Source organism: Janibacter limosus, assembly GCF_004295485.1.
GTDB lineage: Bacteria > Actinomycetota > Actinomycetes > Actinomycetales > Dermatophilaceae > Janibacter > Janibacter limosus_A.
In genome coordinates this window covers 2,390,437-2,446,562 of record NZ_CP036164.1, presented here as the reverse complement: position 1 = coordinate 2,446,562, position 56,126 = coordinate 2,390,437, and the positions used below count along the sequence as shown (strand labels likewise).

At 70.2% G+C, this 56,126-nt stretch carries 52 protein-coding genes and 1 pseudogene (2 of these 53 only partly in view); 33 read left to right on the top strand and 20 right to left on the bottom strand.

The annotated features are described in order from the left end of the window. The 6 genes from malQ to EXU32_RS11545 form a co-directional block, all read left to right on the top strand. Positions 1-480 carry the end of a 4-alpha-glucanotransferase gene (gene malQ / locus EXU32_RS11570; protein WP_165399655.1) on the top strand. Its footprint begins 1,614 nt before the window's first position, so only the last 480 of its 2,094 coding nucleotides appear in the window; its start codon lies off the left edge, out of view; the stop codon is at positions 478-480. Positions 481-708: 228 nt separating this feature from the next. Then, positions 709-2,301 (top strand): peptide ABC transporter substrate-binding protein, encoded by a 1,593-nt coding sequence (locus EXU32_RS11565; protein ID WP_242612770.1) that lies wholly within the window; start codon positions 709-711, stop codon positions 2,299-2,301. A gap of 171 nt (positions 2,302-2,472) precedes the next feature. After that, positions 2,473-3,402 carry an ABC transporter permease gene (locus EXU32_RS11560; protein ID WP_130630044.1) on the top strand — a complete coding sequence of 310 codons (930 nt, stop codon included), beginning with the start codon at positions 2,473-2,475 and terminating at the stop codon, positions 3,400-3,402. Further along, entirely contained in the window at positions 3,395-4,387 is a 993-nt protein-coding gene (locus EXU32_RS11555) for an ABC transporter permease (RefSeq protein ID WP_130630043.1), read from the top strand. Before EXU32_RS11560 ends, EXU32_RS11555 begins: the two co-directional genes overlap by 8 nt. 19 nt (positions 4,388-4,406) lie before the next feature. After that, positions 4,407-5,414, top strand: a complete 1,008-nt coding sequence (locus EXU32_RS11550) for an ABC transporter ATP-binding protein (RefSeq protein ID WP_130630042.1) — start codon at positions 4,407-4,409, stop codon at positions 5,412-5,414. Further along, the gene (locus EXU32_RS11545) at positions 5,407-6,552 is read left to right on the top strand and encodes an ABC transporter ATP-binding protein (protein ID WP_130630041.1); all 1,146 of its coding nucleotides are present in this window, start codon (positions 5,407-5,409) and stop codon (positions 6,550-6,552) included. The genes EXU32_RS11550 and EXU32_RS11545 overlap by 8 nt, the downstream gene beginning before the upstream one ends. Before the next feature lie 204 nt (positions 6,553-6,756). On the opposite strand, the gene EXU32_RS11540 is transcribed toward EXU32_RS11545, so the two are convergent. The 5 genes from EXU32_RS11540 to EXU32_RS11520 all read right to left on the bottom strand — a co-directional run bounded on the left by EXU32_RS11540 (position 6,757) and on the right by EXU32_RS11520 (position 12,764). Continuing rightward, the gene (locus EXU32_RS11540; protein ID WP_130630040.1) at positions 6,757-7,944 is read right to left on the bottom strand and encodes an ABC transporter ATP-binding protein; all 1,188 of its coding nucleotides are present in this window, start codon (positions 7,942-7,944) and stop codon (positions 6,757-6,759) included. Beyond that, positions 7,941-9,005: an ABC transporter ATP-binding protein gene (locus tag EXU32_RS11535; protein WP_130631173.1), complete on the bottom strand. Its 1,065-nt coding sequence runs from the start codon at positions 9,003-9,005 to the stop codon at positions 7,941-7,943. Before EXU32_RS11535 ends, EXU32_RS11540 begins: the two co-directional genes overlap by 4 nt. A gap of 8 nt (positions 9,006-9,013) precedes the next feature. Beyond that, positions 9,014-10,015, bottom strand: a complete 1,002-nt coding sequence (locus tag EXU32_RS11530; RefSeq protein ID WP_130630039.1) for an ABC transporter permease — start codon at positions 10,013-10,015, stop codon at positions 9,014-9,016. Further along, a complete protein-coding gene (locus EXU32_RS11525) occupies positions 10,012-11,019 on the bottom strand; it encodes an ABC transporter permease (protein ID WP_130630038.1) in 1,008 nt (335 codons plus the stop codon). Before EXU32_RS11525 ends, EXU32_RS11530 begins: the two co-directional genes overlap by 4 nt. A gap of 89 nt (positions 11,020-11,108) precedes the next feature. Further along, positions 11,109-12,764 carry an ABC transporter substrate-binding protein gene (locus tag EXU32_RS11520; RefSeq protein ID WP_130630037.1) on the bottom strand — a complete coding sequence of 552 codons (1,656 nt, stop codon included), beginning with the start codon at positions 12,762-12,764 and terminating at the stop codon, positions 11,109-11,111. 271 nt (positions 12,765-13,035) lie between these two features. Here EXU32_RS11520 and typA point away from each other — a divergent pair, with 271 nt between their 5' ends. From typA to EXU32_RS11495, 5 genes are read left to right on the top strand one after another with little or no spacing between them, the layout of a single operon-like run. Continuing rightward, positions 13,036-14,931 (top strand): translational GTPase TypA, encoded by a 1,896-nt coding sequence (gene typA / locus EXU32_RS11515; protein ID WP_130630036.1) that lies wholly within the window; start codon positions 13,036-13,038, stop codon positions 14,929-14,931. Between the two features lie 13 nt (positions 14,932-14,944). Beyond that, positions 14,945-16,693 carry an ABC transporter substrate-binding protein gene (locus EXU32_RS11510; RefSeq protein WP_130630035.1) on the top strand — a complete coding sequence of 583 codons (1,749 nt, stop codon included), beginning with the start codon at positions 14,945-14,947 and terminating at the stop codon, positions 16,691-16,693. Continuing rightward, positions 16,690-17,601: an N-acetyl-1-D-myo-inositol-2-amino-2-deoxy-alpha-D-glucopyranoside deacetylase gene (gene mshB, locus EXU32_RS11505; protein ID WP_130630034.1), complete on the top strand. Its 912-nt coding sequence runs from the start codon at positions 16,690-16,692 to the stop codon at positions 17,599-17,601. Before EXU32_RS11510 ends, mshB begins: the two co-directional genes overlap by 4 nt. Further along, positions 17,598-18,086 carry a flavin reductase family protein gene (locus tag EXU32_RS11500; RefSeq protein ID WP_130630033.1) on the top strand — a complete coding sequence of 163 codons (489 nt, stop codon included), beginning with the start codon at positions 17,598-17,600 and terminating at the stop codon, positions 18,084-18,086. The genes mshB and EXU32_RS11500 overlap by 4 nt, the downstream gene beginning before the upstream one ends. Before the next feature lie 4 nt (positions 18,087-18,090). Continuing rightward, positions 18,091-19,842, top strand: coding sequence for a VanW family protein (locus tag EXU32_RS11495; protein WP_130630032.1), 1,752 nt, complete (start codon positions 18,091-18,093; stop codon positions 19,840-19,842). A gap of 248 nt (positions 19,843-20,090) precedes the next feature. On the opposite strand, the gene EXU32_RS11490 is transcribed toward EXU32_RS11495, so the two are convergent. The 4 genes from EXU32_RS11490 to EXU32_RS11475 are packed head-to-tail and all read right to left on the bottom strand — an operon-like array spanning position 20,091 to position 26,236. Next, positions 20,091-21,131, bottom strand: a complete 1,041-nt coding sequence (locus tag EXU32_RS11490) for an ABC transporter ATP-binding protein (RefSeq protein ID WP_130630031.1) — start codon at positions 21,129-21,131, stop codon at positions 20,091-20,093. Further along, positions 21,128-22,627, bottom strand: coding sequence for an ABC transporter permease (locus EXU32_RS11485; RefSeq protein WP_242612769.1), 1,500 nt, complete (start codon positions 22,625-22,627; stop codon positions 21,128-21,130). Before EXU32_RS11485 ends, EXU32_RS11490 begins: the two co-directional genes overlap by 4 nt. Before the next feature lie 10 nt (positions 22,628-22,637). After that, positions 22,638-23,657 carry an iron ABC transporter substrate-binding protein gene (locus EXU32_RS11480; protein ID WP_130630029.1) on the bottom strand — a complete coding sequence of 340 codons (1,020 nt, stop codon included), beginning with the start codon at positions 23,655-23,657 and terminating at the stop codon, positions 22,638-22,640. Continuing rightward, a complete protein-coding gene (locus EXU32_RS11475; protein WP_130630028.1) occupies positions 23,654-26,236 on the bottom strand; it encodes a non-ribosomal peptide synthetase in 2,583 nt (860 codons plus the stop codon). The genes EXU32_RS11480 and EXU32_RS11475 overlap by 4 nt, the downstream gene beginning before the upstream one ends. Before the next feature lie 61 nt (positions 26,237-26,297). Between EXU32_RS11475 and EXU32_RS11470 the strand changes: the two genes are divergently transcribed. Continuing rightward, complete coding sequence (locus tag EXU32_RS11470) at positions 26,298-26,876, top strand: 4'-phosphopantetheinyl transferase family protein (RefSeq protein WP_130630027.1); 579 nt, start codon at positions 26,298-26,300, stop codon at positions 26,874-26,876. A gap of 60 nt (positions 26,877-26,936) precedes the next feature. On the opposite strand, the gene EXU32_RS11465 is transcribed toward EXU32_RS11470, so the two are convergent. After that, entirely contained in the window at positions 26,937-27,962 is a 1,026-nt protein-coding gene (locus EXU32_RS11465; RefSeq protein ID WP_130630026.1) for a GNAT family N-acetyltransferase, read from the bottom strand. 22 nt (positions 27,963-27,984) lie between these two features. On the opposite strand from EXU32_RS11465, the gene fdxA reads away from it, so the two are divergent. From fdxA to EXU32_RS11450, 3 genes are all read left to right on the top strand, one after another. Then, positions 27,985-28,311, top strand: coding sequence for a ferredoxin (fdxA, locus tag EXU32_RS11460; protein WP_007923767.1), 327 nt, complete (start codon positions 27,985-27,987; stop codon positions 28,309-28,311). A gap of 16 nt (positions 28,312-28,327) precedes the next feature. Beyond that, positions 28,328-29,482 (top strand): succinyldiaminopimelate transaminase, encoded by a 1,155-nt coding sequence (gene dapC, locus EXU32_RS11455; RefSeq protein WP_130630025.1) that lies wholly within the window; start codon positions 28,328-28,330, stop codon positions 29,480-29,482. Positions 29,483-29,635: 153 nt separating this feature from the next. After that, positions 29,636-30,919 (top strand): citrate synthase, encoded by a 1,284-nt coding sequence (locus EXU32_RS11450; RefSeq protein WP_130630024.1) that lies wholly within the window; start codon positions 29,636-29,638, stop codon positions 30,917-30,919. A 91-nt stretch (positions 30,920-31,010) separates the two neighbouring features. Here EXU32_RS11450 and EXU32_RS11445 read toward each other — a convergent pair whose 3' ends face one another. The 3 genes and pseudogenes from EXU32_RS11445 to EXU32_RS17495 all read right to left on the bottom strand — a co-directional run. After that, positions 31,011-31,886, bottom strand: a complete 876-nt coding sequence (locus EXU32_RS11445; protein WP_130630023.1) for a hypothetical protein — start codon at positions 31,884-31,886, stop codon at positions 31,011-31,013. A 1-nt stretch (position 31,887) separates the two neighbouring features. Beyond that, on the bottom strand, positions 31,888-32,820 hold the full coding sequence (dapD, locus tag EXU32_RS17500; RefSeq protein ID WP_242612980.1) for a 2,3,4,5-tetrahydropyridine-2,6-dicarboxylate N-succinyltransferase: 933 nt from the start codon (positions 32,818-32,820) through the stop codon (positions 31,888-31,890). A 315-nt stretch (positions 32,821-33,135) separates the two neighbouring features. After that, positions 33,136-33,192: pseudogene (locus EXU32_RS17495) on the bottom strand (hypothetical protein); the annotation flags it as partial. Between the two features lie 780 nt (positions 33,193-33,972). Between EXU32_RS17495 and dapE the strand changes: the two are divergent. From dapE to EXU32_RS11410, 6 genes are all read left to right on the top strand, one after another. After that, positions 33,973-35,049, top strand: coding sequence for a succinyl-diaminopimelate desuccinylase (gene dapE / locus EXU32_RS11435; RefSeq protein ID WP_130630021.1), 1,077 nt, complete (start codon positions 33,973-33,975; stop codon positions 35,047-35,049). A 10-nt stretch (positions 35,050-35,059) separates the two neighbouring features. Next, on the top strand, positions 35,060-35,836 hold the full coding sequence (locus EXU32_RS11430) for a TIGR00730 family Rossman fold protein (RefSeq protein WP_130630020.1): 777 nt from the start codon (positions 35,060-35,062) through the stop codon (positions 35,834-35,836). 3 nt (positions 35,837-35,839) lie between these two features. Next, the gene (locus tag EXU32_RS11425) at positions 35,840-36,145 is read left to right on the top strand and encodes a DivIVA domain-containing protein (protein ID WP_130630019.1); all 306 of its coding nucleotides are present in this window, start codon (positions 35,840-35,842) and stop codon (positions 36,143-36,145) included. Continuing rightward, positions 36,123-37,442, top strand: coding sequence for a hypothetical protein (locus EXU32_RS11420; RefSeq protein WP_130630018.1), 1,320 nt, complete (start codon positions 36,123-36,125; stop codon positions 37,440-37,442). Before EXU32_RS11425 ends, EXU32_RS11420 begins: the two co-directional genes overlap by 23 nt. Positions 37,443-37,560: 118 nt before the next feature. Continuing rightward, positions 37,561-37,740 carry a DUF3117 domain-containing protein gene (locus EXU32_RS11415; protein WP_055996295.1) on the top strand — a complete coding sequence of 60 codons (180 nt, stop codon included), beginning with the start codon at positions 37,561-37,563 and terminating at the stop codon, positions 37,738-37,740. Positions 37,741-37,890: 150 nt separating this feature from the next. Then, on the top strand, positions 37,891-38,244 hold the full coding sequence (locus EXU32_RS11410) for a hypothetical protein (protein ID WP_130630017.1): 354 nt from the start codon (positions 37,891-37,893) through the stop codon (positions 38,242-38,244). Between the two features lie 3 nt (positions 38,245-38,247). On the opposite strand, the gene EXU32_RS11405 is transcribed toward EXU32_RS11410, so the two are convergent. Beyond that, positions 38,248-38,880, bottom strand: coding sequence for an O-methyltransferase (locus tag EXU32_RS11405; RefSeq protein ID WP_130630016.1), 633 nt, complete (start codon positions 38,878-38,880; stop codon positions 38,248-38,250). A 59-nt stretch (positions 38,881-38,939) separates the two neighbouring features. Here EXU32_RS11405 and sigE point away from each other — a divergent pair, with 59 nt between their 5' ends. From sigE to EXU32_RS11390, 3 genes are read left to right on the top strand one after another with little or no spacing between them, the layout of a single operon-like run. After that, positions 38,940-39,575, top strand: a complete 636-nt coding sequence (gene sigE / locus EXU32_RS11400) for an RNA polymerase sigma factor SigE (RefSeq protein ID WP_130631172.1) — start codon at positions 38,940-38,942, stop codon at positions 39,573-39,575. 34 nt (positions 39,576-39,609) lie between these two features. Continuing rightward, a complete protein-coding gene (locus EXU32_RS11395; protein WP_207233785.1) occupies positions 39,610-41,004 on the top strand; it encodes a S1C family serine protease in 1,395 nt (464 codons plus the stop codon). Between the two features lie 3 nt (positions 41,005-41,007). After that, positions 41,008-41,382 carry a preprotein translocase subunit TatA gene (locus tag EXU32_RS11390; protein ID WP_130630015.1) on the top strand — a complete coding sequence of 125 codons (375 nt, stop codon included), beginning with the start codon at positions 41,008-41,010 and terminating at the stop codon, positions 41,380-41,382. A gap of 77 nt (positions 41,383-41,459) precedes the next feature. On the opposite strand, the gene EXU32_RS11385 is transcribed toward EXU32_RS11390, so the two are convergent. Genes EXU32_RS11385 through EXU32_RS11370 form a run of 4 tightly spaced genes read right to left on the bottom strand, consistent with a single transcriptional unit; the run spans position 41,460 to position 45,021 of the window. Beyond that, on the bottom strand, positions 41,460-42,602 hold the full coding sequence (locus EXU32_RS11385) for an Mrp/NBP35 family ATP-binding protein (RefSeq protein ID WP_130630014.1): 1,143 nt from the start codon (positions 42,600-42,602) through the stop codon (positions 41,460-41,462). Between the two features lie 46 nt (positions 42,603-42,648). Then, positions 42,649-43,206: a DUF1003 domain-containing protein gene (locus EXU32_RS11380; protein ID WP_130630013.1), complete on the bottom strand. Its 558-nt coding sequence runs from the start codon at positions 43,204-43,206 to the stop codon at positions 42,649-42,651. Continuing rightward, entirely contained in the window at positions 43,199-44,473 is a 1,275-nt protein-coding gene (locus EXU32_RS11375; protein WP_130630012.1) for a magnesium transporter MgtE N-terminal domain-containing protein, read from the bottom strand. Before EXU32_RS11375 ends, EXU32_RS11380 begins: the two co-directional genes overlap by 8 nt. Positions 44,474-44,508: 35 nt before the next feature. After that, positions 44,509-45,021, bottom strand: coding sequence for a hypothetical protein (locus EXU32_RS11370; RefSeq protein WP_130630011.1), 513 nt, complete (start codon positions 45,019-45,021; stop codon positions 44,509-44,511). Positions 45,022-45,184: 163 nt separating this feature from the next. On the opposite strand from EXU32_RS11370, the gene EXU32_RS11365 reads away from it, so the two are divergent. The 6 genes from EXU32_RS11365 to EXU32_RS11340 all read left to right on the top strand — a co-directional run bounded on the left by EXU32_RS11365 (position 45,185) and on the right by EXU32_RS11340 (position 51,325). Continuing rightward, on the top strand, positions 45,185-46,255 hold the full coding sequence (locus EXU32_RS11365) for an HpcH/HpaI aldolase/citrate lyase family protein (RefSeq protein WP_130630010.1): 1,071 nt from the start codon (positions 45,185-45,187) through the stop codon (positions 46,253-46,255). Positions 46,256-46,258: 3 nt separating this feature from the next. Continuing rightward, positions 46,259-47,128: an HpcH/HpaI aldolase/citrate lyase family protein gene (locus tag EXU32_RS11360; RefSeq protein ID WP_130630009.1), complete on the top strand. Its 870-nt coding sequence runs from the start codon at positions 46,259-46,261 to the stop codon at positions 47,126-47,128. Positions 47,129-47,370: 242 nt separating this feature from the next. Next, positions 47,371-48,372 (top strand): L,D-transpeptidase family protein, encoded by a 1,002-nt coding sequence (locus EXU32_RS11355; protein ID WP_130630008.1) that lies wholly within the window; start codon positions 47,371-47,373, stop codon positions 48,370-48,372. Between the two features lie 155 nt (positions 48,373-48,527). Next, complete coding sequence (locus EXU32_RS11350; RefSeq protein ID WP_130630007.1) at positions 48,528-49,730, top strand: acyl-CoA dehydrogenase family protein; 1,203 nt, start codon at positions 48,528-48,530, stop codon at positions 49,728-49,730. 110 nt (positions 49,731-49,840) lie between these two features. Beyond that, positions 49,841-50,443, top strand: coding sequence for a general stress protein (locus EXU32_RS11345; RefSeq protein WP_130630006.1), 603 nt, complete (start codon positions 49,841-49,843; stop codon positions 50,441-50,443). A gap of 141 nt (positions 50,444-50,584) precedes the next feature. Continuing rightward, complete coding sequence (locus EXU32_RS11340) at positions 50,585-51,325, top strand: PIG-L deacetylase family protein (RefSeq protein ID WP_130630005.1); 741 nt, start codon at positions 50,585-50,587, stop codon at positions 51,323-51,325. Between the two features lie 14 nt (positions 51,326-51,339). Here the strand turns inward: EXU32_RS11340 and EXU32_RS11335 are convergent, their stop codons facing one another. After that, positions 51,340-52,395, bottom strand: a complete 1,056-nt coding sequence (locus EXU32_RS11335; RefSeq protein WP_130630004.1) for a MaoC family dehydratase — start codon at positions 52,393-52,395, stop codon at positions 51,340-51,342. A 555-nt stretch (positions 52,396-52,950) separates the two neighbouring features. Here EXU32_RS11335 and EXU32_RS11330 point away from each other — a divergent pair. After that, positions 52,951-53,445, top strand: coding sequence for a hypothetical protein (locus EXU32_RS11330; RefSeq protein WP_130630003.1), 495 nt, complete (start codon positions 52,951-52,953; stop codon positions 53,443-53,445). Positions 53,446-53,472: 27 nt separating this feature from the next. On the opposite strand, the gene EXU32_RS11325 is transcribed toward EXU32_RS11330, so the two are convergent. Further along, the gene (locus EXU32_RS11325) at positions 53,473-54,975 is read right to left on the bottom strand and encodes an aminopeptidase P family protein (protein WP_130630002.1); all 1,503 of its coding nucleotides are present in this window, start codon (positions 54,973-54,975) and stop codon (positions 53,473-53,475) included. Positions 54,976-55,169: 194 nt separating this feature from the next. Between EXU32_RS11325 and EXU32_RS11320 the strand changes: the two genes are divergently transcribed. Continuing rightward, a complete protein-coding gene (locus EXU32_RS11320) occupies positions 55,170-55,880 on the top strand; it encodes an SDR family NAD(P)-dependent oxidoreductase (protein ID WP_130630001.1) in 711 nt (236 codons plus the stop codon). After that, positions 55,877-56,126 carry the 5' end (the start) of a 3-hydroxyacyl-CoA dehydrogenase family protein gene (locus EXU32_RS11315; protein WP_130630000.1) on the top strand. The gene runs 629 nt beyond the window's last position, so only the first 250 of its 879 coding nucleotides appear in the window; the start codon lies at positions 55,877-55,879; its stop codon lies beyond the right edge, outside the window. Before EXU32_RS11320 ends, EXU32_RS11315 begins: the two co-directional genes overlap by 4 nt.

Below are 56,126 nucleotides of genomic sequence, written 5' to 3'. Positions count from 1 at the left end.
CGGGGGATCCTCGGCACGAGCGTCGCGTGGTTCGAGTGGGGCGAGGACGGTCGCCCCCGGCCGCCGGAGGACTACCGGGAGCTCTGTCTGGCGACAGTGACCACGCACGACCTCCCGCCCAGCGCCGGGTACCTCGCGCTGGAGCACGTCGCGATCCGTGAGCGCCTGGGCCTGCTGACCCGGCCCGTCGAGGAGGAGCGGGCAGCGGAGGAAGGGAGCATCCGCGCGGTCCGTGAGGCCCTCCACGAGCGGGGCCTGCTCGAGACCGTGGACGCGGCGGACGCGGCGGTGGTGGCGGCGCTCCATCGCTGGCTGGAGCTCACCCCTTCGCGACTGCGGGGGGTCGCGCTGACCGACCTCGTCGGCGACGTGCGTGCCGTCAACCAACCCGGGACGGACGAGGAGTACCCCAACTGGCGACTCCCGCTCGCCGGGCCGGATCGACGCCCCATCACCCTCGACGAGGTCGTCGAGGGATAACCCTCCATCTGGCGCGGGGGGTGCCGGGGTGGTCACCGAAGAGTCACAGTTGTGTCTCACAGCACACTTGATCGTGGCCACAGGGTGCGTCGTGGCTTTTGATGGCTCGTGCAGCAGCGGATCGCGGCTGCACTCAGGGGTGGACCCGGATCGTCGGGAAAGCCGATAGATCCGCCTTTCTCGGCGGCATGACGTAGGAGGACATCCATGCGAGTGAAGTCTCGCGCGATGGCAATCGCCAGCATCTCCGCGGTCGCGCTTTTCGCGACCGCGTGCGGTGGCAGCAGCGACTCGGACAGCACCTCGGGAGGAACCGCGGGAGGCGAGATCATCTCGGGTGGTTGCAACCCCGAGAACCCGCTCGTCGCGGGCAACACTGCTGAGACCTGTGGTGGTGACGTCCTCGACGTCCTGACCGCCAAGCTCATCCACTACAACCCCGAGACGGCGGAGCCCGAGAACGACATCGCCGAGTCGATCGAGACGAAGGACAACCAGACCTTCACCGTCAAGATCAAGAAGGGCTACAAGTTCCACGACGGCACCGAGGTGCTCGCCAAGAACTTCGTCGACGCGTGGAACTACACCGCCTTCGGCCCCAACGGCCAGCAGGGTGGCTACTTCTTCGAGCCCGTCGAGGGCTTCAAGGAGGTCTCCGACCCCAAGTCAAAGGTCAAGGAGCTCACCGGCCTCAAGGTCGTCGACGACCTCACCTTCACCATCAAGACCACCACGCCGGTCTCCAACCTGCCGCTGCGCCTGGGCTACACCGCCTTCGCCCCGCAGCCGGACTCCTTCTTCGACGACCCGGAGGCCTTCGGCAAGAAGCCGGTCGCCGCTGGTCCGTACAAGTTCGACTCCTGGGAGGAGAACTCCGCGATCGCCGTGAGCAAGTTCGACGACTACTCGGGTGACTTCGGTGGCAACGCCGACAAGATCACCTTCCAGATCTTCCAGGACGCGGACGCGGAGTACACCGCCCTGCTCGCCGGTGAGATCGACGTCGTCCGTCAGATCCCGCCGAGCGCGCTCATCGACAACAAGTTCCAGACCGACCTGGGTGACGGGCGTTACCTCGAGAAGGAGAACTCAACCTTCCAGTTCGTCGGCATGAACTACAACGTCGACCCCAAGCTGAAGAACGTCAAGGTCCGTCAGGCGATCTCGATGGCCATCGACCGGCCCACGATCGTCAAGCAGATCTTCAACGACGCCTACACCCCCGCCACCGGCTGGGTCTCCCCGGTCGTCGACGGCTACAAGGCCGGCGCCTGTGGCGAGTACTGCGAGTTCAACCCGGAGAAGGCCAAGCAGCTCCTCGGGGAGGGCGGCGGCTACGACGGCAAGCTCACCCTGTCCTACAACGGTGACGGCGGCCACAAGGAGTGGACCCAGGCGGTCTGCAACTCCGTCAAGAAGTCCATCGGCATCGACTGTGTCGCCACCCCGTCCGTCGACTTCAAGACCATCTTGACCAAGCTCGGCAAGGACGAGGTCAAGGGCCTGTTCCGCATGGGTTGGGTCATGGACTACCCGTCCATCGAGAACTACCTCTCGCCGATCTACGGTGCGACGGCGAGCTCGAACTACTACGGCTACGACAACGCCGAGTTCCAGAAGACCATGAGCGAGGCCGGTGCCGCGGAGACCCCCGAGGAGGCCAACAAGCTGTACCAGCAGGCCGAGGGCCTCATCGCCAAGGAGTTCACCACGATCCCGCTGTGGTACGGCAAGACGATCATCGGCTGGTCGGACAAGGTGACCGAGGTCAAGGCGACCCCGTTCGGCAGCCCCGACCTGGCCGCGATGAAGGTCAAGTGACCCAGCCCCTGGGCTGACTCCTCAGCATGACACCGGCCGGTCATCCTTCCGCGATGACCGGCCGGTGGTGTGCACGTCGGGCGCCGTGGTGCGCTCGGCGTCTCACCGCATGAGATAGCCTCTCCCGGCACCCCGGGCATGAGGTGCGTACCAGATCCGAAGGAGGTGCTCGTGGGCAAGTACATCGTTCGCCGGTTGCTGCAGATGATCCCGGTGGTCATCCTTTCCACGTTCCTGATCTACGCCATGGTCTTCGCGATGCCGGGTGACCCCACGGCAGGCAAGTGTGGCGAGCGGCCCTGTCCCGCGGCCTACATCGAGAAGTTCAACGCCAAGTACCACCTGGACGAGCCGCTGCCGGTCCAGTACGGCTACTACGCGAAGAACGTCATCCAGGGCGATCTGGGCGAGAACCAGTACGGCCGACCCGTCGCCGAGGAGCTCAGCGAGCGCTTCACGGTCACGGCCAAGCTCGCGGTCATGGCGCTGATCTTCGAGGGTGTCATCGGCATCCTCGCGGGTGTGCTCGCCGGGCTGCGCAAGGGCGGGTTCATCGACAACCTGGTCCTGATCAGCACCCTCTTCGTCATCTCGGTACCGATCTTCGTCACCGGCTTCGCCGCGCAGTACTTCCTTGGCCTCAAGTGGGAGATCTTCCCCGCACTCGCCTCGGGCAAGGACCCCAGCCTCTTCGCGTTGATCCTGCCCGCGATGGTGCTCGGCTCCACCTCGCTGGCCTACATCGCTCGGCTGATGCGCAGCAACATCTCCGACAACATCAAGTCCGACTACGTGCGGACCGCCAAGGCCAAGGGGCTCAAGAAGGGCCGAATCGTCGGCGTGCACACGCTGCGCAACTCACTGATCCCCGTGGTCACCTTCATGGGGTACGACTTCGGGGCCCTGCTCGGCGGCGCGATCGTCACCGAGGGCATCTTCGGGATCAACGGTGTGGGCGGCTACATCTTCACCGGCATCCGCAACCGCGACGGCATCGCCGTCGTCGGGGCGGTGACCGCTCTGGTGATCGTCTACCTCCTGATGAACCTGCTCGTCGACCTGCTCTACGGCGCCCTCGACCCGAGGATCAGCAATGACTGACAACACGACGGCGCAGGACCCCGCCAACCAGGGTCCGGGCAACGACGAGGCCGCCGCACCGACGACCCGCGCGGCCGCCGTCGCCAAGGCGGCCGATGGCAGCTCGCGGTCATTGACCGCCGACGCCTTCCGCTCGCTGCGGCGCAACCCCTTCTTCTGGGTCTCGAGCGCGCTCATCGCCATCCTGCTCCTGATGGCCGCGTGGCCCTCGCTCTTCACGACCTACGACCTGAGCTTCAACGACCTCAGCCGCTCGCGCGAGACCCCGAGCGGTGACCACTGGTTCGGCTTGGACACCCAGGGCGCGGACATCTACACCCGCACCGTCTACGGTGCCCGCGCCTCGATCCTCGTCGGCGTGCTCGCCACGGTCGGGGTGCTGCTGCTGGGCTCCCTGCTCGGCCTGATCGCGGGGTACATCGGCGGGTGGATCGACACGCTCATCAGCCGTCTTGGCGACATCTTCTTCGCCATCCCGCTGCTGCTCGTCGGCATCATCTTCCTGTCCTCGCTGCAGGACACCCCGTCGCTCCTGGGCATCCCGATCCAGGGCTACTTCGGCGTGATCTTCCAGGTCGTGCTCGTCTTCGTCCTCTTCGGCTGGCCGAGCCTGATGCGTCTGATGCGGTCCTCGGTCATCCAGGTCAAGCCCAACGACTACGTCCAGGCAGCTCGTGCCCTCGGTGCCACGCCGATGCGGATCATCCGCCGGCACGTCCTGCCCAATGCGATGGCTCCGGCGATCGTCGTCGCGACGATCAACCTGGGTGCCTACATCGCGGCGGAGGCGACGCTGTCCTTCCTGGGGATCGGTCTGCGTCCGCCGACCGTGTCCTGGGGTGTGATGATCAACGACGGACTGACGCCGCTGCGTGCATCGCCGCACATCCTCTTCTTCCCGGCCCTCTTCCTCAGCATCGCGGTCCTGGCCTTCATCATGCTCGGCGATGCCGTGCGTGATGCCTTCGACCCCAAGAGCCGCTGAGAGCAAGGTGAGTGAGCACATGAGCACACAGACGACACCTGCGACCGGCGAGCACCTGCTCGAGGTCGAGGACCTGCACGTCGAGTTCCACACCAGCGAGGGCGTGGCCAAGGCGATCAACGGCGTCAACTTCAGCCTCGACGAGGGGGAGACCCTCGCGATCCTCGGCGAGTCGGGGTCGGGCAAGTCCGTGACCGCCCAGGCGATCATGGGCATCCTCGACATGCCCCCCGCCACGATTCCCGGCGGTCGCATCCTCTACAAGGGTCAGGACCTGCTCACCATGCCGGAGGAGGAGCGCCGGCTCACCCGCGGACCGGAGATCTCGATGATCTTCCAGGACGCGCTGAGCTCGCTGAACCCCGTCTTCCCGGTCGGGTGGCAGATCGCCGAGATGTTCCGCGTCCACCGCGACGTCAACAAGTCCGACGCCTACGCCCAGGCCATCAAGCTGATGGAGCGGGTCAACATCCCGGCCGCCAGGGAGCGGGTCAAGGCCTACCCCCATCAGTTCTCGGGCGGGATGCGCCAGCGGATCATGATCGCCATGGCGATCGCGCTGGACCCCAAGGTCCTCATCGCCGACGAGCCGACCACGGCGCTCGACGTGACGGTCCAGGCCCAGATCATGGCCCTCCTGCAGGAGCTGCAGGAGGAGTTCAGGATGGGGCTGATCCTCATCACCCACGACCTCGGGGTGGTCGCCGACGTCGCCGACCGCATCGCGGTCATGTACGCGGGTCGGATCGTCGAGCGCGCCGAGGTGGGCGAGATCTACGCCCGCCCGGCGCACCCGTACACCAAGGGCCTGCTCGAGTCGATCCCTCGCCTGGACCAGAAGGGGCAGAAGCTCTCGGCCATCGGTGGGCTCCCGCCCAACCTCACGCGGATCCCCCAGGGTTGCGCCTTCCACCCGCGGTGCGTGATGGCCCAGGACATCTGCCGGACCGAGCGGCCCGAGCTGCTCGATGTCGGCCCGCAGCGCCAGTCGGCGTGCCATTTCAGCCAGGAGGTGCTTGATGCCTGAGGTGATCCTCAAGGCCAGTGGCCTGAAGAAGCACTACCCGATCAAGGGCGGCGTCCTGCGTCGCACGGTCGGTCACGTCAAGGCGGTCGACGGCGTCGACTTCGAGCTCTACAAGGGCGAGACGCTCGGCATCGTCGGCGAGTCCGGGTGTGGCAAGTCCACGCTCGGTCGTCTGCTCATGCGGCTCGAGGACCCCACCGCGGGCACCGTCGACTTCAACGGCGTGGACATGTACGCCCAGTCGGGCGCCGACATGCGACGGCTGCGTCGCGACATCCAGATCGTCTTCCAGGACCCCTACACCTCGCTCAACCCGCGACGCACCGTCGGTGAGATCGTCGCCGAGCCGTTGGAGATCCACTCCGACGTGGTGCCCAAGGGCGACCGACGCAGGCGGGTGCAGGAGCTGCTGGAGCTCGTCGGGCTCAACCCCGAGCACATCAACCGCTACCCGCACCAGTTCTCGGGGGGGCAGCGCCAGCGCATCGGCATCGCCCGCGGCATCGCGCTCAACCCCAAGGTGCTCATCTGCGACGAGCCGGTCTCGGCGCTCGACGTGTCCGTGCAGGCGCAGGTCATCAACCTGATGGAAAAGCTGCAGGACGAGCTGGGGCTGTCCTACATCTTCATCGCGCACGACCTGTCGGTCGTGCGACACATCTCCGACCGGGTCGGGGTCATGTACCTCGGCCGGATGGTCGAGATCGGTGACGAGGACGACATCTACTCGCGCCCCACGCACCCCTACACCCAGGCGCTCCTGTCTGCCGTCCCTGTGCCCGACCCGCGGTTGCGCGGCAAGCGGGACCAGATCGTGCTGCAGGGGGACGTGCCCTCACCGGCCAACCCCCCGGCGGGCTGCCACTTCCACACGCGGTGCTGGAAGGCGCAGGACATCTGCCGCACCGAGACCCCGTTGCTGGAGCTGCGCCCGGACGGCGCCGGACAGCACCTCTCCAGGTGCCACTTCGCAGAGCCGCGGGTCATCGTCGAGACGACGGACGTGAGCGGGCAGGAGCAGGACTCCCTCTTCGCCGGGCAGGGCATGGTCGACCAGACCGACGCGGTCGCGGCCGGTCAGGCAGGCGGCGCGTCTGCAGGCGTGCCCGAGGCCGACACCTCGACCGCTGGCGCCTGAGCGCGCCCGCACGCGCACCACGGGGGGCGCCCCACCGGATCACCGGTGGGGCGCCCCCTTCGTCGTGTTCTCGGAGATGCCCACGTGCGCATCTCCTTAAGGTCGTGCGCAGGCCAGCCGCATCTCCTTAAGTTCGTGCGCACTTGGGTGCGCATCTCCTTAAGGTCGTGCGCAGGCCAGCCGCATCTCCTTAAGGTCGTGCGGTCAGGCGAAGGGGAGGTCTCCCGTCAGGCGCTCCGCCTCGGCACTCGCCGCGAGCGCGGTGGCGGTCTCGTCGATCTCGGCGGTCACCGAGTGCGGCTGGATCTCGCCGGTCTCGATCTGCTCGGCCCAGTGGCAGGCGACCTTGTGCTCGGCGCCGCCCTGAGCAGGCGCGCCAGCGCCGTCTCGACGGGTGCCCTGCACGACCCGCAGCTGCGGCCGCTCGGTGTCGCAGAGCGTCTCCTGGCGCCACGGGCAGCGGGTGTGGAAGCGGCACCCGGACGGCGGGTTGGCGGGCGAAGGGAGGTCCCCGCTCAGCAGGATCTGCTCACGCGAGTCCTCGACGACCGGGTCGGGCACGGGCACGGCCGACAGCAGCGCCCGCGTGTAGGGGTGGCGCGGCGTGGCGTAGAGGTCGTCGGCGGGCGCCTCCTCGACGAGGCCACCGAGGTACATCACGCCCACCCGGTCAGAGATGTGCCGCACGACCGCGAGGTCGTGCGCGATGACGAGGTAGGTGAGCCCGTACTCCGCCTGCAGGTCCGACATGAGGTTGATGACCTGCGCCTGCACGGACACGTCGAGGGCCGAGACCGGCTCGTCGGCGACGATGAGCTCCGGGTTGACGCTCAGCGCCCGGGCGATGCCGATGCGCTGGCGCTGGCCGCCGGAGAACTCGTGCGGGTACTTCTTCAGGGCCGCGGTGGGCAGCCCGACGTCGGCGAGGAGCTGGCGCAGCCGCGGCTGCGCCTCCTTGGCATCCCCCACGATCCCGTGCGCCTTCATGCCCTCGACCAGCAGGGCCTCCACGCTCTGCCGCGGGTCGAGGCTGCCCATGGGGTCCTGGAAGACCATCTGCAGGTCCTTGCGCCGCCGGCGCAGCTCCTCGCCCTTGAGCGTGGAGATGGGTTGACCGTCGAAGGTCACCGTGCCCTCGGTCGGGGGCTCCAGGTGCAGGATCGCCCGGCCGAGCGTCGACTTGCCGCACCCGGACTCACCGACCAGGCCATAGGTCTCACCCCGTCGGATCTGCAGGTCCACGCCGTCGACCGCGTAGACGTGGCCCACGACCTTGTCGAAGACGATCCCCTTGGTGATGGGGAAGTGCACCTTGAGCCCGCGGACGTCGACGAGCACCTCGCCGGGGGTGTCGCTGGTCGGCGCGGGCGTCGTCGTGGCATCGGTGGTCATCGGACCTCCTGGGTCGTCGTGCCCTCGGCGGGGGAGGGGTCGCCCGCGAGCGGGTTGAAGCAGCGCAGCGCGCGCCCACCGGGGGCCACGGCCAGGTCAGGGGTGCGCTCGCGGCAGTGCTCGACCGCATTGGCGCAGCGGGGGGCGAAGGCGCAGGCGCTCGTCCACGGCAGGTTGTCGGAGACCGACCCCGGCACCGGGGTGAGCCGGGCGCCCCGCTCGCCGTCGAGGCTCGGGACGCTCGCGAGGAGGCCACCGGTGTAGGGGTGGCGGGGCTCGGCGAAGAGGTCGTGGCGCTCGGCACGCTCGACGAGACGCCCGCCGTAGAGCACGTTGATCTCGTCGCACAGGCCGGCCACGACGCCCAGGTCGTGGGTGATCATGATCAGCGCGGTGCCGGTGTCCTCGACGAGCTCGCGCAGCAGCGCGAGGATCTGCGCCTGGATCGTCACGTCGAGGGCCGTGGTCGGCTCGTCGGCGATGAGCAGCCGTGGCTCGCAGGCGAGCGCCATGGCGATCAGCGCACGCTGCCGCATGCCGCCGGAGAGCTGGTGCGGGTACTCCTTGAGCCGACGGTCCGGGTCGGGGATGCCCACCTTGGCGAGCATGTCGCGGGCGTGCGGTGTGGCCTCCTTGCGGGACATGCCCTTGTGCCGCTCGAGGACCTCGCTGACCTGGCGACCGATGGACACGACGGGGTTCAGCGAGGACAGCGGGTCCTGGAAGATCATGCTGATGTCCTTGCCGCGCCTGGCGGCCATCTCCTTGGGGGAGAGGGACAGCAGGTCCACCCCGTCGTAGGTGACGGTGCCGGAGACGCGGTTGCCGCGCGGCGGCAGCAGCCCCATGACCGCCAGCGAGGTGACCGACTTGCCGCACCCGGACTCGCCGACCAGGCCCACGGTCTGCCCGGGTCGCACGTCGAAGCTCAGCCCGTCGACGGCGGTGAAGGGGCTCTCGTTCTTGATCCCGAAGGTCACCGAGAGGTCGCGCACGGACAGCAGCGGCTCGTCGCCACGTCGGGGTGTGGGGGAGGTGCTGGGGAAGGTACTGGGGGAGATCACGTCGCTCACCGCCTGCTCTTGGGGTCGAGGGCCTCGCGCAGCGACTCACCCATGAGGGTGAAGCCGAGGGCGACGACGATGATGCACGCCGCCGGGTAGAAGGCCAGGTGCGGGTTGTCGTAGATGTACTGCTGCGCCTGCCCGAGCATCTGCCCCCACTCGGGCTTGCTGTCGTCGGGGTTGCCCAGACCGAGGAAGGACAGGGCCGCCGCGTCGATGATCGCCGTGGCGAGCACGAGGGTTGCCTGGACGATGACCGGTCCGAGCGAGTTGGGCAGCATGTGCCGCAGGATGATGGCCGAGCGCTTGACGCCGAGGGCGCGAGCCGCGAGGACGTGGTCCTTGCCGCGCTGGGCGAGCATCGACCCACGCAGCAGCCGGGCGAAGATCGGGACCTGGACGACGGCCACGGCAATGATCACCGTCCACTGGCTGGGGCGGGCTGCCAGGGCCGAGATCGACACGGCCAGCAGCAGCGACGGGATCGAGAGCATGACGTCGACGATGCGCATGACGACCGAGTCGACCCACCCGCCGAAGGCGCCGGCCAGGGTGCCCAGGGTGAGCCCGCCGGCCAACCCGAAGAGAGTCGCGAAGACGCCGACGAGCAGCGTCTGCTGGCTGCCGACGAGCAGGCGTGAGAGCAGGTCGCGGCCGGAGTCGTCGCCACCCAGCGGGAAGCCCGGCTCGGGGCCCGGGATGGGGTTGTTCTGCCGGCTCACCTTGTCGATGAGCGGGTTGTCGGCCGCGTCGTGGGGCGCGATCCAGGGCGAGAGCAGGGCCAGCAGGACGAACACGACCGTGATCGCCAGGCCGGTGAGGAAGATCGGGTTGCGTCGCAACCTCCGCCAGGCGGACGCGACGAGCCCCACCCCACCGGAGTCGTCGATGGTGCCGGCCTCGGCGACCGTGGTGGCGCCGCTGGTCGCGGCGAGGTCGTCGATGCGTTGCTTGCGGCGGGCGCCGAGCCCGCGACGGGGCTGGTCGGGCCTCTGGGAGTCGTTCATCGGGTCCTCACTCGGGGGTCGACGACGGCGTACAGGATGTCCACGAGCAGGTTGACCAGCACATAGGTCAGGGCTGCGACGAAGACGAGCAGCTGCAGCACGGGGTAGTCGCGAAGGGTGAAGGCGAACTTGAGCGCCTCACCGATGCCACCGAAGTTGAAGACCGTCTCGGTGAGGACGGCGCCGGCGAGCAGGGCACCCACCTGCAGGCCCACGGCGGTGATGACCGGGAGCAGTGCATTGCGCATGATGTGGCGACCGCGCACGACGCGGTGACTGAGCCCCTTCGCCTGGGCGGTGCGCACGAAGTCCTCGTCGAGGACCTCCAGCACGGACGCGCGGGTGATGCGGAAGATCATCGCGAAGGGGATGGACGCCAGCGCGATGCCGGGCAGGACCAGGTGCTTCAGGGCGTCCCAGGAGGCGTCCCACTCGCGGGTGAGCAGGCCGTCGAGGACGAAGAAGCCGGTGACGTGCGTGGCGTCGGGGACGTTGGAGCGGCCCGAGACCGGCAGCCAGCCGAGCTTGATCGCGAAGACGTACTTCAGCAGGAAGGCGAGGAAGAAGACCGGCACGGCGACACCGACGAGGGAGACGACGATCGAGCTGTTGTCGAGGAAGCTGGCGCGCTTCCTGGCCGCGAGGTAGCCGAGCGGGATGGCCACGACGACGGCCAGCACGAGGGCGACGAAGCTCAGCTCCACCGTCGCCGGGAAGCGTTCGACGAGGATGCTGGTGGCCGAGCGGCCGGGCTGCACGCCCGTGGAGACCCCGAAGTCGCCCTGCAGCGCCCGGGTGAGGAAGCGCCAGTACTGGACCGGCAGGGGCTCGTCGAGCCCGAAGGCCTCGGTCAGGCGGGCGCGTGACTCGGGGGTGGCCCGCTCGCCGAGCATCGCCGAGACGACCCCGCCGGGCAGGGCCCGCAGCCACGCGAAGAGCAGGATCGAGAGGACGAAGAGGACGACCACCAGCTGCAGCAGTCGTCGGATGATGAACTTCAGCACGGATGCGCTCCTGACGTGGATCGCGGATCGGGGCCGCCCCGACCGGTCGGTCGAGGCGGCCCCGTCACGAGGTCACCTGCGGGGATGGCTCACTTGCCGCCGACGGTGACGGTGGAGAACTCCTCGGCCGTCAGCGGGCTGGTGACCAGGCCCTCGACGTCCTTGCTGACCACGAGGGCCGGCGGGGAGTGCGAGATCGGGGCACCCGGGACGTAGTCCTCGGCGATCTTCTTGTTGATCGCCTCGTACTTGGCCGAGCGCTCGGCCTCGTCCACCGTCGAGTCCGCGTCCTTCAGCTCCTTCGACAGCTCGGTGCCGTAGCCGCCGGTCACGGTGCTGAAGTCGTTGAGCTTGGCATTGCCGAAGAAGGTGCCGATGAAGTTGTCGGCGGAGTCGTAGTCGCCGGTCCAGCCGAGCAGGAAGGCGTCGTACTTGTGGGCGTCGACGTTGTCGAGGTAACCGCCGTTCCACGGCTTGGTCGTGACCTCGACCTTGATCCCGGCCTTCTCGAGGTCCTTGCGGATCGCCTCGTGGATCTTCTGCGGGTTGGGCATGTACGGACGGGTGACCTCGCTCGGGTAGGCGAACTTCAAGGTCATGCCCTCGGCGCCGGCCTCCTTGAGCAGGGCCTTGGCCTTGGCCGTGTCGTACGGGTAGGGCTCGAGGTCCTTGTTGTAGCCGCTGACCGTGTCCGGCATGAACTGCGAGGCAGGCGTGGCGCCCTCGGGCAGCTGCGACTTCACGAGCTGGTCGCGGTTGATCGCGTAGTTGATCGCCTGGCGGACCCGCACGTCCTTGAGCTTGGCGTTGGCGTCCGGCTGCAGGCCCAGGTAGAGGATGTTGAAGGGGTCGCGGATCTCGACCTTGTTGCCGGAGCTCTCCAGCCCCTTCCAGTCCACGGGGTTGGGCAGGTCGTAGCCGTCGATGCTGCCGGCCTCGAGCTCCTGACGGCGGGTCGACTCGTCGGGGATGATCTTGAAGACGATCTTGTCGGTCTTGGCCTTCTCGCCCCAGTAGGCGTCGTTGCGCTTGAGCGTGACGGTCTTGTTGGCGGTGTCGTACTTCTCCAGCGTGTACGGGCCGGTGCCGACGGGCTTCTGGGAGTTCTCCGGGTAGACGAAGCCCTCACCCTGGGTCTTGACGTCATTGGCCTTGCCCTCCTCGAGCGCCTTGGGCGACTGCATCGCGAAGGAGGACAGGGAGAGCATCGCGGGGAACTTCGAGGTGGCGGACTTGACCTTGATGACGACGGTCTTGGCGTCCGTGACCTCGCACGAGTCGTAGAGGGCGTCCTTGCCGAAGCCGCCCATGCCGGTGCTCCAGTACTCGGCCGGGCCGGACTGGGCCGCTTCGTTCTGGTCGGCCATCCGCTCGAAGTTGGCGCACACGGCCTCGCCGTCGAAGACCTCGCCGTCGGAGAACTTCACCCCTTCGCGCAGGTTGAAGGTCCAGTCCTTGCCGTCCTTGGACGGCTCCCAGGACTCAGCCAGACCGGGGCCGAGCTCGGCGCTGCCGGGCTTGACCTCGACGAGGCCCTCGAAGATCTGACGGGTGACCCGGAAGGTCTCGCCGTCGGTGGCGTAGAAGGGGTCGAAGACCTCCGGGGCGCCTGCGGCGCCGAAGGTGAAGGTCCCCCCGGTGTCACCGCCGGAACCCGAGTCGTCACGGTCGCTCGCGGCGCACGCACTGAGCGTCAGTGCGGTCGCCGCCAGAGCAGCCAGCGGGGCAGCTTTCCTCATCGACATGTTTCCTCGCTCATCTAGCCGGCCCCGACGGCGTTGCCGGGGTGGGACAGCCACAGGGGCGCGATGGTGATCCACCGCACACAGGGGCTGGTCCGGCAATGTAACCAACATCCGGCCCCCGCGGGGCGGAATGGGGCCGATTTTCGCGATCGTGACCTGTTTGCCGAAGTTTGTCCGGTAGCGGACCCGGGTTCCTCCCGGACGACCCGAAGGGGGGTACCCTCCCTCGTCCATTTGGGGAGAGGCCGTTTCTGCTGAGAGAATCCCTGACATGCCCAAGATCTCCCGCAGCGACATCCGCAATGTCGCCATCGTCGCCCACGTCGACCACGGCAAGACCACCCTCGTCGACAAGATGCTCTGGCAGGGGGGTGCCTTCGGCGAGCACGACCACATCGACGAACGCGCGATGGACAGTGGTGACCTCGAGCGCGAGAAGGGCATCACGATCCTCGCCAAGAACACCGCGATCCACTACAACGGCCCGTCCGCAGCGGCGCACGAGGCCCCCGACGGCGTCACGATCAACATCATCGACACCCCCGGTCACGCCGACTTCGGTGGCGAGGTCGAGCGCGGCCTGTCGATGGTCGACGGTGTCGTCCTGCTCGTCGACGCGTCCGAGGGCCCGCTGCCCCAGACCCGCTTCGTCCTGCGCAAGGCGCTCGCGGCGAAGCTCCCGGTCATCCTGGCCATCAACAAGGTCGACCGTCCCGACAGCCGCATCGCCGAGGTCGTCGACGAGGCCTACGAGCTCTTCATGGACCTCGAGGCCGACGAGGACCAGATCGAGTTCCCCATCGTCTACACCTCCGGCAAGGCCGGCGCCGCGAGCATGAACCGCCCGGAGAACGGCACCCTGCCGGACAACGAGGACCTCGAGCCGCTCTTCCGCACGATCATGGAGACGATCCCGGCGCCCTCCTACGAGGAGGACGCCCCGCTCCAGGCGCACGTCACCAACCTCGACTCGAGCAACTTCCTCGGTCGCCTGGCGCTGCTGCGCGTCTTCAACGGCGAGCTGCGCAAGGGCCAGCAGGTCACCTGGTGCCGTCACGACGGCACCCAGGACAAGGTCAAGATCACCGAGCTGCTCATCACCGAGGGTCTGGAGCGCAAGCCGCTCGACACCGGCGCTGCCCGCCCGGGCGACATCATCGCCATCGCCGGTATCCCCGAGATCATGATCGGCGACACCATCGCCGATGTCGACAACCCGATCCCGCTGCCCGTGATCACCGTCGACGAGCCGGCCATCTCGATGACGCTCGGAACCAACACCTCCCCGCTCGTGGGGCGCGGCGAGACCAAGAACACCAAGGTCACCGCCCGCATGGTCAAGGACCGCCTCGACAAGGAGCTCGTGGGCAATGTGTCGCTGCGGGTCCTGCCGACCGCGCGTCCGGACGCGTGGGAGGTTCAGGGCCGTGGTGAGCTCGCCCTGGCCATCCTCGTCGAGCAGATGCGCCGCGAAGGCTTCGAGCTGACCGTCGGCAAGCCGCAGGTCGTCACCAAGGAGGTCGACGGCAAGGTGCACGAGCCGGTCGAGCGCCTGACCATCGACACCCCCGAGGAGTACCTCGGCGCGATCACCCAGCTGATGGCCGCCCGCAAGGGCCGCATGGAGCAGATGACCAACCACGGCACCGGCTGGATCCGGATGGAGTTCCTCGTGCCCTCCCGCGGTCTCATCGGGTTCCGCACCGAGTTCCTCACCGAGACGCGTGGCGCGGGCATCGCCAACCACGTCTTCGAAGGCTACGAGCCGTGGTTCGGCACGATCACCACCCGCGTCTCGGGCTCGCTCGTGGCCGACCGCTCCGGGCCGGTCACGGCCTACGCCATGGTCAACCTGCAGGAGCGCGGGTCCCTCTTCACCGAGCCGGGCACCGTGGTCTACGAGGGCATGATCGTCGGCGAGAACTCGCGCGCCGACGACATGGATGTCAACATCACCAAGGAGAAGAAGCTCACCAACGTGCGCGCCTCCTCGGCTGACAACTTCGAGAAGGTGGTCCCGCCCCGCAAGCTGACCCTCGAGCAGTCGCTCGAGTTCTGCCGCGAGGACGAGTGCGTCGAGGTCACCCCGGACACGATCCGCATCCGCAAGCTCGTGCTCGACGCCAACCTGCGGGCGCGCACCGCCTCCAAGGCCCGCAACTCCTGAGAAGGGAGCGCCGATGAGGCGCATCGCTCGAGGACTCATCGCAGGATCAGGAGCACTCGCCCTCGTGGCGAGTGCCTCTGCGTGCACCGCCGACGACGGGGGTGGCAGCGGTAGCGCTGCCACCCCCTCCACCGGCAAGGTGACCGGACCCGAGGACCGGCTGACCGTGCTCTCGACCGGTCCGGTGCAGGCCTGGGACCCGCAGCGCATCACCCAGCGGCAGGTCGCGGGGTTCGCCTCGCGCACCTGGATGCGCACGCTCACCGCCTACCCACCGGCGACCGCTCTGTCGGGTCAGCGCACGCTCGCCGGTGACCTCGCGACGAGCACGGGCACGGCCAGCAAGGACGCGTCGACGTGGACCTTCACCCTGCGCAAGGGCGCCGCGTGGCAGGACGGCTCGCCGATCACCTGCAAGGACGTGCGCTACGGCGTCGCGCGCTCCTTCGACCCGGGCATCTCCTCCAGCGGCTACGCCCTGACCTTCCTCGACATCCCCAAGAAGAAGGACGGCAGCTCCACCTATCCCGGCCCCCTGGCGAAGGGAGGGACCACCAAGTCCGCGCGTCAGCTGATCAACAAGGCCGTGGAGTGCCGCGACGAGCGGACCGTCGTCTTCCACCTCGACCAGCCCGTGGGGTACTTCGACCAGGTCGTCTCGCTGCCGGAGTTCGCCCCCTTCAAGGCATCGCAGGAGGGCAAGGACGCGACCTACGAGGCCTTCTCGTCCGGTCCCTACCGGCTCTCCGACGGCTGGACGCCCAGCACCGGGGGCACCTGGGTGCGCAACCCGCGGTGGAAGCCCGCGTCGGACCCCCTTCGCACCCCCGGTCCCACGTCGATCCTGCACAAGGAGGGCGTCACCGCCAAGGACGCCGTCGAGACCATCGTCGACGGTGAGGACGGCGGTCGCACGCTCGCCCTGGACCCGCTGCCCACCGTCCTCGGGCCGGTGGTCGACGAGGCGGGCGATCGCGCCCAGTCCGTCCAGGTCGACGGTCAGCTCGTCGACTACCTGGCGGTCAGCACACGCAGCAAGGCCATGAAGTCGGCCCGGGTGCGCCGCGCTCTGGCTCAGGCGACCGACCGCGAGGCCTACAACCAGGCTCGAGGCGCCGACTCGGGGACACCGACGTGGTCCCTGCTCGGAGCCGCGCTGCCGGCCGCCCACCAGGACGTCGCCGACCACGGGCCCTCGGGCGACCCGACGTACGCCCGCGCGCAGCTGGTCAAGGGCAAGGTCAAGACCCCCGTCAAGATCACCGTCGCCTACCGGGGCGGCGGCACCATGGACGACGCCATGAAGGCGCTCAAGACCGGCTGGGACGAGGCCGGCTTCGACGTGACCCTCAAGGCGCTGGGCGAGGACTACTTCACCGAGGTCGGCACGCGCAAGGTCGCGCAGGACCACGACGTCGTGTGGGCCAACTGGGGCCCGGACTTCCCCTCGGCGAGCACCGTCCTGCCGCCCCTCTTCGACGACCGGATCAACCTCAGCAAGACCTCGGTGGGCCGCGACTACGGGCTCTTCGCCGACAAGAAGGTGACGGCTGCGATGGACAAGGCCGCCGGTACGCGTGACCGCCGGTCCAGCGCTGCGCAGTGGACCGCGATCGACACCGGGCTGCTCGAGGACGGCGTCTACATCCCCCTTCGCCAGAGTCGGCTGTCCTATGCCGCTGGGTCCCAGGTCACCTCGCTCATCGGCAACCCCGTGTACGGAGGCTCGCCGGAGATCGGCGTCGTCGGGGTGTCCGAGTGACCACGGCAGCGCCGGTCCTGGTCGCCGGACGGCCCGCGCGGCTGCTCTTCGTGCACGCCCACCCCGACGACGAGATGCTGGCGACCGGCGTCGCCATCGCCCACCACGTCGCCGCGGGCGACGAGGTGCACGTCCTCACGTGCACCCTTGGCGAGCAGGGCGAGGTCATCCCGCACGAGCTCGCCCACCTCGACGCAGACCACGAGGACACCCTCGGCGAGTTCCGCCGCGACGAGCTGCGCGGTGCGATGACCGCCATCGGCGCGCACAGCACCGTCCTCGGCGAGGATCCGGCCGTGGGCCGGCTCTCCCGGTGGCGGGACTCCGGCATGGCCGGGACCACCGGCGCCCACGACCCGAGGGCCTGGGTCCGCTCGGACGACGAGCGGGCGGTCGCCGCCGTCACCGAGGTCATCGCGTCCGTCGCGCCCGACCTCGTCGTCACCTACGACGCGCGGGGCGGCTACGACCACCCCGACCACGTCCGCACCCACGAGGTGACCCGCCGCGCTCTCGCCGGCATGGACGAAGGGAGCCGCCCGGCCCTCTTCGCCGTCCTCACCCCGCGGTCGTGGGCCCAGGAGGACCGCGACGTCCTCGCCGTGGTCGACGAGGTACGTGGCCTCGGCTGGGCGCTGCCGACGGGGGACTTCCCCCCTTCGGTCGTGGCGGACGAGGTGGTGACCCACGCCGTCGTCGACGAGACCGCGGTGGAGCGGCAGGTCGCCGCGCTGCGCCACCACCGCACGCAGGTCACGCTGGGTCCGCGAGGGACCTACGCACTGTCCAACGACATCGTCGCCCGGCTCTGCGGGCGAGAGGGCTATGCCCGCCTCGACGTGACCACGGGCGAGCCGCTGCCCGCCCTGGTGCCGGGCGAGCGCCCGCCGCTGGTGGCCCGCCGATGAGCGGTGCGAGGCCGACGAGCCTGCGCCACGCGATGGCGCACTTCGCGACCGGGGTGACCGTCGTGACGACGCTGGAGGACGGCCACGACCACGCGATGACCGCCAACTCGGTCACGTCCGTCTCGCTCGACCCCCCGCTCGTCCTGGTCTGCGTCCAGCAGGACAGCGGCTGGCATGATGCTGTGGTCTCGTCGGGCGTGTGGGGTGTCTCGATCCTGCCGGTCGGGGCGCGACCGACGGCGACCTGGCTGAGCACGGGCGGGCGACCGCTCTACGGGCAGCTCTCCGGCATCGCGCACCACCGGGGCGAGCTCGGGGTGGCGCTCGTCGACGACGCGCTGGCCACGCTCGAGTGCCGCACCACCGCCCTCCACGAGGCCGGGGACCACACGATCGTCGTCGGCGAGGTCCTCTCGAGCCTCGCCGACGCCCGTCGGGATGATCCACTGATCTACTACCGCAGCCGCTACACGAGCACGAGGTGACCAGATGAGCAAGGACGAGAGCTGGACGGACGGTGAGGAGGCCGTCGGTCGCCGGCGAGGAGGTCGCACCTTCTTGGCGGTGGCCTTCGTCCTCGTGGTGCTCGCTGGCCTGTACGCCGCCGCGGCGCTGTACTTCGCCGACCGGGTGCCGGCCGAGACCCGCATCGGTGGCGTGGCCGTCGGGGGCCAGACTCCCGCGGAGGCGAGCCGGACCCTCGAGAGCCGGCTGTCCGACGAGGCAGCCCGCAAGGTCACCGTGACCGTTGCCGGCACCCCGGTCCGGCTGACCCCCGCGGACGCCGGCCTGTCCTACGACTACGAGGGCTCCGTCGAGGGCCTGACCGGCTTCAGCCTCAACCCGAGCGACCTGTGGAACCACGTGCGCGGTGGCGTGGACCGCGCGATCGAGGTCGATGTCGACGAGGACGCGCTTACCAAGGCCGTCGACGCCAAGACCAAGGCGCTGGACAAGAAGCCCGTCGAGGGCACGGTGGCGCTCGAGGGTACGACGATCAAGAAGACGGCGTCCAGGCCCGGGCTCACCGTCGACCGTGCCCAGGTCGTCGACACGATCGCGCAGGAGTGGCCGCAGCAGCGCTCCTTCGACGCGCCGACGAGCGCACCGGCCCCCGAGCTCAGCCAGACCGAGATCGACCGCTTCGCCAAGGACGACCTGGCTCCGCTCGTCGCGGGTCCCGTCACCGTGACGTCGACCGACCCCACGGCCGAGGGCGGGGCCAAGGACATCTCCTTCTCCGTGCCGGCAGACCAGCTGGCTGCGGCCGTCTCGATCAGCACCAAGGACGGCAAGCTGTCCGCGACCGTCGACGAGAAGAAGGTCGGTCAGGCGGCGATCGACGCAGGCAAGGCCTCCGGCCAATTCCGGTCGGCCAAGGACGCGACGGTCGTGCGGCACGGGTCGGGCTTCGAGGTCACGCCCTCGAGCACGGGTCTGGCGCTCGTGGAGGAGGGCATCGGGGCCAAGGTCGTCGCGGCCATGAAGAAGTCGGGCGACCAGCGCACCTTCGAGGTCGCAGCCAAGGAGTCCCAGCCGCAGCTGACGACGGCGCAGGCGAAGAAGACTCTGCCCAAGGAGCAGATCTCCACCTTCACCACCTACCTGCCGAGCACCACCGGCGTGCGTGCCGACAACATCCGCCTGGCCGCGCGCCGGCTCAACGGCGCCTACGTCGCCCCGGGCGCGACCTTCTCGCTCAACCAGCAGCTGGGGCAGCGGACCGCGGCCGCGGGCTACGGCAAGGCCGGCGTCATCATGAACGGGCGGCTCACCAACGACTACGGCGGCGGCATCTCACAGCTGTCGACGACGCTCTTCAACGCGGTCTTCTTCTCCGGCGCCAAGATCGAGGAGTTCCACCCGCACTCCTTCTACATCTCCCGCTACCCGGAGGGGCGTGAGGCGACGATCTCCTGGCCCAATGTCGACAACCGCTTCACCAACGACACCGGTGCCGGGATCCTCATCACGGCGGAGGTCAACGGCAACGAGGTGACGGTCTCCTTCCACGGGCGCAAGGCCTATGACGAGGTCAAGGCCGGCAAGAGCGCCCGCAAGAACATCACGCCGCCCAAGAAGATCGTCGACGACAAGAAGGGGTGCGTCCCCCAGTCGCCCGCACCCGGCTTCTCAGTGGACATCACCCGGTCCTTCATCAAGGACGGCAAGACGGTCAAGTCCTCCAGCTTCACCACCCGCTACATCCCCCAGGACAGCGTCACCTGCACCAACCCCTGAGCCTCGGGGGAGCCTCGGGGCCGTGGCCTTCGCTGCGCGCGTCCCTGCATCCCCGAGCCGCATGGTCCCGGGCCCGCGTCCGCAGATGTTACTTGCGGGTACGACACCCACATGCACGGGATCGGCACGTCGAACCCCCGGAAATCAAGGGTCTTCCACTGGGTCGCCGCGTCAAAAGGGTGTCGTACCCGCAGGTAACGCGACGAGGGCCGAGGCCCTGCAGCGGGTGTCGGGTTACCTGCAGAGGGTCAGGCGCGCGGGTAGGCCAGCACGGGGCCGATGACGCTGACGGGCACCTGCTCGCCGGGCTCGGGCGTGCGCCGACCGACGACCCGGACGGTCACGGCGGTGCCGTCGTCCAGGGCGACCCGGACGAGGGCGTGGGCGCCGTGGTAGCTGATCTCCTGGACGCTCCCGTGCGGGCAGCCGGGGGAGTCGGTCAGCGTGAGGTCCTCGGGCCGGACGACGACGTCGACCTCGCCGGAGAGGGCTGCCGGTGAGTCGCTGCGTGCCGTCACCAGGCCGAGCGGGCAGGTGATGCCGTCGTCGACGCAGTGGCCGGTGAGGTGGACGACGTCGCCGAGGAACGAGGCCTCACGCAGGTCCACGGGCGACTCGTAGATCTCGCGAGGGCTGCCGACCTGGCTGAACCGGCCGTCGCGCATGATCGCGACCTGGTCGGCGAAGGACAGCGCCTCCTGCTGGTCGTGGGTCACGAGGATCGTCGTGGCCGCCGTCTCGGCGAGGGCGGCCGCGACGGCCTCGCGGGTGCTGGCCCGCAGGGCGGTGTCGAGCGACGAGAAGGGCTCGTCGAGGAGCACGACGGCGGGGGAGAGGGCGAGCGCTCGGGCCAGGGCCACCCGCTGCTGCTGACCACCGGAGAGCTGGGCCGGGCGGCGGGTCGCGGTCTGCGCGGGCAGGCCGACGAGCTCGAGCAGCTCGGCGACGCGGTCGCGCCGACGCCGCGCGGCGCGGGGCAGCCCGAAGGCGATGTTGCCCCCGACGTCGAGGTGGGGGAAGAGCCCGCCGTCCTGGCGCACGTACCCGATGCCGCGGCGCTCGGGCGGGACGGCCCGGCCGTCGCCGCAGACGGTGCGCTCGCCGATGACCACGGTGCCGGCATCGGGCTGCAGGAAGCCGGCGATGACCCGCAGCAGCGTGGTCTTGCCGCCGCCGGACGCGCCGAGCACGGCCGTCGTCGTCCCGGTGTGGACGGTGAGGTCGATCTCGCGCAGGACCGGCTCGGCGCCGTAGCCGACGGTGATCCCGCGGACGTCAACAGTGCTCATTCTTCGATCCCACTCTGTCGCAGCATCAGGACGGTCAGGGGGGCGGACAGCAGGATCATCATGGCCGCGAAGGGAGCGGCTCCCGCGTAGTCGAACTCGTCGCTCGCGGCCCAGAAGGCGGTCGCCAGGGTCGAGGTGCCCGTCGGTGACAGGAGCAGGGTGGCAGTCAGCTCGGTCGCGGTCGCGATGGCGACGAGGGCGGCTCCGGTGAGCGCCGAGGGGAGGATGAGGGGCAGCACCACCCGGCGGAAGGCGCCGAGCGGGCTGCTGCCCAGCGAGCGGGCGGCGTCGCCCAGCTCGGGAGGCGCGGCGGCCAGCCCGGAGCGCAGCGAGACCATGGCCCGCGGGATGAAGAGGATCGTGTAGCCGACGACGAGCAGCATGGGGCTCTGGTAGATCGTGGGCAGGAAGTTCACCGACAGGGTGATCAGGGCCAGCGCGATGACGACGCCCGGCAGGGAGCTGGCGACATAGGTGACCCGCTCGAGCAGCAGCGTCCAGCCGGTGCGACGGCGGCTGAGCAGCCAGGCGCCGGGGATGGCCATGACCATCGTGAGGACCGCGGCCGCGAGGGCCAGCGAGATCGTCGTCCCGGTGGTCAGCAGCAGGGACGGGCGCATCCCGGTACCGGTCGGGTCGGCGAGGTGGGCCAGGAGCCAGCGGCCGACGAGGGTCACGGGCACGACCAGGGCGACGAGCACGACGAGCGACAGCCCGATGCAGGCGACCGGCGCCCAGCGGCCCAGGTGCACGGGCGTGGCGGCCCGGTGGACTCCGCGGCCGACGCGGGAGGTGCGTGCGGAGCCGCGCAGGAAGTGCTCGAGCGTCAGGACCGTGATGCACATCAGGACGAGGACGACGGCGAGCAGGCTGCCCTGGTTGCTGCTGAAGCTGACCTGGTACTGGACCAGGATCGCCGTGGTGAAGGTCGGGTAGCGCATCATCTCGAGCACGCCGAACTCCGCGAGCAGGTGCAGCGCGACGAGGAGCGCGCCGCCGCTGATCGCCGGCCGCAGCCGGGGCAGCACGGCGCGCCGCCAGGCGGCGAAGGGGCGCAGCCCGAGCGCCCGGGCGTCCTCCGCGGGCGCGGCGTCCAGGTCGCGCAGGATGGCAGCGACCGGGAGGTAGACGAAGGGGAAGTAGGCGGCAGTCGTCACGAGAGCGGCCCCGGCGAGCCCGTCCAGCCCCGGTCGGAAGGACACCCACGCGTAGGCGGCGACGAAGGCGGGGACGGCGAGTGGTGCGGCGAGCAGGACCCGCCAGATGCCGGCGAAGGGGAGGTCCGTGCGCTCCACGAGCCAGGCCGCGCCCACCCCGAGCGCGACGCAGGCCGGCACCGTGATGACCACGAGCGAGAGGGTGTTGCCGACCAGCTCCCCGATCCGGGGTCGCAGGAGGTAGGCCAGCGCGTCGCCGGGCGACGTCGCCAGACCGTCGGCTGCGACGAGCACGATCGGGAGCACGGTGATGGCCGCGACGAGGATCGCCGCGGCCATCACGAGATGCCTAGAGGATGCCGGCATCGGTCATCAGCTGGGTCACCTTTTCGGAATCGAGGGAGAAGGGGTCGACGGCGGGTGCCTGGAGGGACTCGAGCGAGGGCAGGTCGGGGTCGGAGGCCGCGCCCTTGGCCACGGCGTACTCCTTGGACCCGCTCGTCTCGAGGACCTTCTGTCCTTCGTCAGAGAGAATGTAGTCCACGAACTTCTGCGCCTCGTCGGGGTGCTTGGCGCTCTTGAGCACGCCCGCGGCCGAGAGGCTGACGAAGGCGCCCGGGTCCTCTTGCTTGAAGTAGTGCAGCTTGGTGTTGGCCGTGCCCTCCTTGGTCTCGGCCTGGTCGCGGTACCAGTAGTAGTGGAAGATCACGCCCATCGGGACCTCGCCGGCGTTGACGGCCTTCATCGTCGCGATGTTGTTCTCGTAGATGCGGGCGTTGGTCTTCATGCCCTCGAGCCAGCTCTTGGTCTTGGCCTCGCCCTGGTCGGCGAGCATCCCGGCGATGATCGCCTGGAAGTCGGCGCCCGTGGCGCCGGCACCCCACCTGTCCTTGTACTCGGGCTTGCTCAGGTCCATGAGGGAGGCCGGCAGGTCCTTGGCGCTGATCTTGTCCGGGTTGTAGACGAGCACGGTGGATCGTGCCGCGACGCTCGTCCAGTCGCCGCTGGAGGGGCGACGGTTCTTGGGCACCAGGGCGAGGGTCGTCGCGTCGATCGGGGCGAGGAGCGCGCTGCTCTCGACGAGCGTCATCGCCGGGCTGTTCTCCGTGAGGAAGACGTCGGCCGGGGACTTCTCACCCTCCTGGACGATCTGGTGGCCCATCGACGAGTCCTTGCCCGCGCGGACCTGGGTCTTGATCCCGGTCTTCTTGGTGAAGCCCTCGGCCCAGGCCTTGGTGAGGCTGTCGTGCTGGCTGGAGTAGATCTGCAGCGCGTCGGGGTCGTTCGTCGGACCGTCGGCGCCACCGCAGGCGGCGAGGGCGAGGACCGAGGAGCTGAGGGCCGCGGTGAGCAGGGTGCGTCGGTTCATGAGGGGTCTCCGGTCGGGGTCGAGAGGGTGGGGCGAAGTCGGGCGAGTCGATCGATGAGTGCGCGGGTGGGGCCCTGGAGGAGCCACCAGACGGTGATCCCGGCGGCGAAGGAGGCCAGCAGGGCGAGGACCGGCTGGTCGACGACCCGGAAGACCTGCCACTGGACGAGGTAGACGTGCAGGGAGGCCGCGGCGAGCAGACCGAGCGGCAGCACGAGCAGCCGGGGCAGTGGGATGCGTGGGACGAAGGCGAGCACGGCGATCGCGGCGAAGACGGTCAGGCCGCGGCTGGGCTCGACGAAGAAGTCCCACATGCCGATGGCGGTCAGCGCCATCGTGGCCAGCTTTTGCCGGCGGGTGCGCGCCACGCCCAGTGCCATGCCGAGGGCGAAGAGCCACAGCACGGACCCGGGCAGTCCACGGGTGGCGCCGGTCGAGTCGGGCACGAGGATCCATCGGGGCACGAGTGCGGCCGCGGCCAGCGCCATGCTCCAGGCCCAGGGGTGGCGGACGTGGACCAGCCCCAGGCGCGGTACGGACAGCAGGGCGAGGACCGCGAGGCTGCAGGCGAGCAGGGCCTCGATGAACCACAGGTTGATCCGAGCGCCCCACTCCATCTCGCCGACGAGCCAGTTGACGAGCAGCACATTTTCCCAGCCGTACCCGCCGGCGGTCACCAGGCCGACCAGGGCCACGGCCATCGACGGGATGGCGAGGGCGGCGATCGAGCGCAGCCCGCGGCGGCGTCGGGCCCTCGGGTCGGTGGTGTCGAGGGTGAAGCGACTCATCGACCACCCGGCGAGGGCCAGCAGCGTGTGGGCGCCGCCCGGGACGGCGACCAGTCCGAGGTGGCTGGCGCAGATCGCGATGGCGGCGACGGCCCGCAGGACCAGTGGGGTGTCCAGCCAGCGCACGTGGCGGCCGGGTGGGGTGGCCTCCAGCGCGAGCTGGCGAAGGGGGACCCGGTGCCACCCGTCGGGCAGCTGCCCGAGGACCTGCTCGAGACGCACCGAGGTCTGGACGAGGCTGTAGGAGTCACCGCCGAGCTCTGCGAAGGACCGGTCGAGGTCGACCTCGTCGCGGCCGAGGGAGCTCGCGACGACCGAGACGGCGGCGGCGAGGGGGTCGCCTGCCGCGCCGTCGGCGGGGTGGGACCGAAGCGTTCGGAGGGCGTGCTCACGGCAGGCGATGCGGTCGGTCTTGCCGTTGGGGAGCAACGGGATCGCGTCGACGGGAGCGACGACGACGGCGCCCGGCTGCAGACCGGATGCGTGGGCCGCGAGGTCCCGGACCGACCGCAGCAGGTGCGGGGTGCTCCCTTCGGCAGGGTCGATCACGAGGGTGACGAGGAGATGCTGGGGGTCTGCGGTGACGACGGTGCGGTGACCTGCGTCGGTGAGTGCCGCGCCCACCCGTCCGAGGTCCATGCGCAGGCCCAGGACCTTGGCCACCTGGTCGCAGCGACCGGTGACGCGCACGACGCCGGCCTCGTCGACGTGCCCGAGGTCGCCGGTGCGCAGCTCGTCGAGCATGCGGCCCAGGGCCAGCTCGTCGGGGTGCTCGGCGTACCCGAGCATCACCCCGGGACCCGTGAAGACCAGCTCGCCGGCGCCGTCGTCGCGGTCCTCATGACCGGACCGGTCCACCCGGAAGGAGGACCCGGACACCGCCCGGCCCACGGCGTCGGGGCGCAGCGCGACCTCGTCGCCCACATGGATCGCCATGCGCGCGGTCGCCTCGGTCTGGCCGTACATGACGGCGAGCTGCCACCCCTTCGCCCGCCCGAGCTCGGTGAGCTCCGTGACGCGGTCGGGCGCGAGGGCGCCGCCCGCCTGGGTGACCAGGCGCAGGCCCGGCAGGGTGTCGCGCAGCCGCGACCCGATGAGGTCGAAGGTGTGGGGGACGCCCGCGAGGACGGTGACCCGCTGCTCGGTGTGCTCTCGCCAGAACTCGTCGTCGGTCACCGAGCGGTCGGTCACGACGACGCTGCCGCCGGCGTGGAGCGTGCTGTGCAGCACCGACAGCCCGTAGCAGTAGTGGAGGGGAAGGGAGGTGATCGCGCGGTCCTTCGGGCCCAGCCCGAGCGCCTGCGCGATCGCCGCGGCGTTGCTCCCGAGGTTGTGGCGCGACAGGCGTACGAGCTTGGGGCTGCCGGTGCTGCCCGAGGTGGACAGCAGGAGCGCCAGGTCGGGGTGGAGCAGGTGGGTCGCGTGCTGCGACAGCGTCTCGATGCGCTCGTCGGCCACGCGCAGGTCCGGGGCGAAGCGCGCGGTGATCGACTCGGCGTCCGGTCCGGTGACGAGGGCGACGTGGCCGGCGGCCAGCACGGCGAGGTGGCCCACGACCCCGGCGACGTCGCGGGCGAGCGGCAGGTGCACGAGCCGGCGGCCCGTGGCGGCCGGCGGCATCCGGTCGGCGAGGTCGGCGACCCGGCGCGCCAGCTCGTCGTGCGTGGTGACCCGACCGTGCTCGACGAGCGCGGGCGCGGGGGAGCCGGGGTGGAGGAAGGGAGCCCGATGGCGCGAGGTGTGCTCGGGAGCCGCGACCGGCGCGTCCTCGAGCTGGACCATCAGCGTCATGTTGGTGTGCCTATCCTTAGTCGTTTGGTGCAGGTTACAACTCGGAGGGGCAGTGCCACACATGGGCAACCACGTCGTGGACGTCTGGTGGTCGGACCTGCGCGCGATGGACCTGCGGCTCCGCTCGATGCTCGACCCCGTCGAGGAGCGGCGCGCGGACGGGCTCGCGTCGGCGGCCGACCTGGGGCGCTTCGTCGTCGGGGCGGTGCTGCTGAGGGTCGCGGTCGCTGCCGCGACCGGTCAGGATCCCCGTGCGGTGTCGATCGATCGCACCTGCGACGAGTGCGGCGACCCCCACGGTCGCCCCCGGGTCGCCGGGCTGCACGTCAGCGTCGCCCACGCCGGACCCCTGGTCCTGGTCGCCACCTCGCCCGACCCCGTGGGTGTCGACGTCGAGGCCCTCGACCGCGGCCCCGACGTCGAGACCTGGGTGCGCGGGGAGGCGACCTTCAAGGCCACCGGCTCGAGGGACCTGGCAGGCCGGCACGTCCAGCCCCTCCCCGTGCCCCTCCACGGCTACCTCGCCGCCCTCGCCTTCGATGGCACAGGTGAGGTCGGGGTCATCACCCACGATCAGGACGAGTCCGCGGAGGCGCTCGAGAGGGCGAAGGCGAGCAGCCCAGGATCCGCATCTCCTTGAGGTCGTGCGGATCCTGGGGGGTATCTCCTTAAGGTCGTGCGGCCCAGGGTCCGCATCTCCTTAAGGTCGTGCGGAATCCTGAAGCCTGGCCAGGTACACGTAGTCGTGGTGCGCGGTCATGCCGAGCCCCCGGTGGAGGCGTTGGGCGGGCTCGTTGCCCGGCTCGACCTGCAGGTAGGTGAGTGAGGCGCCGGCGTCGGCGGCCGCGCGCAGGGCCTCGACCGTCAGCCAGCGGCCCAGGCCTCGCCCGCGGTGGTCGGGGTCGACGTGCAGGCCGAAGATGCCGGCCCACCCGTCGGCCAGGGCCACGCGCACGACGCCGGCGACGTGGCCTGCGGCGTCGCGGGCGGTGAGGAAGACCTGACGCGGTGGAAGCGCCAGGATCCGCCGCGCGGCGTCGAGGTGCTGGAGCAGTCGTGGTGAGCCGCCCGCCAGCCACGCCTCGTCCGCGGCGTCGCTGGCCTGCAGCGAGTACCCGGTGGGGGAGGGACCGGCGCCGTGCAGCAGCGTCTCGGTCCGGCCGGTGAGCACGTCGGCGGGATGGCCCTCGAGCCAACCGCGCTGCAGCAGAAGGGCTCCGAGCGGGTCGTCGCTCGTGCCGGCACCGACCGGCCGAGGGAGCATGACGACCGGCGCGAGCTCGCGCTCGCGGTACCAGGACTCGACCGCGTCGACCGCCTCGGGCAGGGGCAGGCCGGGATCGCCCACGGGCAGGGCCGAGTTGGACCGTCCGGTCCACCCGGCGCCGGCGCGCAGGAGCCAGCCCGCTCCCTTCGTCCCCAGCCAGTCCTCATCGAGGCCGGGCTGTCCCTTGGTCATGACGAGGTGCAGGTCCTCGATGGTGATGGCGCGGTGGGGGGCGCCGCGGCGGGTCGGCTTCGGGGGGATGGCGCGGGCCGCGACGACGAGGTCGCGGCGCAGGACCACCTCGCCGGTGCGGGTGGCGATGTGCACCTGCTCGTCGTCGAGGGCGAGGAGCTCGCCGACCGTGTCGGTCAGGGTCGGGCCGTGCGCCGGGGCGGGGTCGATCTGCGTCCGGACCGCGACGCGGGTGCCTGTGGTGAGACCCACCATCAGATCGCTCATGGAGCGACATAGTATGTGGGGCATGACGTACGTGATTGCGCAGCCTTGTGTCGACCTCAAGGACAAGGCCTGCATCGAGGAATGCCCCGTCGACTGCATCTACGAGGGCAAGCGCAGTCTCTACATCCACCCCGACGAGTGCGTCGACTGCGGTGCGTGCGAGCCGGTGTGCCCCGTCGAGGCCATCTACTACGAGGACGACACTCCTGAGGAGTGGGCGGACTTCTACAAGGCCAATGTCGAGTTCTTCGACGACCTCGGCAGCCCCGGCGGCGCGGCCAAGATGGGCATGATCGACAAGGACCACCCGATCGTGGCCGCTCTGCCCCCGCAGGAGCACGACGAATGACGCAGCGTGACGATTCGTGACGTCTTTACCTGACTTCCCATGGGACTCGCTCGCTCCTGCCAAGGAGCGGGCGAGAGCCTTTTCATCTGCCGACGAGGCGAAGGGGGAGGGGATCGTCGACCTGTCGGTCGGCACCCCCGTCGACGCCACCCCCGAGGTCGTCCAGGACGCCCTGCGCGAGGCGTCCGATGCACCCGGCTACCCGCAGACGTGGGGCACGCCGGACCTGCGTGAGGGCATCGCCGAGTGGTTCGCCCGCCGTCGCGGTGCGCCCGGTCTGGACCCCGACGGCATCATGCCGACGATCGGCTCCAAGGAACTCGTCGCGTGGCTGCCGACCCTGCTCGGTCTGCGGGCCGGCGACGTCGTCGCCTTCCCTCGGGTCGCCTACCCGACCTACGACGTGGGCGCACGGATCGCGGGGGCGACCCCCTTCGCCGCTGACGCCACGACCGCCTTCGGTCCGACGACCCCCTCGAGCGCACCCAAGCTGCTCTGGCTCAACACCCCGAGCAACCCGACGGGCAAGGTCCTCGGTGTGGAGCACCTGGCCAAGGTCGTCGCGTGGGCCCGGGCGCGCGGTGTGGTCGTCGCCTCCGACGAGTGCTACGCCGAGCTCGACTGGCGCTCCGAGGAGGAGCGCGGGCAGACCTACGCCGACCTGCCGACGACCCCGTCGATCCTCGACCCGCGGGTCACCGGTGGCTCCACCGAGGGCCTGCTCGCCGTCTACTCGACCTCCAAGCAGTCCAACCTCGCCGGCTACCGCGCGGCCTTCGTCGCCGGTGACCCGACGCTGGTCCGGCAGCTGCTCGAGGTGCGCAAGCACGCCGGGATGATCGTGCCCTGGCCCGTGCAGCGGGCGCTGCTCGCGGCGGTGCGCGACGACGAGCACGTCGCCGCGCAGCGCGAGCGCTACCGTGCGCGGCGCGAGGTGCTGCGCCCAGCGCTCGAGGGCTTCGGCATGCGCATCGACGACTCCGCAGCGGGCCTCTACCTGTGGGCCACCGCGGGTGAGCCGTGCCGGGTCACCGTCGACCGGCTGGCCGACCTGGGCATCCTCGTGGCACCCGGCGACTTCTACGGCGCCGCGGGTGCCCAGCACGTGCGGGTCGCGCTGTCGGCGAGCGACGAGCGCATCGCGGCGGCCGCCGCACGCCTGTGCTCCTGACGCACACGCGGCGGTCCGCCTGATGCACACGCGGCGGTCCGCTGGGCGGTACCCGCGTGGTGATCCAGCCCACCGCTGAGGTAGTTTTGGGACGAAACCGCATGCCCGGGGCCACCGCCTCCGCGGCACGGAACGACCGAAGGGCAGATACCTATGACCGCTGATGCCACCTTCTCCGCCGCAGGCAAGGACCTGACCTTCCCCCTCGTCTCGGCCAACGAGGGCAACGACGGATACGACATCTCCTCGCTGATGAAGGAGACCGGCAACACGACGCTCGACGTGGGCTTCGTCAACACCGCCTCCTGCAAGAGCGACATCACCTACATCGACGGCGACGCGGGCATCCTGCGCTACCGCGGGTACCCGATCGAGCAGCTGGCGGGCAAGTCGACCTTCGTCGAGGTCGCCTACCTGCTCATCTACGGCGAGCTGCCGACGGCCGACCAGCTCGGTGGCTTCGAGGAGCGCATCTCGCGCCACACGATGCTGCACGAGGACCTCAAGGCCTTCTTCAACGGCTTCCCGCGCGACGCGCACCCGATGCCGGTGCTCTCCTCCGCCGTCTCGGCGCTGGGCACCTTCTACCAGGACAGCCTCGACCCCTTCGACCCGGAGCAGGTCGAGATCTCGACCATCCGCCTCCTGGCCAAGCTGCCGACCATTGCCGCCTACGCGCACAAGAAGAGCGTCGGCCAGCCCTTCCTGTACCCGGACAACTCGCTCAACCTGACCGAGAACTTCCTGCGGATGACCTTCGGCTTCCCGGCCGAGCCCTACGACCTCGACCCCGAGATCGTCGCCGCGCTCGACCAGCTCTTCATCCTGCACGCCGACCACGAGCAGAACTGCTCCACGTCGACCGTGCGTCTCGTCGGCTCGGCCCACGCCAACATGTTCAACTCCGTCTCGGCAGGCATCCACGCGCTGTCCGGCCCGCTGCACGGTGGCGCCAACCAGGCCGTCCTGGAGATGCTCGACAAGATCCAGGCGTCCGACGACGGCGCCGAGACCTTCATGAAGCGGGTGAAGAACAAGGAGGACGGCGTCCGGCTCATGGGCTTCGGGCACCGCGTCTACAAGAGCTACGACCCGCGTGCGGCCATCGTCAAGGAGACGGCCCACACCATCCTCGAGAAGATGGGTGGCGACGAGCAGCTCGAGATCGCCATGAAGCTCGAGGAGATCGCGCTGGCCGACGACTACTTCGTCGAGCGCAAGCTCTACCCCAACGTGGACTTCTACACGGGCCTGATCTACACGGCCATGGGCTTCCAGCCGAAGATGTTCACCGCGCTCTTCGCCATCGGTCGCCTCCCGGGCTGGATCGCCCAGTGGCGCGAGATGATCGAGGACCCCGAGACCAAGATCGGCCGTCCGCGCCAGATCTACACCGGTCCCACCGAGCGTGACTACGTGGGCATCGACAACCGCTGACCCACAGCACCGCCACACCGACCCCCTTCGTCCTCACGGGCGGAGGGGGTCGTTGCCTTCCCCTGTGGCAATGCACGAAGGGGGGAGCGGCTCAGCCCTCGTGGAGGGTGACGACGACCTGGCCCGCGGGGACCGGGGTCTGGGCGTCGGTCCAGCGCATGGCGCCGTCGCCCCCGCCGCGCGACCACTCGCGTGCACCGACCTGAACCGTGACGACGTTGCGGGCCTGGGCCTGGGCGACGGACCAGGCGCCGACCGCCCAGGCGTGCCGGTCGTCGGTGGCGTCGACCGTGATGACCTGCCCGGTGGCGGTGGCCGTCTGCCCGGTCTCCTCGGACAGCGCCCGGACGAAGGTGTCGGGGCGGCCGGCGGCCGTCGGGTCGTCGAGCCGGCAGACGAATCCCTCGGGGGAGTGGCCGCTCATGGCGGAGGCGATGATCCGGCCTTCTCGCTCGTGGTCGGCATAGGCCTCGGGGAACCCGCTGCGCTGGACCTCCTGGGCGATCTCGGTGATCACCATGTCCTGCCAGCCGTCGACCTTGACCAGGGCGTCGTAGAAGGCGTTGGTGGCGAAGACGGGCTCCTGCAGCTGCTCCACGGTGCCCCAGCCCTGGCTCGGCCGCTGCTGGAAGAGGCCGACCGAGTCACGGTCACCGTAGGAGAGGTTGCGCAGCTTGGACTCCTGGATGGCCGTGGCGATCCCGATGCTGCCGGCGCGTGCGGGCATGCCGCGCTTGACCGCGATGAGGACGATGGTGCTCGCGTTGTGCATCTGGTCGGGCTGGAAGGTCACGCTCTGATCGAGCGCGGTCGCCCGGCACTCCTCGCTGCGGAAGAGGCCGATGCGATCGCGGGTGAACCACACCCCGATGCCCACGACGAGCGCGAGCACGCACACGATCGCCACGGCGATGGGCCACCGGGGGCCGCGCTCGTCGACCAGGGGTGGGTGCTCGCGTCCGGTCACGTCAGTCGTTGGCGTGCAGCGCGTCGTTGAGCGCGATGCCGTCACCGGTGCGGTCGCGGGCCTCGACGGTGCCCGTGACCGAGTTGCGGACGAAGAGCAGGCCGTTGCGGCCGGAGAGCTCGGCGGCCTTGACGACCGTGCTGTCGGGCAGGGTGACCTTGGTCCCGGCGGTCACGTAGAGGCCCGCCTCGACGACGCAGTCGTCGCCCAGCGCGATGCCCACGCCGGCCTCGGCGCCGACGAGGCAGCGCTCGCCGATCGAGACGCGCTGCGTGCCGCCGCCGGAGAGGGTGCCCATCGTCGACGCGCCGCCACCGATGTCGGAGCCGTCGCCGACGACGACGCCCTGGCTGATCCGGCCCTCGACCATGGAGGTGCCCAGGGTCCCGGCGTTGAAGTTGACGAAGCCCTCGTGCATGACGGTCGTGCCGGAGGCGAGGTGGGCGCCGAGGCGGACACGGTCGGCGTCGCCGATGCGCACGCCCGACGGGGTGACGTAATCGGTGAGGCGGGGGAACTTGTCGATGCTCGTCACCTGGACGGGACCGCGGGCGCGCAGCCGGGCACGGGTGGCCTCGAAGCCCTCGACCGGGCACGGACCGTGGTTGGTCCACACGACATTGCTCAGCTGGCCGAAGAGGCCGTCGAGGTTGATCGAGTTGGGCGCCGCGAGGCGGTGGGAGAGCAGGTGCAGCCGCAGGTAGGCGTCGGACGCGCCCTCGGGGGCGGCGTCGAGGTCGATGGCGACGGTCACGACCTCGGTGCGCACGCCGCGGGCCTCGTCCGCACCGGCGAGGGCCAGCAGCTCCTCGGGCACCTGGACGGCCTCGGGGGCCTCGCCCAGGGTCGGCTCCGGGTACCAGGTGTCCAGGACCGATCCGTCGGTCGTCACGGTGGCCACTCCGTGGCCCCAGGCTGCGCGCGTCGTCGTCATGGACCCGATCCTACGAAACCCTGCCGCGTGCCGGACAACTGCTTGCCGCCTGTGGACACGCCACGTCCACGGGTTCTCGTGACCGCGGGCACCCGCCATCAGCCTCCGATCGATGGCCGGGTTCCACGAGACCTCGGCGTGGGGCGGCGGACGCCGACCGAGGGCGTCCCGGGCGATCAGGTCGGGCGCGCCCCAGGCCTCGTCCGGATCCTCCCCCAGGGCGACCGCCGCGTCACCGTGGACGGGCACGACGGCCAGTCGGTAGCCCACGTGCCTCAGGAAGGCCCCGGCCCGATGCAGGCTCAACGGCGCTGCATCGCGCTCTGCCCGGTTGACGCTCGGCTGGGTCCAGCCGAGCTCGTCGGCGAGCATCCGCTGGCTCAGGTCGTGCTCGCGACGGTAGCGGCGGCTCACCAACCCGATCCGTGAACCGATGTCGAGGGCGGAACGGCGGCGACGCAGGTCCTCGGTCATCGTGGGGGCGATCGGACCCGTGAGCGGCGCGATCTCGCGGGGCGAGCTGGCCGGGGGGACCTCCGGCCAGAGGAGGCAGTCGAGGCAGTCCTCGCAACCGCCGGGGCCCATCTCGTCGCATCGGGCGCAGGGCATCGGGCACAGGATCGCGTCTGGTTCGGCGGCGCGGTCTGGTTCGGCGGCGGGGTCTGGTTCGGCGGCGGGGTCAGCATCAGCGGCGGGGTCGGGGTCCGGATCGGGGGCCATGCTCCATACTCGGTGCCCGGGCGCCGTACCGCCGGAGGTCTCCACGCCTGTGGGCCGACGGCGTCCTTCGGCGAGGGGTGTGGATTGCCGAGTCCGGGGTGATGGCGGAGTTCCGGGGCGATGGCGTGCGCGGGCTTCCGCAGGTTTGTTGCAGGAGGTCTCCTGCCCCTCCGGCCATGACTCATCCCATGCATCGCGATTCATGCCATGAGTCATGGCCGGAGTAGCCGGGACGAGGTGCCGAGGTGCCGAGCCCGCATCGCGATTCACGTCGTGAGTCACGGCCGGAGTAGCCGGGACGAGGTGCCGAGGTGCCGAGCCTGCATCAGTGATTCACGGCGTGAGTCACGGCCGGAGCGGCCAGGACGGGATCTCGGGTGCCGGCGCCGGGTGCCGGCACCGGGCTGGGCCCGACGCCATAGGCTGGCGGGCATGCCGAGCCTGGACCTCACCGCCGACGTCGTGACCCTCACCCAGCAGCTGTGCGACATCGAGTCGGTCAGCCACGACGAGGCGGCCATCGCGGACGCGATCGAGGCCGCGCTGACCCCCCTTCGTCATCTCGAGGTGATCCGCCGGGGCAACACCGTCATCGCCCGCACCCACCTCGGCCGCGAGGAGCGGGTCGTGCTCGCCGGACACATCGACACCGTGCCTCTCACGAGCGAGCCGGCCAACCTGCCGGTCCGCCGCGAGCAGGTCGGCGGCGTCGAGGTCCTGTGGGGCCGCGGCACCGTCGACATGAAGGGAGGCGTCGCCGTCCAGCTCAAGGCCGCCCTCCTCGAGGAGCCGAGCCGCGACATCACCTTCCTCTTCTACGAGGCCGAGGAGGTCGACGCGATCCACAACGGGCTGCAGCTGCTCGCCGAGTCCGACCCGGACCTGCTCGCCGCGGACTTCGCCGTCCTGCTCGAGCCGACCAACGCGGCCGTCGAGGGCGGCTGCAAGGGCACCATGCGGGTCGAGGTGCGGCTGAAGGGCATCGCCGCGCACTCCGCCCGCCCGTGGAACGGCCACAACGCGATCCACGACGCCCACGAGGTCCTCGCCGCACTCGCCGCCCACGAGGAGGCGACCGTCCACGTCGACGGGCTGGACTACCACGAGGCGCTACAGGCCGTCGGCATCACCGGCGGCATCGCGGGCAATGTCATCCCCGACAGCTGCACCGTGCTCATCAACTACCGCTTTGCCCCCGACAAGGACGCCGAGGCCGCGCTGGCCTACGTGCAGACCGTCCTGCCCGGCCGCGAGCTGCACGTGCGCGACCTGGCCGAGGGTGCCCGCCCCGGGCTCGACCTGCCGGCCGCCCAGGCCTTCGTCGCCGCCCTCGGTGTCCCCGTCGGGCCCAAGGAGGGCTGGACCGACGTCGCCCGCTTCTCCACGCTCGGCATCCCCGCGGTCAACTTCGGCCCCGGCGACCCCAACCTCGCGCACCACGACGAGGAGCGCTGCCCGGTCGAGCAGATCGTCACCGCGGAGCAGGCCGTGCTCCGGTGGCTCGCGTAGGGTCGCGACCGTGACGGATCAGGGGAAGAACTCAGAACGCTGGTACCACAAGGGCCCCGTGCTCATGCGTGGCCGCCAGGTGCCCAAGTCGACGACCGACCAGCGACTCCTCGACGACAAGGGCCACGCCGACTGGTTGCACACCGACCCCTGGCGGGTGCTGCGCATCCAGGCCGAGTTCGTCGAGGGCTTCGGCGCGCTCGCCGAGCTCGGTCCGGCCGTGAGCATCTTCGGCAGCGCCCGCACCCCGACCGACTCCCCGCGCTACGCCGACGGCGTCGAGCTCGGCCGGCTGGTCGCCGAGGCGGGGTACGCGGTCATCACCGGGGGAGGCCCCGGCGCGATGGAGGCGGCCAACCGGGGAGCCCGTGAGGCCGGCGGCACGAGCGTCGGGCTCGGGATCGAGCTGCCCTTCGAGGCGGGCCTGAACCCCTACTGCGACCTCGGCATCAACTTCCGCTACTTCTTCGCCCGCAAGACGATGTTCGTCAAGTACAGCGAGGGCTTCCTCGTGCTGCCCGGTGGCTTCGGCACCCTCGACGAGGTCTTCGAGGCAGTGACCCTCGCCCAGACCGGCAAGGTGACCGGCTTCCCGATCGTGCTCATCGGCACCGAGTACTGGGCCGGGCTGCTGAACTGGCTGCGCGACTCCGTCCTCGAGGGCGGGATGATCAGCGCCGACGACATCGACCGGCTCTACGTGACCGACGACCTCGTCGACGCCGTCGAGCACGTCAAGCGGGAGTCGGCACGCGTGCGTCCCGAGACCCCGAAGCAGCCGGAGTAGTCGATGGTCTGGATCCTCTTCGCCCTGGTGGCCGTGCTCGTCGTGCTGGTCCTCGCCGCGGTGCTCGCCGGCCGCCTCAGCCCGGACCCGATGGCCGAGGCGGTCGGCACCGCGCCGCACCACGGGCTGCCGGACACCGACTGGCGGGCCGACGACATCGACCAGGTCCGCTTCGACACCGCCCTGCGCGGGTACCGGATGGACCAGGTCGACGACGTGCTCGACCACCTCCAGCGGCGGGTCGCCGAGCTGGAGGAGCGCGCGGACCGCCCCGTCGAGCGGCGTGATGACGGCACCGGCCTCGTCTGACACCGCGACCACCGCCGGCGAAGGGGGAGCCCCCCGCCCCGCGCGGTGGCGCACCTCCGCCGGCCGATCCGAGATCGGTCGGGCGGTGCTGGCGCGTCCGGTGCGCTCGCTGCTCGTCATCTACGCGATCAGTCGGGTCGTGGCGGTGCTCGCCATCTGGATCGCGGCCCACTACTACCAGTCGCCCGCCGGGGTCGGTCACCTCCACCCGGGGCTGGCCGACATGTTCCGGCTGTGGGACACCGAGTGGTACCGGCGCATCGTCACCGACGGCTATCCCATCCCCCTTCCGTCGGACCCCGAGACAGGGCAGATCACCTACAGCGCGTGGGCCTTCTTCCCGCTCTTCCCCGCCATGGTGCGGCTGATCATGCTCACCGGGCTGGGCTTCACCGCCTCGGCGATCCTGCTCAACCTCGCGCTCGGCGCCGCCGCGACCCTCCTGGTGTGGAAGGTCATGAGCTTCCCCGGCCACGCCGCCAGCCAGCCCGCCCGCGAGCGGCTCGCCTTCGTCGCCGCGGCCCTGTGGTGCTTCTACCCCGCCACCGGGGTGATGGTCCTGCCCTACACGGAGGCGCTCGCGGCGGCACTCATCGCCGGCTCGCTCCTGATGCTCATGCGCGGCCGCTACCTCACGGTCGCGCTCATCGCCCTCCTGCTCGGCTTCACCCGGGGGGTCGCCGCGCCGCTCGGGCTGGCGGTGCTCGCCCACCTGTGGCTGCGCTGGCGGGAGGAACGGTCGAGCGGCACCGCTCCCTTCGCCCACGACCGGCTGCGGATCGTCATCATGTGCCTGGCCACCGGGGTCTCGGGGGTCGCGTGGCCCGTCACCGTCGGCTACCTGTCGGGCCTGCCGGACGCCTTCTTCCAGGTGCAGGCCGCATGGGGTCAGCGCCCCGACGTCGGCCCCTTCGTCCTGTGGTTCAGCTGGGCCTGGGAGCAGCGCGGGCTCTTCTCGCTCGTGGTCATGGTCGCCCTCGTCGGCACCTACCTCGCGCTCGTCATCGGTCGGCACGGTGCGTGGATCCCGCTGGAGGTGCGGATGTGGGCGCTCGTCTACCCGCTCTACCTCTTCGCGGTCGTGCGACCGATCACCAGCATGTGGCGCTTCCTGCTGCTCGACTTCCCCCTCATGGCCCTGCTGGCGTCGGTCACCATGCGGACCTCGACCGGGGGTCGGGTCGTGCGGCACTGGCGCCGTCGCGCGGTGGTCGTCGTCGTGCTCCTGGCGCTCGGCGTCGTCGCCTGGTCGTGCGGCCTGCTTCCCTACGTGCCGTGGCACGTCACCCCGCCGTGACGCCGTACCCCTGATTAGGCCGACGGCATCGCCGGGGTGGATAATGAGCGCAAGCGTTGGCGCGGATGCGCCGCCGGCTGGTGAGGCACTGGTCGGTTTTGGACCGAAGGGAACGCACATGGCGGCAATGAAGCCACGCACGGGGGACGGCCCGCTCGAGGTCGTCAAGGAGGGTCGCGGCATCGTCCTGCGCATGCCGCTCGAGGGCGGTGGCCGGCTCGTCGTGGAGATGAAGCCGGACGAGGTCCTCGCCCTCGGTGAGGCCATCGACAGCTGCGAGGGCCTGCAGAAGAAGTAGTCCCCGTCGAGGAGCCCCCGGACGCCGTGCGTCCGGGGGCTCTCGCGTACCCGGGCGTTCGGATGATGACACGGGGCTGTCCCGCGTCAGGGCCACTGGTTACGGTGCTCGGACACTGCTGACTGGCCCTCGGGCCCGAGGGGATTGCGAATGAACGCTGGATATGGACTCGCCGTCCGTTGGTCGCTGACCGACGCACCCACCGATGTCGCCGCGCGTCTGCGCGAGTACGTGGTCGGGACCTCGATGGCCAACTTCATGTTCCTCGACGGACTGGCCTTCAAGACCTGGCGGATGGTCGAGGGCGAGTGGTTCGAAGGCACCTACGTCTTCGACGCGGCCAAGGACCGGGACGAGTTCTGCGAGGACTTCACCGGCAAGGCGGCCGACTCCGCCGGCAGCCAGATCATCGGGTCGGCCCCGACGGAGATCACGCCCTTCGAAGTCGTCGCGATCGCCGAGGGTCCCGCGCAATTCCGCCGCGGACCCGGTCCCGGGAGCTGACGCTCAGCGCTTGACGGCCGCGAAGAGCCCGTCGCCCACCGGCAGCAGGCTGGGGATGAGCCGGTCGTCGTCACGCAGCTGCTTGCCGAGGTCGCGCAGCAGGACGGTCGTGGCATCGCGCGACGCGGGGTCGGCCACCCGGTCGTGCCAGAGCATGTTGTCCATGGCCAGCACCCCGCCGGGCCGCAGCAGCCGGATGGCGTGCTCGACGTAGTCGGGGTAGCCCTCCTTGTCGGCATCGATGTGCACGAGGTCGTAGGACGCGTCGTTCATCCGCGGCAGGACGTCGAGGGCGCGACCGGTGATGACGCGGGTGCGCTGCACGGCGACACCGGCAGCGGCGAAGGAGCGCTTCGCGCGCAGCGCGTGCTCCGGCTCGATCTCGATGGAGGTCAGCACACCGTCCTCGGGCATGCCGCCCAGCAGCCACAGGCCGGAGGTGCCGGCCCCCGTCCCGACCTCGATGACGTGGCGGGCACCGACCGCGGCCGCGAGGAGGCGAAGGGCGGCGCCGCCACCGGTGCCGATCGGCACCGCTCCGAGCTCGCTCCCGGTGCGACGAGCGGCCTCGGCGGCCTCGTCCTCGGGGATGAACTGCTCGGCGTAGGCATGGCTGTTGAGCTGTGCGGCGGTCATGGGAGTCCACCCTAGTCCGGGTCCGCATCCCCAGACTTCCTTCAGGTTGGGCGGTGACCATGGACACCGTGAGCAGCGATCCCGCGACCACCACAGACCCCCGGCCCGACTGGGTCCCGCCGACCTGGACCGAGGTCGTCGAGGAGCACGGCGCCCGGGTGTACCGCCTGGCCTACCGGCTGACCGGCAATGTCCACGACGCCGAGGACCTCACGCACGACGTCTTCATCCGGGTCTTCCGCTCGCTCGACGGCTACACCCCGGGAACCTTCGAGGGGTGGCTGCACCGCATCACGACCAACCTCTTCCTCGACCGGGCCCGCCGCAAGCAGCGGCTGCGCTTCGACGCGCTCACCGACGAGTTCGCGGCGCTGCTGCACAGCGGGACGGCCAGCCCGGAGCAGGTCTACATCGAGCACCACCTGGACGCCGACATCCAGCGGGCGCTCGACGCGCTGCCGCCGCAGTTCCGCGCCGCCGTCGTCCTGTGCGACATCGAGGGCCTGACCTACGAGGAAGTCGCCGAGACCCTCGACATCAAGCTCGGCACCGTCCGCTCGCGCATCCACCGCGGCCGGGCACTCCTGCGCGAGAGCCTCAGCCACCGGGAGCCCGCCCCGTCCACGCGCACCGAGAGCCGCCGCCGTGGTGGTTCCGGCTTCCCGATGGCGCGCCCGGTGACCGGCACCCTGTGACGCCGGGGCCCGCACGACAAGGCAGAATCACAGCATGAGCTCTCCGCACCCGGGTGAGGAGCCCCACCCCTCGGTCCCGCCCGCCGAGCCAGCAGGACCGACCTTCTCGGCCGACGGGCACCTGAGCAGCAGCCACGTCGGCACCGAGCACACGCAACCCGTGCCGCAGAGCCCGTACCTGCCCTACGAGAGCTTCGAGCAGCCCGCCGGCCACGAGCAGACGGCCCAGTACCCCGTGGCCGCATACCCCCACGAGTCCGCACCCACGGCGGCGTACGCGCACGCCGCGCCCGCGCCGACGCCCCCCGCACCGACGCCTCCCGCACCCCGGCCCCGTCGACGCGGACCCGGCTGGGTGGGGGCCGGCGCGATGACCTTGGCCGCTGCTCTCCTGGCGGGCGGCATCGGTGGTGCGGGCGGCAGCCTCCTGGCCGGCGACGACGGCGGTGGGCCGACGATCGTCCAGCGCGACGGCAACCCGACCCAGCGCCCCGACGGATCGATCGCCGCCATCGCGGCCGCCGCCGTGCCGAGCGTCGTCACCGTGCGGGTGCGTGGCGCTGGCGGCGACGGGGGGACGGGCTCCGGCTGGGTCTACGACGACCGCGGTCACGTCGTCACCAACGACCACGTCGTCGACGCCGCGGGCGCCGACGGCAAGGTGAGCATCGAGCTGACCGACGGCACCCGGCTGCCCGCCACGGTGGTCGGCCGGGACTCCTCCTACGACCTGGCCGTGCTCAAGGTGGCGCCCGGCGACCTGAAGCCGCTGTCGATCGGTACCTCCGGCGACGTCGTCGTCGGCGACGAGGTGGTCGCCGTGGGCTCGCCCCTCGGCCTCGGCTCGACCGTCACCGCCGGCATCGTCTCGGCGCTGGAGCGCCCGGTCACGGCCGGCGAGGCGGGGAACGAGTCCTTCATCTCCGCGATCCAGACCGATGCGGCGATCAACCCCGGCAACTCCGGCGGACCGCTCCTGGACGGCGACGGCAACGTCATCGGCGTCAACTCCGCGATCGCCCAGGTCCCCGGGCAGGGGCAGGCCTCCGGCTCGATCGGCGTGGGCTTCGCCATCCCCTCTGACGTCGTGGTGCGCACGGTCGACCAGCTCATCGCCACCGGCAAGGCGGTCCACCCGATGATCGGTGTGAGCCTGGACCGGCGCTGGAGCGGTGAGGGCGCCAAGGTCCTGCAGGACTCCGACGTGCCGGGCGGTGATGCTGTCGTCCCCGGCGGACCGGCCGACGACGCAGGCATCAAGCCCGGCGATCTCATCACCGAGATGGACGGGCGCCGGATCACCGACCTCGACCAGCTGATCACGCGGATCAGGGCTCAGGCCGTGGGGGATAAGGTCACCCTGACGGTGCGCAGGGACGGCAAGGACCAGGAGCTCACGATGACCCTCGAAGCGGCGAAGGAAGGCTGACCGATGCCGGTCCACGGGAGCGAGTTCCTCGTCCTGATCCTCCTCGCCTTCATCATCCTGGGCCCCAAGCAGCTGCCGGAGTACGCCGCCAAGCTGGCCCGCGTCATCGTCAAGGCACGTCGCATGGCCAACGACGCCAAGGTGCAGCTCAAGGAGCAGATGGGTCCCGAGTACGAGGACCTCGACTGGCGGCAGTACGACCCGCGGCAGTACGACCCGCGACGCATCGTCAAGCAGGCGCTCCTGGAGCCCCTCGACGACGCCTTCCGTCTCGACGACAAGCCGGCGAGCACGAGCTCCGTCGAGGACGAGCCCGACGCCGCGGCGCCCGCTGCCCTGCTCCCCGCCGGCACCCCCTGGGACCGCGAGGCAACCTGAGCCCACCGTGAGCACGCCGAAGGGGGGCCGAGGAGATCAACTCTCCTCGGCCCCCTTCGTCGTGGTCGAGCTGGTGGTCAGCGACCCGTGGGGGTGAGCCCCAGGCTGCGGCCGGCGAGTCCGCGGGAGCGGGTGGCCAGGCCACGGGCGATGCCGCGCAGCGCGACCGCGGCGGCCCCGTCGGGGTTGGACAGCACGGTCGGGGCGCCGTTGTCGGAGCCCTCGCGCAGGGAGACGTCGAGCGGGATCTGGCCGAGCAGCGGCACGTCGGCGCCCATGGTGCGGGTCAGCGAGTCGGCCACGGACTGGCCGCCGCCGGAGCCGAAGATCTCCTGGCGCGACCCGTCGGGCAGCTCGAGCCAGGACATGTTCTCGATGACGCCGACGAGGCGCTGGTGGGTCTGCATCGCGATCGACCCGGCGCGCTCGGCGACCTCGGCCGCCGCCTGCTGCGGGGTCGTGACCACGAGGATCTCGCTGTTGGGGATCAGCTGGGCGATGGAGATCGCGATGTCACCGGTGCCCGGCGGCAGGTCGAGCAGGAGGACGTCCAGGTCGCCCCAGAAGACGTCGCCGAGGAACTGCTGCAGCGCGCGGTGCAGCATCGGGCCGCGCCACACGACGGGCTGGTTGCCGGGGACGAACATCCCGATCGAGATGACCTTCACCTCGGAGGCGATGGGCGGCAGGATCATGTCGTCGACCTGCGTCGGTGCGTGCGTGACGCCGAGCATGCGCGGGATGGAGAAGCCGTAGATGTCGGCGTCGACGACGCCCACCTTGAGGCCCTCCTGGGCCAGCGAGGCAGCGAGGTTGGCGGTGATCGACGACTTGCCGACGCCGCCCTTGCCCGAGGCGATCGCGTAGACGCGGGTCAGCGAGCCGGGCTTGGCGAAGGGGATCTCCTTCTCGGCCTGGCCGCCGCGCAGGTGGGTCTTGAGCTCGGCGCGCTGCTCGTCGTTCATCACGCCGAGCGTGACCTTGACATCGGTGACGCCCTCGATGCCGCTCAGGGCCTTGGTCGTGTCGGTCGTCAGCGTGTCCTTCATCGGGCAGCCGGAGACGGTCAGCAGGATGGTCGCGGTGGCGAGCCCGTCGGCGTCGACAGCGGCCGTCTCGACCATGCCGAGCTCCGTGATGGGGCGACGGATCTCAGGGTCGATGACCGTCTCGAGCGCGGCGCGCAGCTGCTCGTCGGTGATCGTGGGGTGGGGAGCCATGCGTCCATCGTAGGTCCGAATTTTTCACGGCCTCACGTGGGTCTAATCACCAGCGTGGTTCGGGATCACCCGTCGGCTCGTCCGGCTCGACCTCGTCGCGCCGGCGGACCTGGAGACCCTTGGTCTCCATCTCCTCGAGCAGGTCCCGCAGCTCGCTGCGGATGAAGTCGCGGGTCGCCGCGTCGCGCAGCGCGATCCGCAGCGCCGCGACCTCGCGGGTGAGGTACTCGGTGTCGGCGAGCGCCCGCTCGGCCTGCACCCGGTCCTGCTCGAGGGCCACGCGGTCGCGGTCGTCCTGACGGTTCTGCGCGAGGAGGATCAGCGGGGCGGCGTAGGAGGCCTGCAGCGACAGGATGAGCGTGAGCAGCGTGTAGTTGAGCGACCGGGGGTCGAACTGCGCGGCCTCGGGCACGAAGGTGTTCCACGCCAGCCACACGACGACGAAGAGCGACATCCAGATGAGGAACCGGGGCGTGCCCATGAAGCGGGCGAACTTCTCCGAGATCACCCCGAAGGCCTCGGTGGAGAAGGCCGACGGGCGTCGGATCAGCTGGCGGCGCACCTCCTGCGGGGTGTCCACACGGCTCTGGCGGCGCTCAGTCATCGGTCACCTCGTGCCGATCGTCGCGCCAGTCCTCCGGGAGGATGTGGTCGAGGACGTCGTCGACCGTGACCGCGCCGAGGAGGCGCTCGCCCTCGTCGACGACCGGCGCCGAGATCAGGTTGTACGTCGCGAGCGTGCGGGTCACCTGCCCGAGCGGGGCCTCCGGGCGAAGGGGGTCGATCGCCTTGTCGAGGTAGCGGCCGATGCTCTCGTGCGGCGGCTCGCGCAGCAGGCGCTGGATGTGGATCATCCCGAGGTACTTGCCGGTGGGGGTCTCGAGCGGGGGCCGGCAGACGTAGACGGTGGCGGCCAACGCCGCGGTGATCTCCTCGCGGCGCACGACGGCCAGGGCCTCGGCCACGGTGTCCTCGGGCGCGAGCACGACCGGCTCGGTGGTCATGAGTCCACCGGCGGTGTTCTCGTCGTAGCTGAGCAGGCGACGCAGCGGCTCGGCGTCGTCGGGCTTCATCAGCTGCAGCAGCGTCTCGGCCCGCTCGGGGGGCAGGACCGACAGGAGGTCGGCCGCGTCGTCGGGGTCCATCGCCTCGAGGACGTCGGCGGCGCGCGACTGGGTGAGCATCGCGAGGATCTCGCCCTGGTCGTCGTCGCCGAGCTCCTGGATGATGTCGGCCAGCCGGTCGTCGTCGAGGGCGGCGATGACCGCCTCGCGGCGCTCGGGGGCGAGGTCGATGACGACCTCGGCGAGGTCGGCGACCTTGAGGTCCTCGACGGACTCGAGCAGCTTGACCGCGGAGTGCTCGGCGGCGCTCACCGACGCGGAGAGGCCGGTCACGTCCTCGACCGGCACGGTGAAGGTCTCGCCCCTGCGGCGCACGAGGAGGCCTCGGCGGGACTGGCGGCCACCGCGGACGAAGACCTTGGTCACCGACCAGTTGCGGCTGGCGGACTGCTCGACGCCGACGTCCTCGACGGTCGCGTCGACCTGGCCGTCGTCGGTGCGCACGGTCACCGGGCGCTCGAGCAGGTCGGCGAGGACGAGGGTCTCGGTGGCGCGCTGCTCGAAGCGGCGCATGTTGACCAGGCCGGTGGTGATCACCTGGCCGCCCTCGACCGAGGTCACCCGGGTCATCGGCACGAAGACGCGTCGGCGTCCCGGGACCTCGACGACCAGACCGATCACCCGGGGCCTGCGGGAGGGGGAGAAGGTGACGACGACATCGCGCACCCGTCCGACCTGGTCACCGAGAGGGTCGAAGACGTTGAGACTCGCCAGGCGCGCGACGTAGAAGCGGGTGGGAGCACTCACGGTCACAGACTAACCGCGGGTGCGACGGGGATCGGTCAGCCTCGACGGCCGCGCCCGCCCAGGTGCCAGGGGCGTCGCACGCGGGTGCCGGCCGCGCCGGCGGTGACGGGTGCGGCCACGCGGGCGCTGCCGTCGGGGCCGGGCCTCCCGGGGGCCTGCACGGGTGCGCCGAAGGGAGCCAGCAGCCAGATCGTCGACTCGCTGCGCCACCTCTGCAGCAGGTCGCCCGGAGCGTTGAGCCGGACGGTGAGCAGGGCCGCAGCGGCGGGGTCCCACCACGGGTTGTCGGGAGTCAGGGCCTGGGCGCGCGCTCGCAGGGTCAGCAGGCGGCCACCGTTGCCCTTGCTGCGCAGCACTAGCTCCAGCTGCTCGGGGAGGGGGCCGAGGTCGTCCTCGGCGCCGCCGGAGACGAGCAGGACGTGCCCGTCGAGGTCGTCGCTGCCGGTCGCGAACCACGTCATCCGCTCGCCCGTCGGCAGCCGCAGCCACAGGATGTCGGACTTGCCCAGCGCCTCCGTCGTGAGGGCGGAGAGGTTGACCTCGCTCATGTCGCCAGCGTAGTGGGGCGGGGGTGCGCGGGGGCGCAGGTCGCGCAGTCACCGTGAGCTCCCGCGCCCGCGGGTGAAGTCGGTCATAACCAGTGGGGGAGGCCGCTTGCTAGGTTTCCCGGAGAATCCCCCTTCGCTCCCCCTGAGAGGACTCGAGCCACACATGCGTAGTGCCAAGGACTTCTTCACCCCGCTCGCCGTGGGTGCACCCACGCCCGTCCGCGAGGTGCCCGCCCGCCCCAGCCGGATGATCCACTTCTTCGACCCGAGCAACGAGAAGATGGCGGCCAAGGTCCCCGCCATGGTCGGCGTCTCCGACGTGCTGCTCGGCAACCTCGAGGACGCCGTCGTCGCGGACAAGAAGGAGGCCGCCCGCGCCGGCCTGGTCAAGATCGCCAAGGAGGTCGACTTCGGTGAGCACACCCAGCTGTGGACCCGCGTCAACGCCCTCGACAGCCCGTGGGTCCTCGACGACCTGACCACCCTCGTGACCGAGGTCGGCGACAAGCTCGACGTCATCATGGTCCCCAAGGTCCAGGGCCCCGAGGACATCCACTACGTCGACCGGCTCCTCGCGCAGCTCGAGGCGAAGGGGGGCGTCCAGCGCCCGATCATGATCCACGCGATCCTCGAGACCGCCCGCGGCATGGCCAATGTCGAGGAGATCGCCGGCGCGAGCCCGCGCATGCAGGGCATCTCGCTCGGCCCGGCCGACCTCGCGGCCGACCGCCGGATGAAGACCACCCGCGTCGGTGGCGGCCACCCCGGTTACCTCGTGCGGCAGGACCCGACCAAGGGTGCCGACGGGAGCCCCGACTACCAGGGCCAGCGCACCGTCTTCCAGCAGGACCTGTGGCACTACACGATCGCGCGCATGGTCGACGCCTGCGCGATGCACGGCATCTTTCCCTTCTACGGGCCCTTCGGCGACATCAAGGACACCGTCGCCTGCGAGGACCAGTTCCGCAACGCCTTCCTCCTCGGTTGCGTCGGCGCCTGGAGCCTGCACCCGGTGCAGATCGAGATCGCCAAGCGCGTCTTCAGCCCCTCCGCGGAGGACGTCGCGCACGCCCGCCGCGTCAAGGAGGCCATGCCCGACGGTGCGGGTGCCGTGATGATCGACGGCAAGATGGAGGACGACGCCTCCTGGAAGCAGTGCATGGTCATCCTCGAGCTCGCCGAGCGGCTGTCGGCCAACGACCCGGAGCTCGCCGAGCTCTACGCGAAGGCCTGAGCCATGACCGAGAGCACCTACACCCCCCGCCGCTCGGTCCTCTACATGCCGAGCTCCAACGCCCGCGCGCTGGACAAGGCCAAGACCCTCCCGGTCGACGCCCTGATCCTCGACCTCGAGGACGCCGTCGGTCCCGACGACAAGCCCGCCGCGCGCGAGGCCGCCTGTGCCGCAGTGCAGTCCGGTGAGTACGGCGACCGCGAGCTGACGATCCGGGTCAACGGCATCGGCACCCAGTGGCACGACGAGGACATCGCGGCGGCGTCGAAGGCCGGCCCGCACGGTATCGTCGTGCCCAAGGTCAACTCGGCCGACGAGGTGCGCCAGCTCGTCGCGGCCATGGAGGCCGCCGGCGCCCCCGAGCACACCAAGCTCTGGGCGATGATCGAGACGCCCGCCGCGATCTTCAACATCCGTGAGATCGCGCAGGCCTCCGACCGGCTCGTCGCCTTCGTCATGGGGACCAACGACCTGGTCAAGGAGCTGCAGGCCGACCACGTGCCGGGGCGCGCCCCCCTTCTCACTGCTCTGTCGTGGTCGCTCCTGGCGGCACGTGAGGCCGGCATCGCGGTCCTCGACGGCGTGTACAACGCGGTCAAGGACCTCGAGGGCTTCACCGCGGAGTGCGAGCAGGGCCGCGACATGGGCTTCGACGGCAAGACCCTGATCCACCCCGGTCAGGTCGAGGTCTGCAACACGACCTTCGCCCCGAGCGAGGCCGCGGTCGAGGAGGCGCAGGGCATCCTGCAGGCGTGGGAGGAGGGCGCCGGCAAGGGCGTCGTCACCCACAACGGGAAGATGATCGAGAACCTGCACGTCGACATCGCCCGTCGCGTCCTCGCGACCCACGAGGCGATCACCGCCAGGGGCTGAGTGGTCCCTCCCGCCGCCCAGCGGGAGCGATGCTCGAAGGGGGTGACCCGGCCGGACCAGGCCGGGTCACCCCCCTTCGTCCGTCGTGGTGGTGCACAGGCGGTGATCGTCGTGACCAATTCGTGAGCAAGATGCCCGTAAGATCTCGATGAACCCGGGCAACCACATCACGTGCTGGTGCGTCTGAGGGTGAAAGGGGGGCTGCAGGGGGCTCTCCACGGAGGAGAATAGGAAAACTTCAGATGAGCACGTACGAAGCACGTCACGCCATGCTCGATGTTGCGGCCTCGCCCCACCGTCGACTTCTCATGCGCGGTGGGTTGGCCGCGGCATCCGTCACGGCAGTCACCGGGGCCGGGTTCTTCGTCCCCGCCGCCGCCGCGACCCACCCTCTGCTCAAGCTCGGTAGCCGGGGGACCGCCGTGCGCGAGCTGCAGACCAAGCTCACCAAGGGCGGCTACCGACCCGGGGGCATCGACGGGATCTTCGGCTCCGGCACCCGCTCCGCCGTCATCAAGGTCCAGGGGGACCACGGGCTGGTCAAGGACGGCATCTGCGGCTCCAGGACCTGGGCGGTCGTCGACCGCCTCGGCGCGGGCTCGACGACCCCGCCGCCGACGCCCACCGACCCGCCGCCGTCCGGCTCCCGCCCCATGCTCAAGCCGGGCAGCAGGGGCGCCGCCGTCAAGGCGCTGCAGATCAAGCTGCGGGCCAACGGCTACTGGCACTCCGGCAGCGACGGTGAGTACGGCGACACGACGATGCAGGCCGTCATGGCCGTGCAGAAGACCTACGGGCTGACCCGCGACGGCGTCTGCGGTCCGGCCACCTGGGCGAAGATCGACCGCCTCACCCGTCCCCGGTCCCGCACCACGAGCGGCAACGCGGTCGAGATCGACCTCACGCGTCAGGTGCTGCGCGTCGTGCTCAACGGCCGCACCGCGTGGGTCTTCAACACGAGCACCGGCAGCGGCCAGCGCTACTACCAGGGCGGTCGGTGGCACACGGCCACGACGCCGACCGGCCGGTACCGCTTCTTCCGTCGAGTCAACGGCAGCGACCTCGGCCCGCTCGGTCGCCTGTGGCGCCCGATCTACTTCAACGGCGGGATCGCCGTGCACGGCTACCCCAGCGTGCCGGCCTACCCGGCCTCGCACGGTTGCTGCCGGGTCTCCAATGCCGCGATGAACGCCATCTGGGCGAACAACTGGATGCCCAACAACCGCCTCGTCTGGGTCTACTGACCCGGCAGGACGAGCAGCGAAGGGGGTGGGGCCACGCGGCCCCGCCCCCTTCGTCGTGCCCGGCGTGGTCGAGGACACCCGTGGACACCATGGCGGCACGGGGGACGCGCTGGGATACTGGCGCAAAACCCCCCACGAACAACGAAGGTGGACGCATGTCCCGACTGCAGACGACCGACGGACTGACCGAGGAGCAGCAGGACCTGCTCAAGCTGGTCAAGGAGTTCGTCGACGAGCAGATCATCCCCGTCGCGCAGGAGCTCGAGCACGCTGACGAGTACCCGCAGAAGATCGTCGACCAGATGAAGGAGATGGGGATCTTCGGTCTGATGATCCCCGAGGAGTTCGGCGGTCTCGGCGAGTCGCTGCTGACCTACGCGCTGTGCGTGGAGGAGATCGCGCGTGGCTGGATGCCGGTCTCGGGCATCATCAACACCCACTTCATCGTGGCGTACATGATCCTCAAGCACGGCACCGAGGAGCAGAAGCAGCACTACCTGCCCAAGATGGCCACCGGTGAGGTACGCGGCGCCTTCTCGATGAGCGAGCCCGCGCTCGGCTCCGACGTGGCCGGGATCAAGACCAAGGCCGTGCGTGACGGTGACAGCGACGACTGGACGATCAACGGCCAGAAGATGTGGCTGACCAACGGTGGCTCCGCCAACCTCGTGGCCGTCCTGTGCCGCACCGAGCTCGGCGCCGAGTCCCCGCACAAGAACATGTCGACCTTCCTCATCGACAAGACCGAGGGCTTCGGCGAGACCGCCCAGGGCGTCACCGTCCCCGGCAAGATCGAGAAGATGGGCTACAAGGGTGTCGACACCACCGAGCTGATCTTCGACAACCACAAGACGAGCACCGCACAGCTGCTCGGTGGCGAGCCCGGCAAGGGCTTCTACCAGATGATGGACGGCGTCGAGGTCGGTCGCGTCAACGTCGCCTCGCGGGCCTGCGGCCTGATGATGCGCGCCTTCGAGCTGGGCATCGAGTACGCCCAGCAGCGCGAGACCTTCGGCAAGAAGATCATCGACCACCAGGGCATCCTCTTCCGCATCGCCGACATGGCGGCCAAGGTCGAGGCCGGTCACCAGCTGATGGTCAAGGCCGCACGGCTGAAGGACAAGGGCGAGCGCAACGACCTCGAGGCCGGCATCGCGAAGTACATGGCCGCCGAGTACTGCGCCGATGTCGTCGAGCAGTCCTTCCGCATCCACGGTGGCTTCGGCTACACCAAGGAGTACGAGATCGAGCGCCTCTACCGCGAGGCCCCGATGCTGCTCATCGGTGAGGGCACCGCCGAGATCCAGAAGATGATCATCGGCAAGAGCATCCTGAAGGACTACCCGGCCAAGCGCTGAGCGAGTCCGGCAGGCGAAGGGGGTTGGCCCGCACCTACGCGGTGGGCCGGCCCCCTTCGGCCCGTCATGGGGTGTGTGGTGCTGACAGGCGGGAGTGGGACACTGGACCCATGAGCACCCAGCCGAACATGACCGCACCGATGCAGCAGCACCTGCGGCTCGAGTACCCGATGTCGCTGGACACCTTCGACACCTACGCCGAGGCGCAGCGGGCGGTCGACTTCCTGGCCGACAAGGAGTTCCCCGTCCAGGACGTCATGATCGTCGGCACCGACCTCAAGCAGATCGAGCGGGTGCGCGGTCGCCTCACCAGCGGCAAGGTCATGCTCGGCGGGCTGCTCTCGGGCATCTGGATCGGTGTCTTCGTCGGGCTGGTCTTCACGATGTTCGACGGCGGCGAGGGGATCGTCTCGCGGATGATCTCCACGATCCTCATCGGTGCCGTCTTCGGTGTCGTGTGGGCGTGGCTGGGCTACCGGTCGACAGGTGGCCAGCGCGACTTCACCTCGATCAGCCAGGTCGTCGCCTCCCGCTACGAGGTCTTCACCGAGCACAAGCACGTGCAGGCCGCCCGTGAGCTGCTCGCCGAGCTCGACCCCATGCGCGCCGCGCAGGAGCAGCTGCGGCGCAACCAGGAGCGGGCACGGGCGGAGCACGAGCGGCGTCAGCCGGGTCAGCCCGGTCAGGTTGGTCCGCAGGACCCGCGGGGCTGAGTTTTCGTCCGTCGGGCGAAGGGCGTGGTCGGCGCGCGCCGAAGTCCCTTCGTCGTCGTTCGTCTCATGTTGTCGTACCGGACTTCGGTTTGATGCGCGCCGACCACACCCTTCGCACTCCTGGCCGCTAGCGTCAGGAGCGTGACCACCCAGCCCGCCCTGGCCGCCCTCGATGAGACCTCCTTCGACTCCGTCCTGTGCGTCGTCGCGCACCCTGATGACATCGAGTACGGGATGGCCGCGGCCGTCGCGCGCTGGACCTCCGCCGGCAAGCGGGTGAGCTACTACCTGCTGACCCGCGGTGAGGCGGGCATCGACACCATGGACCCGGTCGACGCCGCCCCGGCCCGCGCGGACGAGGAGCGCGCGAGCGCGTCGGTCGTCGGCGTGGACACCGTCGAGTTCGGCGACCACAACGACGGCGTCATCGAGTACGGGGTCCCGCTGCGACGCGACATCGCCGCGGCCATCCGGCGGACGCGACCGGACCTCGTCCTCACGCTGACCCACGCCGAGACCTTCTCGGCGGGCAACCTCAACCAGGCCGACCACCGTGCGGTCGGGCTCGCCACGCTCGACGCGACGGCCGACGCCGGCAACCGGTGGATCTTCACCGAGCTCGTCGACGACGGGCTCGAGCCGTGGAAGGTCCGCGCGGTCGCCGTCGTCTCGGGTCCGACGCGCACGCACTACGTCGACGTCACCGGGCACCTCGAGGACGCCGTCGAGTCGCTCGAGGAGCACCGGCTCTACAACGAGGCGCTGCCCGACGACTTCCCCAAGCCCGCGCAGCTGCTCGGCAACATCCTGGGCGGGGGCGCGCAGGCCGTCGGCGACCCCGCGGTCGAGCACGCGCTGCTCCTGGAGGTCTTCGCGCGCTGAGGCGCCCCCTTCGCTCAGCGTCGGGGCATGAGCACCGTGTAGTCGAGGTCGAGCACGACCTGCGGCAGGTACTTGCCGTCCTCACCCTTGTACGGGAAGTCGGCGCACGGGGTGTCCTTGGTGGCCACGGTGCGCAGGCGCAGGGCGGCGACATCGGTGCGGCCGGGCAGCTCGATCCGCTCGAGCACCTCGGACCAGGCATAGATCGTGTCGCCGGCGAAGGTCGGGTTGGCGTGGGCGCCGGCGTTGATCGCGGCGATCATCTGCCCGTTGGCCAGGCCGTTGAAGGACAGGCCGCGCGCGAGGCTGATGATGTGGCCGCCATAGATGAGCCGGCGACCGATCTTGGAGGCGCCCTGCGCGTGCTGGTTGAAGTGGACCTTCGCGGTGTTCTGGTAAAGCCGCGTGGCCAGCATGTGGTCCGACTCCTCGATGGTCATGCCATCGATGTGGTCGATCCGCTCACCGACCTCGTAGTCGTCCCAGAGGAAGGGGGAGCCCGCGAGCTCGACGTCGTAGTCGCGACCGGTCAGGTCGAAGGGCACCAGGAGGTCCTCTGCCGCAACGGCGCCCGGCAGGTCGGGGATGACCGTCTCGGGGGCGGGGGAGGCCGGGTCCTTCTTGTGCACCATGACCCAGCGGACGTAGTCGACGACCATCTCGCCGCGCTGGTTGACGCCGACGGAGTTGACGTAGACGACACCGGTCTTGCCGTTGGAGTTCTCCTTGAGCCCGATGACGGTCGAGGAGGTCGTGACCGTGTCACCCACGTGCAGCGGTGCCCCGAAGCGGCCGCCCGCGTAGCCGAGGTTGGCGACGGCGTTGAGGCTGATGTCCGGGACCGACTTGCCGAAGACCAGGTGGAAGGCGAGCAGGCTGTCGACCGGCATCCGCTCGAAGCCCATCGACTCGGCAAAGGTCGACGCGCTCGTCGCCGCGAACCGAGGACCGTAGAGCCCCGTGTAGAGCGCGATGTCGCCGTCGGTCACCGTGCGCGGTGTCGCGTGCCGGATCTGCTGACCGATCGAGAAGTCCTCGAAGTAGTTGCCGGGGACCGTCTTGGTGGACATGCGCAGGACCTCTCGTTGGGCGAAGGGGGGAAACTCCCGCCATCTTCCCCCTTCGCCCGTGGTGTGGTCAGGTCGTCCGGCTGTTGACTCAGCCACACCGTGCGCGGCCGACAGGATCCTCGGGCCCGGTTGTGGGCGCTCGGTGGGATGCTCGGCCATCCGCAATCATCGAGGGAAGGGGGCCGCGCGTGACCACGTCGCGCAAGTCGATGGTTGCGTCGGACCATCAGGACATGGACGTCCGCAAGGCGCTGGCAAAGATCCTCGACGGCGGACGGTTCGAACTCTTTCAGGGTGGCCACTGGGGGATGTTGCGGTGCACCGAGGGGTGCTGTCAGATCGCAGTGAGTGGGACACCCAAGAACCCCCAGCGGCATGCGAGGGATCTGGCGCGGGAGGCCAGCAAGTGCCCACGAGATGACGGCGACGTCCGCAGCAAGGTGCGCAGGGTGCCCCGTCGGTGACGTGAACCTAGGGCGACAAGCGCTCCGTTGCCCTGTCCGAGCAACCCGTCTAGTGTTGTCTGTTGTCAACACCGTGTTCTGGGGAGATGCCATGACCAACGAGTACTCGATCTCTTTCGAGGCGATCGCGCCTGCGTCGCTCGAGGCGCTGTCCCATGCGTTCTACGAGCACTTTGACGGTGTCCTTGTGGAGCGAGCCGGTCAGGTGATCGTGACCGTCCATGTCGACGGTGTCGATGCCGTCGACGCGGCTCGCACGGCCATTGCTGACCTGGAGGACGAGTCGACACTTGGTCTGAGCATCTGCCACGTCGACCTTGACCTCGTCGACGGACCTGAGGTCGGCAGGCGTCTGGGCGTCACCCGCCAAGCGGTGCAGAACTGGGCCGTCGGTACCCGAGGGCAAGGATTCCCTCGTCCGCTGGGTTGTCCTGGCGGCAAGCGCATCTGGGCATGGGGCGAGGTCGTCGCGTGGGCCCGCGACCGCCTTGGCTCGCAGGAGGCCCCCACCCTGACTCGTGACGAAGCGGCGCGCGTCGACGCCCTCCTTGCTCAGCGTCGCAACCTGACGTCCGCGACTGCGTGAGCGATCGGTCCGGACGTTGCTCCGGACTCAGCTGGCCTGGACGTCCTTGATCCACGCCTCGATCTCGTCGGCCGAGTGCGGCCACTCGCCGGAGAGGTTGCGGCAGCCGTCCTGGGTGACGACGACATCGTCCTCGAGGCGCACGCCGATACCGCGGAAGCGCTCGGGCACCTTGAGGTCATCGGCCTTGAAGTACAGGCCCGGCTCGACGGTCAGCACCATGCCCGGCGCCAGCTCGGCGTCCATGTACTCCTCACGGGTGGCCAGGGCGCAGTCGTGGACGTCGATGCCGAGGTGGTGGCTCGTGCCGTGCACCATCCAGCGGCGGTGGTACTGGCCGTGCTCGGTGTCGAGCGTGTCCTCCACCGAGACGCCGTCGGGCAGCAGGCCCCACGCGTGCAGGTGCTCGGCGATGACGCGGATGGAGGCGGCGTGGACGTCGGAGAACTTCGCGCCCGGCTTGACCGCGGCGATGCCGGCGGCCTGGGCGGCGACGACGGCCTCGTGGATCTCGCGCTGGGTGTCGTCGAAGGTGCCGCTCACCGGCAGGGTGCGGGTGATGTCGGCGGTGAAGAGCGAGTCGAGCTCGACGCCGGCGTCGAGCAGGATGAGGTCGTTGGCCTTGACGTCGCCGGTGTTCTTGATCCAGTGCAGCGTGTTGGCGTGGTCGCCCGAGGCGCAGATCGAGTCGTAGCCGACGCCGTTGCCCTCGTGGCGGGCGACGAGGCCGAAGGTGCCCTCGACCCAGCGCTCGCCGCGCCCGCGCTCGGGCAGGCTCGGCAGCTCGCGGATGACGGCCTCGAAGCCGGTGCGCGTGGCGTCGACCGCCTGCTGCATCTGCTCGATCTCCCAGTCGTCCTTGATCATCCGCAGGTGGGACAGGCCGTGGGCGAGCACGTCGTCCGCCTCGGCCAGGGACTCCTGCGTGGCGCCACCCTGGACGCGCACGGTGTCCAGGCGGGCGGTGAGCGCGGTGTCGGCGTCGCGGACCATGCGCACGGTGAGCTGCCCCGCGTCCTTGCCGACCGCGTCCTCGAGCTGCTCGACGTGACGGCCGGTGAGGCCGAGCTCGGACTCCACGTCCTCGATGGAGGCGCGCGCACCGACCCAGAACTCGCCGTAGCGCGAGTCGCCGAAGAACTCCTCGGAGTCACGCGGTGCGAGCGGGCGGAAGTAGAGGGAGGACTCGTGGCCGGCGTCCTCGTCGGGTCCGCCGAGCGGCTCCATCACGAGCACGGCATCGGGCTCGCGGTCGGCTCCGAGGCCGGTGAGGTGGACGAAGGCGGAGTGCGGACGGAAGACGTAGTCGCAGTCGTTGCTGCGCACCTTGAGCCCGCCGGCGGGGATGACCAGGCGCTCGCCCTGATGGGCCGCGGAGACCGCTGCCCGTCGCTGCGCTGCGCGCTTCGCGGCCTCGGTCAGCGGCGGGAGGTCGGCGGACCGCTCCGCCCAGTCCTGCGCGACGAAGGCCCGGAACTCGTCCGTCGTCGGCCGCTTGCGGTTGTCTGCCTGCTGCTGCTCCTCGCTCATGTGGCCATCGTCTCACCACGTGACCAGCGACGAAGGGAGGGGAGCGCGGCTTCGTCGTCGGGGCCGTCTCGATCCCTCCGACCGCGAAGGTGGGCGAGCCTGCCGATCGGGCACGCTTGGTCAAAAGTTCTACAACACACCTAGCGTGGCGACATCAACATGTGGCATGTTGGTTCCAACGAAGGGAGTCGACGATGACTACTGCCCTGGTACTGGGCGGAGCCGGAGGGATCGGCGCGGCAGTGACCCGTCGCCTCGCGGCGGACCATGACGTGACCATCACCCACCACTCTCACCCCGAGCGGGCCGAGGCCTTGGTGGCCGAGCTCGGTGACCGCGTGCGCGCGATCGCCGTCGATGCGACCACCGAGGAGGGGGTCGTCGCCGCCTTCGACGCGGCGCAGGAGCAGGGCGAGCTGACCGTGGTCGTCGACTGCGTCGGTGGCTGGGACTACCCACGCATCACCGAGCTGACGAGCGAGCAGATCAACGACTCGCTCTCCCTCAACCTCGTCTCGGCGCTGCTCGTGCTGCGCGAGGCGACCAAGCGCGTCGCCGACGGGGGCCGGATCGTCATGGTCTCCAGCGTCGCCGCCCGCGTCGCCCCGGCCCGGCAGAGCACCTATGCGGCGGCCAAGGCCGGCCTCGAGGCAGCGAGCCGAGTGGCGGCCAAGGAGGTCGCCAAACGTGGCGTGACTGTCAACGTCGTGCGCCCCGGTGCGACCGACACCGAGTACCTGCGCTCGATCACGAGCGACAAGGCCATCGAGGCGATGGCCGGGAGCAACGCGATGCGCCGCCTGGGCACCCCCGAGGACATCGCGGGCGTCATCGCCCTCCTGGTGGGCCCGGACGCCGCGTGGATCACCGGCGACATCATCGACGCAACTGGAGGCCTGGCATGACCGACGGCAACATCCCAACCCGCACCGGAGTGGTCGGCGGTGGTCAGATGGGCGCCGGCATCGTCCACGGACTGCTCCTCGCCGGCAGCTCGGTCGTCCTCCTCGAGCGCGACGAGGCTGCTGCGACCGCTGCTCGCGAGCGCGTCCAGCGCTCCTGCGACAAGAGCGTCGAGCGCGGCAAGATCGCTGACGCCGCCGAGCCGATGGGCCGCCTGACGACGACCACCGAGGCGGCCGACCTGGCCG

Bases quoted from the DNA above. Each gene is read 5' to 3' on its own strand.
- EXU32_RS11380 (WP_130630013.1), bottom strand. From the start codon at position 43,206: ATGACTGAGCGCCGCCAGAGCCGTGTGGACACCCCGCAGGAGGTGCGC.
- EXU32_RS11425 (WP_130630019.1), top strand. From the start codon at position 35,840: ATGGTCTGGATCCTCTTCGCCCTGGTGGCCGTGCTCGTCGTGCTGGTC.
- EXU32_RS11350 (WP_130630007.1), top strand. From the start codon at position 48,528: ATGTCCCGACTGCAGACGACCGACGGACTGACCGAGGAGCAGCAGGAC.
- EXU32_RS11385 (WP_130630014.1), bottom strand. From the start codon at position 42,602: ATGGCTCCCCACCCCACGATCACCGACGAGCAGCTGCGCGCCGCGCTC.
- sigE (WP_130631172.1), top strand. From the start codon at position 38,940: ATGGACACCGTGAGCAGCGATCCCGCGACCACCACAGACCCCCGGCCC.
- EXU32_RS11405 (WP_130630016.1), bottom strand. From the start codon at position 38,880: ATGACCGCCGCACAGCTCAACAGCCATGCCTACGCCGAGCAGTTCATC.
- EXU32_RS11465 (WP_130630026.1), bottom strand. From the start codon at position 27,962: ATGAGCGATCTGATGGTGGGTCTCACCACAGGCACCCGCGTCGCGGTC.
- EXU32_RS11415 (WP_055996295.1), top strand. From the start codon at position 37,561: ATGGCGGCAATGAAGCCACGCACGGGGGACGGCCCGCTCGAGGTCGTC.
- EXU32_RS11390 (WP_130630015.1), top strand. From the start codon at position 41,008: ATGCCGGTCCACGGGAGCGAGTTCCTCGTCCTGATCCTCCTCGCCTTC.
- EXU32_RS11365 (WP_130630010.1), top strand. From the start codon at position 45,185: ATGCGTAGTGCCAAGGACTTCTTCACCCCGCTCGCCGTGGGTGCACCC.
- EXU32_RS11530 (WP_130630039.1), bottom strand. From the start codon at position 10,015: ATGAACGACTCCCAGAGGCCCGACCAGCCCCGTCGCGGGCTCGGCGCC.
- EXU32_RS11395 (WP_207233785.1), top strand. From the start codon at position 39,610: ATGAGCTCTCCGCACCCGGGTGAGGAGCCCCACCCCTCGGTCCCGCCC.
- EXU32_RS11330 (WP_130630003.1), top strand. From the start codon at position 52,951: ATGACCAACGAGTACTCGATCTCTTTCGAGGCGATCGCGCCTGCGTCG.
- EXU32_RS11565 (WP_242612770.1), top strand. From the start codon at position 709: ATGGCAATCGCCAGCATCTCCGCGGTCGCGCTTTTCGCGACCGCGTGC.
- EXU32_RS11345 (WP_130630006.1), top strand. From the start codon at position 49,841: ATGAGCACCCAGCCGAACATGACCGCACCGATGCAGCAGCACCTGCGG.
- EXU32_RS11500 (WP_130630033.1), top strand. From the start codon at position 17,598: ATGAGCGGTGCGAGGCCGACGAGCCTGCGCCACGCGATGGCGCACTTC.
- EXU32_RS11355 (WP_130630008.1), top strand. From the start codon at position 47,371: ATGAGCACGTACGAAGCACGTCACGCCATGCTCGATGTTGCGGCCTCG.
- EXU32_RS11550 (WP_130630042.1), top strand. From the start codon at position 4,407: ATGAGCACACAGACGACACCTGCGACCGGCGAGCACCTGCTCGAGGTC.
- EXU32_RS11370 (WP_130630011.1), bottom strand. From the start codon at position 45,021: ATGAGCGAGGTCAACCTCTCCGCCCTCACGACGGAGGCGCTGGGCAAG.
- EXU32_RS11420 (WP_130630018.1), top strand. From the start codon at position 36,123: ATGACGGCACCGGCCTCGTCTGACACCGCGACCACCGCCGGCGAAGGG.
- fdxA (WP_007923767.1), top strand. From the start codon at position 27,985: ATGACGTACGTGATTGCGCAGCCTTGTGTCGACCTCAAGGACAAGGCC.
- EXU32_RS11360 (WP_130630009.1), top strand. From the start codon at position 46,259: ATGACCGAGAGCACCTACACCCCCCGCCGCTCGGTCCTCTACATGCCG.
- EXU32_RS11495 (WP_130630032.1), top strand. From the start codon at position 18,091: ATGAGCAAGGACGAGAGCTGGACGGACGGTGAGGAGGCCGTCGGTCGC.
- EXU32_RS11480 (WP_130630029.1), bottom strand. From the start codon at position 23,657: ATGAACCGACGCACCCTGCTCACCGCGGCCCTCAGCTCCTCGGTCCTC.
- EXU32_RS11320 (WP_130630001.1), top strand. From the start codon at position 55,170: ATGACTACTGCCCTGGTACTGGGCGGAGCCGGAGGGATCGGCGCGGCA.
- EXU32_RS11475 (WP_130630028.1), bottom strand. From the start codon at position 26,236: ATGACGCTGATGGTCCAGCTCGAGGACGCGCCGGTCGCGGCTCCCGAG.
- EXU32_RS11555 (WP_130630043.1), top strand. From the start codon at position 3,395: ATGACTGACAACACGACGGCGCAGGACCCCGCCAACCAGGGTCCGGGC.
- typA (WP_130630036.1), top strand. From the start codon at position 13,036: ATGCCCAAGATCTCCCGCAGCGACATCCGCAATGTCGCCATCGTCGCC.
- EXU32_RS11545 (WP_130630041.1), top strand. From the start codon at position 5,407: ATGCCTGAGGTGATCCTCAAGGCCAGTGGCCTGAAGAAGCACTACCCG.
- EXU32_RS11490 (WP_130630031.1), bottom strand. From the start codon at position 21,131: ATGAGCACTGTTGACGTCCGCGGGATCACCGTCGGCTACGGCGCCGAG.
- EXU32_RS11485 (WP_242612769.1), bottom strand. From the start codon at position 22,627: ATGGCCGCGGCGATCCTCGTCGCGGCCATCACCGTGCTCCCGATCGTG.
- EXU32_RS11470 (WP_130630027.1), top strand. From the start codon at position 26,298: ATGGGCAACCACGTCGTGGACGTCTGGTGGTCGGACCTGCGCGCGATG.
- EXU32_RS11540 (WP_130630040.1), bottom strand. From the start codon at position 7,944: ATGACCACCGATGCCACGACGACGCCCGCGCCGACCAGCGACACCCCC.
- EXU32_RS11325 (WP_130630002.1), bottom strand. From the start codon at position 54,975: ATGAGCGAGGAGCAGCAGCAGGCAGACAACCGCAAGCGGCCGACGACG.
- EXU32_RS11450 (WP_130630024.1), top strand. From the start codon at position 29,636: ATGACCGCTGATGCCACCTTCTCCGCCGCAGGCAAGGACCTGACCTTC.
- EXU32_RS11335 (WP_130630004.1), bottom strand. From the start codon at position 52,395: ATGTCCACCAAGACGGTCCCCGGCAACTACTTCGAGGACTTCTCGATC.
- dapD (WP_242612980.1), bottom strand. From the start codon at position 32,820: ATGACGACGACGCGCGCAGCCTGGGGCCACGGAGTGGCCACCGTGACG.
- dapE (WP_130630021.1), top strand. From the start codon at position 33,973: ATGCCGAGCCTGGACCTCACCGCCGACGTCGTGACCCTCACCCAGCAG.
- EXU32_RS11510 (WP_130630035.1), top strand. From the start codon at position 14,945: ATGAGGCGCATCGCTCGAGGACTCATCGCAGGATCAGGAGCACTCGCC.
- EXU32_RS11520 (WP_130630037.1), bottom strand. From the start codon at position 12,764: ATGTCGATGAGGAAAGCTGCCCCGCTGGCTGCTCTGGCGGCGACCGCA.
- EXU32_RS11410 (WP_130630017.1), top strand. From the start codon at position 37,891: ATGAACGCTGGATATGGACTCGCCGTCCGTTGGTCGCTGACCGACGCA.